Raw genomic sequence first — 55,442 nt, forward strand, 5'->3', positions numbered from 1 at the left:
TGAAGGCGGGGGCGACCGCCAGCAGCCGATCGTCTTCGAAGAGCGCCAGGTAGCGCCATTCGAAGTCGTCGATGCGGGCTTTCTCCACCGCCAGGTAGTACTCCCAATTCTCCAGCGCACCCGGGAAACAGTCGTTCCAGGCTGCGCGTTCAATCGCCTCGATGCTAGAGAAGGCTTGGGCGGTAATCACGGGTCTTTCCTTAGGCCAGTTGCCGGTAGTCTTCGCGCACGCTCGGGACGTCACTCAGACGTTCGATGAAGTCGGCACTCAACTCGATCACTTCGCGGTACTGCAGGTCGACAGTGATCATGTGGTAGCAATTGTCGAGCATGACCTTGGTGACGGGGCCACCCAGGTGACGTTCGACGTAGTTGGCGTTCCACGGGCTGGTGATATCGTCCTCGACGGAGTGGATCACCAGCGCCGGGGTCTTGATCGACGGCATGCGCCGCATGACCACGGCGTTCATCCGGTGCAGCTCGCGCACCGTGATGCCCTCCATGGTCAACAGCCCGGCATCGCTGCTCTGGCCGGCCTTCATCTGGCGTTCGACAATCGCCCGCAGGCGTTCGTTCTTGATGCCATAGGGCGGCTTTTCCTCGAAACGACAGATATGCACGCCGAACGGAATCTTCATCAGCAAGGGCGTCAGGAACGCCAGCTTGTGGATGCTCCAGCCGTCGTAGCGCAGGGTGGTCGAATACATCAACAACCCGGCCACTTGCCCGGGGAACTCGGAGGCTACGTACATGGACATGACCGCGCCCATGGACAAGCCGCCGACGAACACCTGGGCGTGACGCTGCTGCACGCCGACGAACGTCTTGCGCACACCTTCGTACCAGTCCTGCCAGCCGGTGGCCTGCAGGTCGGCGTTGCCGCCGCAATGGCCGGGCAGGGTGGGCACGTAGACCGTGCAACCACCGCGCTTGACCAGGCCCTGGGCGACCCGGCGCAGTTCCGCCGGGGTGCCGGTCAGGCCATGGATCAGCAAGACCCCGACCGGACCGTCGCCGAGGACGAAGCCCGCGTCGCCTTCGCCCAGATCGATGGCTGCCATGTTCACCGCTTCATGGCCCGGTTCAGCAACTGCTCGAGCAGTTTCAGGCCCAGGTCGATTTCCGCGTAGCTGATTTCCAGCGACGGGGCCAGGGTGATGACGTTCTTGTAGTAGCCGCCGACGTCGAGGATCAGGCCGAGTTTCTGACCGTCAACCACCATGTCGCCCTTCATGCCTTCCTCGACCATGTAGTCCAGGGTGGCCTTGTCCGGGGTGAAGCCGTCGGTGGTGCAGATTTCGCAGCGCAGGGCCAGGCCCAGGCCATCGACGTCGCCGATGATCGGGAAGCGTTTCTGCAGCTCTTGCAGGCCTTCGAGGAAGTACTTGCCCTTGGCCATGACCATCGCGCCGTAGTCGACTTCGCTGGTCATCTTGAACATTTCCAGGCCTACCGCCGTACCCAGTGGGTTCGAGGCGAAGGTGGAGTGGGTCGAACCTGGTGGGAAGACCTTCGGGTTGATCAGCTCTTCACGGGCCCAGATGCCGCCCAGCGGGTTCAGGCCGTTGGTCAGCGCCTTGCCGAAGACGATCACGTCCGGCTTGACGTCGAAGTGTTCGATCGACCACAGCTTGCCGGTACGCCAGAAGCCCATCTGGATTTCGTCGACGACCATCAGGATGCCATGCTGGTCGAGGACCTTCTTCAGCTCGCTGTAGAAGTTCATCGGCGGGATCACGTAGCCGCCGGTGCCCTGGATCGGCTCGACGTAGAACGCCGCGTATTCGCTGGAGCCGACTTTCGGGTCCCACACGCCGTTGTATTCAGTCTCGAACAGGCGGGCGAACTGCTGCACGCAGTGGCTGCCGTACTCTTCCTTGGTCATGCCTTTCGGGCCGCGGAAGTGGTACGGGAACGGGATGAACTGGGCGCGCTCGCCGAAGTGGCCGTAGCGGCGACGGTAGCGGTAGCTCGAAGTGATCGAGGACGCACCCAGGGTACGGCCGTGGTAGCCGCCTTCGAAGGCGAACATCAGGCTCTTGCCGTTGGTGGCGTTACGCACGACTTTCAGCGAGTCTTCGATGGACTGCGAACCGCCGACGTTGAAGTGCACGCGACCGTCGAGGCCGAACTTGTTCTTGGCGTCGACCGCGATCCTTTCCGACAGCTCGATCTTGCCTTTGTGCAGGTACTGGCTGGCGATCTGCGGCAGGGTGTCGATCTGTTGCTTGAGGGCGTTGTTCAGGCGTGGGTTGGCGTAGCCGAAGTTGACCGCCGAGTACCACATCTGCAGGTCGAGGTATGCCTGGTCTTCGGTGTCCCAGACGTAGGAGCCTTCGCAGCGGCTGAAAATGCGCGGTGGCTCGATGTAGTGGACGGTATCGCCGTAGGAGCAATATTTGGCTTCTTTTTCCAGAAGCACCTGGTCTTCGGCGGTAGCGATACGAATCTCAGACATGGTGGAAGAGTTCCTGAGTTTGTGAAGAGTTTTCAGCGCTGTCGAGCGCGAAAGTGTTGGCGTTGGCGGCTTCGCTGCTCGGCAGCAGGGCCAGCAGCGCCGGGAGTTCGGCGAACGATTCGAAACGCACATGCGGGATGCCGTTGCGTTCGCAGTGTTCGGCCAGGCGGTCCTTGGCGAACACGAAGTCGGCGGTCGAGGCCACGCACATGTCCGACTGACCGTCACCGATCACCAGTACGCGTTTGCCCTTGGGCGTGGACTTGCATTTGCAGTTGCCGGAAGCGGCGCGGCAGGCATCGCTGGAATAGGGGAAATCGATGCGCCAGCTGTTCTGGTCGACCTGGCGCAGGCGGTTGGCGAGGATCGGTAGCAAGGTCACGTAGTTGCGTGACAGAATCCGCGCGATGCCTTGCTCGATACCGTCGCTGACCACTTCGATGGTCGCGCCCAGGCTCATCACGTGGTCGACGAAGTCGGGGAAGTCGGGGTCGATGTCGATGGTGTCGAAGTAGGCCAGCAACTCGGCGGGCGTTGCCTTGACCAGGGCCAGTTGGCGGCTCAGGCACTCACGCGAACCGATGTGACCGTCCAGCCATTCCTGTTCGATCGTCTCCCAGCTCGGGTCGGCGAATTGTTCCAGGATGTTGTCGATCGCGTCGGTGCGGGAGATGGTCCCGTCGAAGTCACACACGATATGCCAGTGCATCATCTGCAGTTACCTGTTGAATAAGAGCGCACTTTGCGCATGGCAGGTGCCAGAGCACGGAGCGTGCCAACCGGCTGGAACGCCTGTGTTCGCGGGCTCCTGCCGGTGTTTGTATGGGAAAGGCTACAAAGAGCTACAAATTTTGTAGCTTGCTACAAAGAACATCAGTGCTTGCCTACACTGGGTGCGCTGGTGATTGATGCGCGCATGTTCAGAACAAGGAAACGATTCATGGCCAGGTTTACCCCCACATTGCTGCTCGCCGGTCTCTTGTCCCTGAGTGGCCTGAGCACCGGCGTGCTGGCCGAGGAAGGCCTTACCGGGCAGATCGGTGCCGGTATCGGCTACCAGCCCCATGACCCCACGGGCAGCAGCTATGACACGGTGCCCTTGCCTTACCTGGACCTGGATTGGGGGGACGTCAGCCTCAGCGGCGACGACGGCCTGACCTGGGATGCCTTCAAGGACAGTGGTTTCACCGCCGGGCCGTTTATCAACTACCTGCCGGGCCGCAACGCCGATGGCGACCTGCGTGGCCTGCGCAATGTGCCGGACATGGGCCAGATCGGCGGTTATGTGCAGTACGCGCCGGCTGACTTCTGGCGGGTGTTCGTCCAACTGGGCAGCGCGGTTGGCGGTGGCAACGGCCAGGGCGGCCTGCTCGGCAAGATTGGCGGCGAGCTGGGTTACCCGCTGGGCATGGGTATCATCGGCAGCAGCAACCTGAGCGCACACTTTGCCGACGCCCGCCAGACCCGGACCTTTTTCGGCGTGAGCGCCGAGGAAGCCCAGGCTTCGGGGATCGAGCAGTACAAGCCGGGCGGCGGCCTGCAGAACTACACCCTGACCCAGAACTTCGCGATCCCGCTGGGTGGGGCCTGGTCGCTGATGACCAGCGCGAGCTGGATTCACCTGGTGGGCAACGCCGCCGACAGCAGCATTGTCAGAGAGCGTGGCGACAACAATCAGGGCCAGGTGCAGACCGCCATCAGCTACAAGTTCTGAACCCGCCTGCGCGACGATCATGCCGCGTTGTAGATCGGCTCGCCCGATCGTCGCCGGGCCGGTTTTTGTAAAGTAGTGAAAGCTGGTCTGGTGTTTGCAATGCCCCCCCGGAAATCATTTTCCGGGAAGTTTTTCAGATGGCTCGTCCTGCTTACCGCCTGTTGGCTTATTCGCTCTGGGACCTGGTACCCATTGTCATGGCGCTGGCGCATTTCTCCTTCGTGTTGTGGCTGGTGCTGGGATTCCACGACCAGTCCTGGTGGATCATCATCCCGGCGGCGCTGCTCTATGCGGTCAGTCTGTCGTGGAGCATCAACAGCATCTCCCACAACCAGATCCACAACCCCTACTTCACCCCGCACTGGATGAATCGCGGGTTCGACCTGCTGCTGTCGCTGACCATCGGCTTTTCGCAGACGATGTACCGCGATATCCACAACCGTCACCATCGCGGCAACTCCGACCTGCCACGGGAGGACGGGACCACCATCGACCCGCTGTCGATCTACCTGCACGGCAAGGACGGCCAGCCGGACAATGTCTGGGCCTACACCTTCCTGAGCTTCTTCCGTGACGATCCCAAGGCCTATTACGAGGAAATGAAGCGCAAGCACCCGGCGGATGCCCGTTGGGTCAAGGTCGAGATCTATGCGACAGTGGCGTTCTACCTGGGCCTGGCGGCCTGTGACTGGCGCGCGGTGCTGGTGTTGCTGCCGTTCTGGTACCTGGGACAGTCGCTGTCATCGCTCAACGGCTACTACGAGCACCTGGGTGGCAACCCCGACCTGCCGATCGCCTGGGGCGTGAGTTCCTACAGCCGGCTCTACAACCTGATCTGGATGAACAACGGCTATCACGCCGAGCATCACTATCGGCCGAAGATGCACTGGACCAAGGTCAAGGCGTTCCATGCGCAGATCAGGGAGCAGCAGCGGGAGGCGGGAGTGAAGGTGATTCCGGTATCCCATGGCCTGGGCTTTCTGGTGAAACACCGCTGACGGTGGGGGCAGGCTTGCCAGCGATGACGATGCCAGTCGCGCCGCCGCTTTCGCGGGCAAGCCCGCTCCCACAGGACGGGGGGGCTCGCCACGGACTATTGTCCAGCCTGGGACCTTGTGGGAGCCGGCTGGGTGGTGATGCTCAGTTCTTCTCGCCTTCGGCCAGCAGGGCGATCCCGCCGATAATCACCAGCACGCCGACCCAGTGCAGCACGCTGATCTGCTCGCCCAGCCCCAGCCAGGAACCGAGCAATACTGCGACGAACACCAGCGAACTGAGGGGAAACGCCAGGGACAGGCTGCTGCGTCGCAGGATCAGCATCCACACGAAAAAGGCGCCGATGTAGCAACCGATCGCCACCCAGACACCCGGGTTGACCACGACCGCAGCCAGCCATTGCAGGTTGAAATTCATCTGTCCCAACTGATCGCCGCCGACTTTGGTGGCGATCTGTCCGGCACTTTCGAATGTGATCAGCAGGGCCCACAGCACGATCGTGCCGAAGCGCCCGTGGAGCCAGTCCACGTGCTTGGAAGTGCTCATAAATCCGTTCCTTCAAACATGAATTGAGTCTCAGCTACCGGCGATGGCAACCAGCATGACGCCCAGGGTGATCACCAGCGTGCCCATCCAGCGGCGCCGGCTGACGGTTTCCCCGAGTACCAGCTTGCCCGCCAGGACCACCCCGCAATAGGCCAGAGCGGCGGAAGGGAACAGCAGGCTCAGCGGGGCCCGCGACAGCGCCTCGAGCCAGACCAGGAATTCGACGGCATAGGCGCCGATGCCGCACCACAGCAGGGGCGCATTGAACACCTGGCCCCAGAAGGCATTCAGGCGAAAGCCGCCTTCGAGTTCCGGCAAGCGGTCCAGGCCGATCTTGAAACAGAGCTGGCCGACCACGTCGAGGACAATGGAAAAGGCCACCAGCAGAACAACGGTCAGGGTCACGGAAACAGCTCCTCGAACAGCGTGATCAACGCCTGGTTGGTGGTCGCGTTGCGCTGCAGGTCAGCGGCGCTCCAGCGTTCGGCCGGCGGTTGATCGGATTTGGCTTCCCAGCGCTTGAAGGCGTTGCTGAAGGCCGGTTTGGCGAATTCGCCGCAGATATCGATGCCGAGGATGCGCTTGTGCGCGGCCAGGGCCCGGATGGCATCGAGCAGGTGGGTCAGGCGCATGCCGCCCTGGTCCCAGTTGGTGGCGGCATCTTCGCTGGCCAGTACGTCCTTGTCGATGGTGATCCAGATGGCCTCGGTGGGCAGGTCCCGGATCAGCCGGTCGAGGAAGTCCGGCCAGTGTTCGTCGGCCAGGTTGCGCCAGTGCAGATGGTTTTCCTGCTGCTGGTGGCCGGCACCGTCGCCGATCCGTCCCCAGACCTTAGACGGCGCATGCTGCCAGGGAAACAGCTGCAGGTCGCCGCGGCGCAGGGCACCGAGATTGCCGCCGCGCAGTTGCGGGGTGTCGAGGTCTTCGCTGCATGGGCCGAGGGTGACGATACGCTTGATGTTCGGCAGCTTCAGCGCGCGGTTGACCCACGAGCCGCAATGCCGGCGTGGAGCCAGGTGCACCCAGTCGGGATGGTTGTCGAAGTGGATCAGGCTGACCGGCTCCGGCAGGTTGCCGAGGAAGGCCGGGGTCAGGTGATGGTAGTCGCCGGAGCCGACGAAATAGATGTACGGCCTGCCGGTGGCGGGCGCCGGGAGCTGGCGCAGGCGTTCGGCAAAGCGGCGGTAATGGCGTTCGGTGGTCCAGAGTCGCAGTTTGGGGCCCAGGTCCAGCAGGTCCAGGCGTTTCGCGCGACCGCTGTCGAGCAGGTGCCGGATCGGCGCCTGGGCCGTCAGGCTGTGGTCGAGATCTAAAATGTTCACAACGTCGATTTATCCGTGGCAGCGCCCCCACATCAAAGTACCTGGCCAGGCTGAAAGGCAGGCAGTGCGGGCTTTGCCGGGTAAATGCAAAGGACGGGCCAGTCATGCCGCGGGATCTTGAATGCGCAGGTACATCCATGGGAGCCGGCTTGCTGGCGATAGCGGCTGGCCGGTCGGAGGTCATGTTGGCTGACCGATCGCCATCGCTGGCAAGCCAGCTCCTACAGGTGTGCGATGTGTTCGTGAATGAGTTCAGCCGTGCAAGCGCAGGCCGATGCTCGCCAGTACACCAGGCGCAGCCTTGAAGAGCCAATCCCTATTCAGTGGCTGAGGCCGTATTTCTTGACCTTGTCGAACAGGGTGGTCTTGGCCATGCCCAGTTCCTGGCTGGCCTGGGTCAGGTTGCCGCCGCTGCGCTGCAGGGCGTCGTTGAGCAGGTTGCGCTCGAAAGCCTCGACCGCTTCGGCGAAGCCCAGGCCACCGGTGCTCTGCGTGCCGGATTTCTTGAAGGCTGGCAGGCCGAGGGCGAAGCGCTCGGCGACATTGCGCAGTTCGCGCACGTTGCCCGGCCAGTCGTGGCTCATCAGGTTCGACAGGGTCTGGTTGTCCAGCTCCGGCGCGGCGCGGTCAAAGCGCAACGAGGACTGCTGCAGGAAGTGTTCGAACAGTTGCAGGATATCCTCGCGCCGCTCGCGCAGGGGTGGCAGTTCCAGGGTCACCACGTTCAGGCGGTAATACAGGTCGCTGCGGAATTCGCCGGCCTTGCCCAGTTCATCCAGGTCGGACTTGGTGGCGGCGATCACCCGGCAGTCCACCGCCACGCTCTGGTTCGAGCCCAGGCGCTCCAGGGTGCGTTCCTGCAGGACACGCAGCAGTTTGATCTGCAGCGCAATCGGCATGCTTTCCACTTCATCGAGAAACAGCGTGCCGCCATGGGCGTGTTCGATCTTGCCGATCCGGCGTTTGCCGGCACCGGTGAAGGCATTGGCCTCGTGGCCGAAGATCTCGCTTTCGAAAAGGTTTTCCGGCAGGCCGCCGCAGTTGAGGGCGACGAACTGTTGCGACTGGCGGCGGCTGAAGTCGTGCAGGCAGCGGGCGACCAGTTCCTTGCCGGTTCCGGTTTCACCTTCGATCAGCACGTTGGCCGAGGTATCGGCGACGTTGGCGATCAATTCCCGCAGATTTTGCATGGCCGGCGAGCGGCCGATGATCCGCCCCTCGAGGGAGTCGCGCTCGGCCAGTTGCCGCCGCAACGACCAGACTTCCCGCGCCAGGCCGCGTTGTTCCAGGGCGCGGCGGGCGACTTCGACCAGGCGCTCGGGAGAAAAGGGTTTTTCCATGAAATCGTAGGCACCGCTGCGCATCGCGCCGACCGCCATGGAGATATCGCCATGGCCGGTGATCAGCACCACCGGCAGGCTGCGGTCGCGGGCCTTGAGGCGGGTCAGCAGTTCCAGGCCGTCGATACCCGGCAGGCGGATATCGCTGATGACGATGCCGGGAAAGTTGTCACCGATCCGCGCCAGGGCTTCTTCGGCACTGCCGACGCCTTCGCTGGGAATATCCTCCAGGGACAGCGCCTGCTGGCAGCCGAGCAGCACATGGGGATCGTCTTCGACGATCAGGACGGTCAGGTCGTTGTTCATATCGGCTCGGCCTTGGCAGGGTTGACCCGCGGTAAATGGAGGACGAAAGCGGTGCCGCCGGTGGCCGGGTGTTCCACGCCCAGGTGGCCGCCGGCTGCCGCGGCAAGGCTCGCGGAAAGGGTCAGGCCCAGCCCCAGGCCCTGTTCTCCGGGCTTGGTGGTGAAGAAGGGTTCGAACAGGTGCTTGCGTGCTTCGAGTTCGATGCCATGGCCGTTGTCGCGTACCAGCAGGCGATACTTGCCCTCGACGAAGTCGCCTTCCAGCCACAGTTCCGGCAATGGCTGCGCCTGCATGGCATCGAGGGCGTTGCCGATCAGGTTGACTAGGATCTGTTCCAGGCGCGTCTGGTCGATCGCCAGCTGGACATCGTCATAGTCGCGATGGCTTTCCAGGTGCAGCGCCTCGATCCGGCTGTTGAGGACCTGCAGGGCCGCCTCGATGGCCTTGCCCAGGCTCGCCTCGCCCTTGTCGTCGCCGCGCCGGGCGAAGGAGCGCAGGCTGGCGGTGATGCGGCCCATGCGATCGATCAGTTCGTTGATGGTCCGCAGGTTGGTGCTGGCGGTCTCCAGCTCGCCGCGTTCGAGGAAACGCACGGTATTGCCGGACAGGGTGCGCAAGGCCGCCAGCGGCTGGTTCAGTTCATGGGCGATGCTGGTGGACATCTGCCCGATGGCGGCCAGTTTGCCGGCCTGGACCAGTTCGTCCTGGGCGCGGCGCAGGGTTTCCTCGGCCTGGCGCCGTTCGCGGATCTGGTCCTTGAGGCGGTCATTGCTGGCACGCAGGTCGACGGTGCGTTCGGTGATCCGTCGTTCCAGCTGGTTGTTGGCTTCCTGCAAGGCTTCGCGAGCGGCCAGCCGGGTTGCGATCACCTTGCGTCGCTCGTTCCAGGCGATCAGCAGGAATGCCACCAGGGCGAAGGCCACCGCCACCAGGATGCCCTGGTTGGCGGCTTCCCGGCGCAGGTCCTGCAACGGCGTGAGCAGGGTGAAATGCCAGGGCGTGTCGGCGAGGCCACGGGTCTGCGCCAGGTAGCTGACATTATCGCCGTCCTTGACCAGCTCGCTGTTGGCGGGGAAGGTCAGGGTTTCCACCCCTTCGGCGAGGCGTTCGCGGGCCAGCGGCTGCAGTTCGTTCAGCGGCCACCAGTAGTATTGCAGGCTGCGCGCCAGGCGCTCCTTGATCTCCGGGGTCAGCGGCCGGACCGACTTGAGGCGCCGGGTCGGATCGCTGGAGAGAATGATGATGCCGTTCTCGTCGCTGACGAAGGCTTCCAGGCGTGCCCGCTGCCAGCGTTCTTCGAGGGCTTCGAGGCGGACCTTGATCACTGCCACGCCGATGATCTTGCCTTGCTCCTCGAGCCCGTGGGCCAGGTAGTAGCCCGGCTCGCCGAGGGTGCTGCCGATGCCGTAGAAGCGTCCGGGCTGACCGCGCACGGCGTCCTGGAAGTAGGCGCGGAACGACAGGTCTTCGCCCAGGTAGCTGTCGGCGTCGCGCCAGTTGCTGGTGGCGAGGACCCGGCCGGTGGTATCCAGGACATAGATCGCCCGGCTGCGGCTGCGGCGGTTGAGGCCTTCGAGGTATTCGTTGACGGTCTGGCGGTGTTCGGCGTCGGGGTCCTTGAGCAGGGCCGAGACGCTGGATTCGAGCTCCAGCAGGCTGGGCAGGTAGGTGTACTTGCTGATCTCGCTCTCGACGGTCCGGGCATGCAGCTCCAGTGCCCGTTCACCGCTCTCGCTGAGGGTGCGGATGCCGTAGTGTTCGCTGATGCGATAGCCGGCATAACCCAGGCCGATCATCAGCAGGATGACCAGGGGTGGCAGGAACAGGTGGCGGATCAGGCGGGGTTTCACGGCGAGTGATGGCGGCGTCGCGCGATAGGAATTGGGGTCGCATTTCATCACAGATGCCTTGGGTCAACCAGATCGTCTTTCTTGTGGAAACACTGATCGGGGTGTACGCGGAACCTGTAGGAGCGGGCTTGCCCGCGAAAGCGATACGGGTCGCGAAACCGGATATCGCCTGGAATAACGCCTTCGCGGGCAAACCCGCTCCTACCTATACCTGCTCGCGCGCCCTTGCGGGCGTGCGAGCCTGGCCGTTTCAGTGCTGCAGGATTTTCTCGAGGAAGTGCTGCGCACGGTCGGAGCGGGCGCTGATGTCGCCGAAGAACTCGTCCTTGTTGCAGTCTTCGATGATCTTGCCCTGATCCATGAAGATCACGCGGCTGGCGACCTTGCGGGCGAACCCCATTTCGTGGGTCACGCACATCATGGTCATGCCTTCATGGGCCAGCTGGACCATCACGTCGAGCACTTCGTTGACCATTTCCGGGTCGAGCGCAGAGGTCGGTTCGTCGAACAGCATGACGATCGGATCCATCGCCAGGGCCCGGGCAATCGCCACGCGCTGCTGCTGGCCCCCGGAAAGCTGGCCGGGGTGCTTGTGGGCATGGGCCGACAGGCCGACGCGCTCGAGCAGTTGCAGGCCTTTCTTCGTCGCTTCTTCCTTGCTGCGGCCGAGGACCTTGATCTGCGCGATGGTCAGGTTCTCGGTGATGGTCAGGTGGGGGAACAGCTCGAAGTGCTGGAACACCATGCCCACCCGCGAACGCAGCTGCGGCAGGTTGGTCTTCGGGTCGGCGATGGAGGTGCCGTCGACCACGATATCGCCTTTCTGGAAGGGTTCCAGGGCGTTCACGCACTTGATCAGGGTCGACTTGCCGGAGCCCGACGGGCCACAGACCACGACCACCTCACCCTTTTTGACTTCGGTGCTGCAATCGGTCAGCACCTGGAAGTCGCCATACCACTTGTTGATGTTCTTGATAGAGATCATACGGCAAACCTTTTTTGCAGACGCTTGACCAGCAGCGAGGCGGCAAAGCTGATTGTGAAGTAGACCAGACCGGCGAAGATCAGGAACTCGTTGGAACGGCCGACGATGTCACCGCTCGAGCGCGAGGCGTTGAGGAAGTCCACCAGGCCGACGGTGTAGACCAGCGAGGTGTCCTGGAACAGGATGATGCTCTGTTGCAGCAGCAACGGGGTCATCTTGCGGAACGCCTGGGGCAGGATGATCAGGCGCATGGTCTGGCCATAACCCATGCCCAGCGCCTGGGCGGCGCCCATCTGGCCCTTGGGGATCGACTGCACGCCGGCCCGGACGATTTCACAGAAATACGCCGCCTCGAACATCATGAAGGCCACGATGCAGGAGGTGAACGCACCGATCGGTGTGTCTTCGCCTGTGATCCAGCGCAATACGAAGGGGACCGCCAGGTAGAACCAAGTGATCACCAGCAGCAGTGGGATCGAGCGGAAATAGTTGACGTAGGCCCCGGCGACCCGCGACAGCAGCTTGCTGTGGGACAGGCGCATCAACGCCAGGATGGTGCCGAGGATGATCCCGCCGACGACGCCGAGGATCATCAGTTGCAGGGTCATCAGCATGCCGTTCCACAGGCCGGGAATGGCCGGGACGATGTCACTGAAGTCGAATTCCATTATTTACCCCCCACGGAGATCAGGCCGGGCACCGAGACTTTCTTCTCGACCACGCGCATGAGCAGCATCAGGCTCATGTTCAGGGTGAAGTAGATCAGCGTCGCCAGGGTGAAGGCTTCGAACAGGTTGGCGGAGAATTCGGCGGTCTGCTTGGTCTGCGCGAGCAGTTCCATCAGGCCGATCAGCGAGGCCACGGACGAGTTCTTGAAGACGTTGAGGAATTCCGAGGTAAGCGGCGGAATGATGATGCGATAGGCCTGGGGCAGCAGCACGTTCCAGTAGATCTGCGGTAGCTTGAAGCCCATGGCGCGGGCGGCCGCTTCCTGGCCGCGTGGCAGTGCCTGGATCCCGGTGCGTACCTGTTCGCAGACCCGCGCGGCGGTGAACAGGCCGAGGCAGATGACGACGCTGAGGTAGGCCGAGGTGGTCGGGTTCAGGTCCTGCTTGTACCAGTCCTGCAGGTTCTGCGGCAGCAGGTCGGGTACCAGGAAGTACCAGATGAACAGCTGGACCAGCAGTGGCACGTTGCGGAACAGCTCCACGTAGCAGGTCGCGATGCCCGATACGATGCGGTTTGGCACCGTGCGCATGACGCCAAGAATGGAGCCAAGCAGCAAGGCGACAAGCCAGGCCACGACAGCGATGGCGATGGTCCAGCCCAGGCCGGCGATATACCAGTCGAGATAGGTCTCGCTGCCCACGCCGGTGGACTTGAAGAACACGCCCCAGTCCCAGTTGTAATTCATTAGGGTCTCCCCTCGGATTCGATCGATGTACAAGCACGTGCTTCCCCGGGACTCCGCCCCGCCCGACAGCGTTCGTCAGGCACACGCGCACCGCTCGCGGTCCGAGTGTTGTTCCATGCAATCAATAAGAAGCCAGTACAGCAGGTGGTCAACAGGCTTCCAGGGCTGCCGCGGCGGCCCTGGAAACAAGGTTAGTCGCGACTCAGATTTTTACTTCAGGCGCTGGCTTGTCGCTTGGATTGGAAATCAGCTCCTTCACCTTGTCGCTCATCGGGAAGTTCAGGTTCAGGCCTTTCGGTGGAATCGGGCTTTCGAACCACTTGCTGTAGATCTTGTTGATCTCGCCGGACTTGTAGAGCGCGACGATGGCGTCATCCACCGCTTTCTTGAAGGCCGGGTCGTCTTTGCGAACCATGCAGGCGTAGGCTTCGAAGGACTGTGGAGTACCGGTGATGACCCAGTCATCCGGCTTCTTGGCCTTGGCTTCTTCACCGGCCAGCAGGGCGTCGTCCATCATGAACGCCACGGCGCGACCGCTTTCCAGCATCTGGAAGGATTCGCCGTGGTCCTTGGCGGAGATGACGTTCATGCCCATCTGCTTGTCGGCGTTCATCGCCTTGATGATGCGTTCGGACGTGGTGCCGGCGGTGGTCACGACGTTCTTGCCTTTCAGATCGGCAAAGTCTTTGTAGGATGGGTTGCCATCCTTGTCTTTCTTGACCAGCAGACGGGTGCCGATTTCGAACATGTTGATGGTGAAGTCAACTTGCTGGGCGCGTTCGGCATTGTTGGTGGTGGAACCGCACTCGATGTCGACGGTGCCGTTCTGAACCAGCGGAATACGGGTTTGCGAGGTGACCAGGTTGTACTTGGCCTGCAGGTCGGGCTTGTTCAGGTCTTTTTTCAGGGCCTCGACGATGGCCAGCTGAATGTCGTGGGAGTAACCCACCGGTTTGCCGGAAGCATCCGCGATGTAGGAAAACGGAATGGAGCTGTCGCGATGCCCGAGGGTGATGGTACCGGACTCTTTGATCTTCTTCAGGGTGCCGGTCAGTTCGGCGGCGAAAACTGGAGTGCTGATCAGAGCGGCAGCGATTGCTGCGCCCAGGATATGGGGAACGATGCGCATCAGATAATTTCCTCGAGATTGTTTTTTTTATGGAGCCGTTCAATCGACTCTCGGATACCTCGAACGGTTCGACCGGCTCAAGGGCGGACAGAACATTCGCTCAGAAGTGTAGAGCATGAGTCATGCCAGGCCAGGCGAGAGGGATTTAGGTGTTGATTTTAAAGGGATTTTAGTTCGAGTAGAGGCGGCGAGGCGGGAGCTATCGTCCGGTAAGCCGAATACTGGCCCGTGATGGCGTTCGGAAAGCCGAATGGGGAAGGGGCGGTGGGAATGGCTTGTTTTCGACGCTTGTGAGGATCTTGCGGTTGGCCTGGAACTTGTGGGAACCGGCTGGCCGGCGATGGCGTCCTGATCGACGCTGCAAGGCTTGGGGGCCTCATCGCCGGCCAGCCGGCTCCTGCAAAGGCCCCCGACTGGCCTGGAATCAGGCCGCTTCGATCTTGCTGCGATGCTGTTCGAGCTTGTCGAGATAGTCCTGCAGTTGCTGCTGCTCCGCCGGGCTGGTGAACAGGCCGAGCTTGCTGCGGCGCCAGAGGATGTCCTGGGCGGTGGTGGCCCATTCCTCGCTGCACAGGTAATCCACTTCGCGGCTGTAGAGGCCGCCACCGAGGTGCTCGCCCAGGTCGGCCAGGTCCTGCACGCCTTCCAGCAGGCGCCAGGTCCGGTTGCCGTAGCTGGTGGCCCAGCGACGGGCGATCTCGCTCGGCACCCAGTCGAAACGGCTGCGGATCGCTTGGGCCAGGGCCTGTGGCGTGGTCATCTGCTCACCGCCGGGCAGCGTCGCGGTGGCGGTCCAGCTCGGGCGCATCTGGGTGAAGAATGGCAGCAACTGGGCCATCGCCGACTCGGCCAGCTTGCGGTAGGTGGTCAGCTTGCCGCCGAATACCGACAGCAACGGCGCTTCCCCGGTATTCGCGGAGAGGGCCAGGGTGTAGTCGCGGGTGACCGCCGACGGGTTGTCGGATTCGTCATTGCACAGCGGCCGGACGCCGGAGTAGCTGTGCAGGATATCGCCGCGGGCCAGCTGCTTCTTGAAGTGCGCGTTGACCACCTTGAGCAGGTAGTCGGTTTCCGCCTCGGTGATCGTGACCTTGGCCGGATCGCCCTGGTATTCACGGTCGGTGGTGCCGATCAGGGTGAATCGTTCCAGGTACGGAATGGTGAACACGATGCGCTGGTCTTCGTTCTGCAGGATGTGCGCGTGTTCGCCTTCGTAGAGGCGCGGCACGATCAGGTGACTGCCCTGGATCAGGCGGATGCCGTAGGGCGAATCCAGTTTCAGGTCATCCTTGATGAATTTGGCGACCCATGGGCCGGCCGCGTTGACCAGGGCCTTGGCCTGGATCGAGAAGCGGGCGCCATCGGCGCGCTCCATTTCCAGGTGCCACTGGCCCTTGCTGCGACGAGCACTGACGCAACGGGTGCGGGTGTGGATATGGGCGCCTTTCTCGCGGGCGGCCATGGCGTTGAGAACGACCAGGCGGGCGTCGTCGACCCAGCAGTCGGAGTATTCGAAGCCTTTGCTGATCTCGGCCTTGAGCGGGCTGTCGGCACCGAATTTCAGGCTGCGGGAGCCGGCGAGTTTTTCGCGCTTGCCCAGGTGGTCATACAGGAACAGGCCGGCACGGATCATCCAGGCCGGACGCAGGTGCGGGCGGTGCGGCAGGACAAAACGCATCGGCTTGACGATATGGGGCGCCTTGGCGAGCAGCACTTCGCGTTCGGCCAGCGCTTCGCGCACCAGGCGGAACTCGTAGTGCTCCAGATAGCGCAGGCCACCGTGGATCAGCTTGCTGCTGGCCGACGAGGTATGGCTGGCGAGGTCGTCCTTTTCGCAAAGGAACACCGAAAGACCGCGACCGGCTGCGTCCGCGGCAATCCCGACACCATTGATACCACCGCCAATCACGGCGATGTCATAGATCTCGGCAAGGGGTGGTGCAGGCAAGGTGCTGGGGGTCATGGGTGAGCCTCGCGTTGGTCTTTCTATATTTGAATTCGAACATTAATGTTCATTTTCGAAAATAGTAGCGGATAAACGCGCGCACGACCACCGAAGTCTGATTGAAAAAATTGATCAATACAGGCTGAAAGGAAAATTATCGAACATTGTAGGGCGATCGACGATGCGCCCGGGCGGGATATGGCGGCATGATCGTTCCTGCGCTCCGCGTGGGCATGCAGCCCGTGACGCTCCGCGTCACCTGCAGGGCGGACGCGGAGCGTCCAGTGAGGCGTTCCCACGCGGAGCGTAGGAACGATCTTCAACGATCAGCCATTGAAACTCAGACCACTTCCAGGCGGATCTTGTGCTGGTTGAGCAGTTGCGCCAGGGCCGGGACCGGGGCCTGGTCGGTTACCAGGCAGTCGATCAGGGTGATCGGCCCCAGGCGCACCATGGCATTACGGCCGAACTTGCTGGAGTCCGCCGCCAGAATGACCTGGCGGGCATTGGCGATGATCGCCTGGGAAACCCGCACTTCCTGATAGTCGAAGTCCAGCAGGCTGCCGTCTTCATCAATACCGCTGATGCCGACGAGGGCGAAGTCGACCTTGAACTGGTTGATGAAGTCGACGCTGGCCTGGCCCACCACGCCGCCGTCGCGACGGACGTTGCCGCCGGCCAGTTGCACTTCGAAGTCGTCCTTGGCACTGAGGATCGACGCCACATGCAGGTTGTTGGTGATGATCTTCAGCTGGTTGTGGTTGAGCAGCGCGCGGGCAATGGATTCGGTGGTGGTGCCGATATTGATGAACAGCGAGGCGTGATCGGGGATCTGTGCGGCGATGGACTCGGCGATACGCTGCTTTTCATCGCGCATCTGGTCGGCGCGCATGGCGTAGGCGGTGTTCTCCACGCTGGAGTCGTAGGCGGCCCCTCCGTGGTAGCGGCGCAGCAGGTTGGAGTCCGCCAGCTGGTTGATATCGCGGCGGATGGTTTGCGGGGTGACGACAAATAACTGGGCCATTTCCTCGATGCTGACATAGCCGCGTTCGCGGACCAGTTCGAGGATTTGCTGCTGGCGGGGAGGCAGATTCATGGGGCGTCCTTTTGGGCTGCCGTACAAATTCTTCCATCATGCCGCAGGAAGGACCTGTCTGCCACTTGCAGGGCCAATGAATCGTGGAGGAGCGGTGGTTGCGTCGTAAATCGGGCAATGTCTGTCGGTTAAGTCCCCTGTAGGAGCCGGCAAGCCGGCTCCTACAGGGGGCGTGTCCGGATTAGTTGCTGCCTTCGTGGGGTTCCCAGTCGCGGGTACGGCTCACGGCCTTTTTCCAGCCGTCGTAGAGTTTTTCCTTCTCGACTTCGGCCAGTTGCGGTTCGAACTCACGCTCGATCACCGCCTTGCCGCGCAATTCTTCCAGGCTGCCCCAGAAGCCGCACGCCAGGCCGGCCAGGTAGGCGGCGCCGAGGGCGGTGGTCTCGCGCATTTGCGGGCGCTCGACCTGGGTGCCGAGGATATCGGCCTGGAACTGCATGAGGAAGTTGTTCGCCACCGCGCCACCGTCGACGCGCAACGCCTTGAGGCGCTCGCCCGAATCCTGCTGCATGGCGTCCAGCACGTCGCGGGTCTGGTAGGCAATCGATTCCAGGGCCGCGCGGATGATGTGGTCGACCCGCACGCCACGGGTCAGGCCGAACAGTGCGCCACGGGCATAGGGGTCCCAGTACGGCGCGCCCAGGCCGGTAAAGGCCGGGACCAGGTAGACGCCGTTGCTGTCCTTGACCTTGTTGGCGAAGTACTCGGTGTCGTGGGCGTCGTTGATGATCTTCAACTCGTCACGCAGCCATTGCACCGTGGAACCGCCGTTGAACACCGCCCCTTCCAGGGCGTAGGCCACTTCACCGCGGGGCCCGCAGGCGATGGTGGTGAGCATGCCGTGGTTGGATTTCACCGCCTTGGTGCCGGTGTTCATCAGCAGGAAGCAGCCGGTGCCATAGGTGTTCTTGGCCTGGCCGGGCTCCACGCACATCTGGCCGAACAGGGCGGCCTGCTGGTCGCCGGCGATCCCGCCGATGGCGATGCCGCTCTTGGTGCGGCCATAGATTTCCGAGGACGATTTCACTTCCGGGAGCATTTCCCGGGGAATGTCCAGGAGCTTCAGCATCTTCGCATCCCATTCCAGGGAGTGGATGTTGAAGAGCAGGGTGCGCGAGGCGTTGGTGTAGTCGGTGACGTGGGTCTTGCCGCCGGTGAATTTCCAGATCAGCCAGCTGTCGACGGTGCCGAACAGCAGCTCGCCATTGCGTGCGCGTTCGCGGCTGCCTTCGACGTTGTCGAGGATCCATTTCAGCTTGGTCCCGGAGAAGTACGGGTCGGTGACCAGGCCGGTGGTTTCGCGGATGTAGTCTTCATGGCCGTCGCGCTTGAGCTGCTGGCAGATCTCGGTGCTGCGACGACATTGCCAGACGATCGCGTTGTAGATCGGGCGGCCGGTGGTCTTGTCCCAGACCACGGTGGTTTCCCGCTGGTTGGTGATACCGATGGCGGCGACCTGGTCATGGTGCAGGCCGGCCTGTGCCAGGGCCTCGACCATCACAGCGCTCTGGGTGGCGAAGATCTCCATCGGGTCGTGTTCGACCCAGCCGGCTTGCGGATAGTGCTGCTGGAATTCACGTTGGGCGGTGCAGACCACGTTGGCGTCGCGGTCGAAGATGATCGCCCGGGAGCTGGTCGTACCCTGATCGAGGGCAATGATGTAGTTCTTATTCTGAATGTCGGTCATTTTCGATTGCCTTGGACTGAAATAGGGAAAAATGGGGTCGGCGGACGTCGTCAGGGAAAACAACGCCCGCAGGGTCGGGCATGTTGCGGTGTTTCAGGAAGCCTGGACCTTTTTGGCAGCGGTCGTCGGTTCATCCTCTACAACGGCGGCGCCGGGCAGATGGCGGGCAATCATCCCGCGATACAGCACAGCGCCAAGGCAGGCACCGACAATCGGTGCAAAAATCGGAATCAGGAAATACGGGATATCGCGCCCTCCGGTAAAGGCTATTTCACCCCAGCCGGCGAAGAAGGTCATCAGCTTCGGACCGAAATCCCGTGCCGGGTTCATCGCGAAGCCGGTCAACGGGCCCATCGCACTGCCGATCACGGCAATCAGCAGGCCGATCAGCAGCGGCGCCAGGGGGCCGTTGGGCAAACCGTTGTTGTCGTCGGTCAGGGACATGATCACACCCATCAGGATGGCGGTGATCACCACTTCGACCAGGAACGCCTGGGCGGTGGTCAGGGCCGGATGCGGGTAGGTGGAGAACACCGAAGCCAGTTCCAGGCTGGCCTGCGAACCACGGATCATGTGGTGTGTCTGTTCGAAATCGAAGAAGAGGTTGCTGTAAAGCGTGTAAACCAACGCGGCGGCACAGAAGGCGCCGGCGACCTGGGCGAGAATGTAGAACGGCAGTTTGCGTTTTTCGAAGTCAGCGAACAGGCACAGCGCAATGCTGACGGCCGGATTGAGGTGAGCGCCGGAAACGCCGGCGGTCAGGTAGATCGCCATGCTGACGCCGATCCCCCAGATGATGCTGATTTCCCACAGACCAAAGCTGGCACCCGCGACCTTGAGCGCGGCAACACAACCCGTGCCGAAGAAAATCAATAATGCGGTACCGAGAAACTCGGCAATGCATTGTCCCGACAGCGACGGTTGTTTCAAAGCGGTGGTCATTGGATACCTCGATTTTTGTTGTTGTCTGACGCCAATCCCGTTGGTTGGCGTGGTCTTTCGCCGACTTGCGGGGATCCCCATCCCTGAAAGCGGTGTGTCGCTGGGTACTGCTGGTGTAGGACTGTTATCTTCAGATTCGAAAAAATATAGACAAGAAACACTGCTGTCAAAGGTCGAAAGTGAACTATCGTCCACATTCTGACTATTGATCGGATGAATGGAATGGTTTTGTCTGTCGGAGTCGGGCGCTGGGGATGATGCTTTCGACCTGTCCGGTAGCTTGAAATAGACGCTTGCACGTCGGTAATAGAGCCTTTTCCCCTGGGATGGCCTAAAATCCGGGCTTATCTTCCTACCCGTCGGGAATGACCATGACCCCTGCCTTGGACTTGCTGAAAAAAGTTCGTGCCGAACATCGTGTGCACAGTTACGAACATGATCCGAAAGCCGCTTCCTATGGCCTGGAGGCTGCGGAAAAGCTCGGTCTCGCGCCGGCCCAGGTGTTCAAGACCTTGCTCGCCAGCAGCGAAAAAGCTGAATTGCTGGTGGCGGTGGTACCGGTCGTCGGAAGTCTGGATCTGAAGGCCCTGGCCCACGCGGCAGGGGTCAAGAAAGTCGAAATGGCCGATCCTGCCGCGGCCCAGCGGGCCACCGGCTATCTGTTGGGCGGTATCAGCCCGCTGGGACAGAAGAAGCGCCTGCGGACCTTTATCGACCAGAGCGCGCAGTCCTTCGCGAGCATTTTTGTCAGCGCCGGGCGTCGTGGCCTGGAGGTGGAGTTGGCGCCGGCAGTGCTGGCCGAACACACCCAGGCGAAGTTCGCGGATATCGGCCGGGCCTGATCGGCGGGCTGTATGGTGGAAATCAGGCGTTTCTGTCACTAGGCGTCGGGCGACGTCGACGTCATGCTGGCTGGCAAAAACAGGGAGATGACGCCATGCAGCTTGAATTTCACCAGGTCGACGCTTTCAGCGAGCGCCCCTTCGGCGGCAACCCGGCTATGGTCTATCGGCTCGACGCCTGGCTGGCCGACGAACTGATGCAGAAGATTGCCGCCGAGCACAATCTGGCGGAAACCGCGTTTGTGGTCCGCGAGGAATCGGGATGGCGCATTCGCTGGTTTACCCCCACCACCGAAGTTCCCCTTTGTGGTCACGCGACCCTGGCCAGTGCCTTTGTCCTGTTCGAGGTCTATGGCGAAAGCCTGGAAAGCATCGACTTCGTCTGCAAGTCCGGCCCGCTGAGCGTCAGTCGCGAGGGCGATCTTCTATGGCTGGATTTTCCGGTCAGGGCGCCTGGCGGGCTCGGGGTCACCCTGGAGATCGAACGGGCGCTGGGCACGACAGTGGTCGATGTGCTCGGGGCCAACGAGTTGTTCGTGGTGCTGGCCTCGGAACAGGCGGTACGTGAATGCGCGCCCGATTGGGCGGCAGTGGCGAAGCTGCCCTGGCCCGGGGTGATCGTTACCGCGCCGGGCCAGCAGCATGATTTTGTCTCGCGCTATTTTGCCCCCGCCATTGGCATCAACGAGGACCCGGTCACCGGCTCGACCCATTGCGCGCTGATTCCCTACTGGGCGCAACGCCTGGGCAAGACCGCCTTGACGGCTTACCAGTGTTCGCAGCGGGGCGGTGAGTTGTCCTGCCGCCTGGAAGGCGATCGGGTGAAGATCGGTGGCAAGGCGACGCTGGTGGCGAGCGGGCGGCTGAGCCTGGCCTGAGAAGCCGGCTCAGGTCGCGTGGTTCGACGCCTGGAACAGCACCAGGTGTTCGGCCGCGACGCGAATGCCGACATCGTCTCCCGGCAGGTGATCGGCATGGCTGGGGAAGATCGACTCCAGCTGGCTGCCGGTCGGCAGTCGCAGGCGATAGAGGGTCGAGGCACCGAGGAACGTCTTGCCGATGACCCGCGCCTTCAGTGGGCTGTGGGGGGCGTGGACGATATCGTCCGGACGCAGCAGCACGTCCACCGGGCCGCCCACGGGCCAGGCGTAGGCCCGGTTGCCGCGCAGCATGCCCAGTTCGGTCTGCACCGATTCCGGACTGCTCAGTTGCCCGCGGATGAAGTAGCCCTGGCCGATAAAGCTGGCGACAAAAGGGGTCGCCGGCTCGTGATAGAGGTTGTACGGGGTGTCCCACTGCTCCAGCCGACCTTCCTTGAACACGCCGACATGGTCGCTGACCGCGAAGGCTTCCTCCTGGTCATGGGTGACCAGGATCGCGCTGGTGCCGCGCAGCTTGAGGATGTCGCGTACTTCCTGGCTGAGCTTGCGCCGCAGTTCACCATCGAGGTTGGAGAAGGGTTCGTCGAGCAGCAGCAACTGCGGCTCCGGAGCCAGGGCGCGGGCCAGGGCCACGCGTTGCTGCTGGCCGCCGGAGAGCTCATGGGGATACCGCTTGCCCAGGCCATTGAGGTTGACCAGCTCCAGCAACTCATCGATGACACGGTTTTTCTGCGGGTGCCTGCGGATGCCGAAGGCGATGTTTTGCGCGACGCTCAGGTGCGGGAACAGCGCGTAGTCCTGGAACACCATGCCGATCCGGCGTTTCTCCGGGGCCAGGGTGAACCCGGCGCTGGAGATGACTTCGCCCGCCAGCCGGATCTCGCCTTCATGGATCGGCTCGAAGCCGGCGATGGCGCGCAGGGTGGTGGTCTTGCCGCAACCGGAGGAGCCCAGCAGGCAGCCGATATCGCCGGCGTTCAGGTGCAGGTTGAGGTTCTGCACCACCCGCTGGTCCTGATAACCGCAGGCCAGGTCGCGCAGATTCAACAGCAGCGGATGACTCATGCCGGGCGGTACGCCGGCCGGACCAGGAACTCCAGCAAGGCCTTTTGCGCATGCAGGCGGTTCTCGGCCTGGTCCCAGGCGACCGAACGCGGGTCGTCGAGCAGGTCGAGGCTGATTTCCTCGCCACGGTGGGCCGGCAGGCAATGCAGGAACAGCACGTCGGGAGCAGCCAGGTCGAGCAGTTCGCGGGTGACTTGCAGCGGCGCGAAGAGGGCGAGGCGCTTGGCTGTTTCCTCTTCCTGGCCCATGGAGGTCCAGACATCGGTGCTCACCAGGTGCGAGCCACGCACGGCCTCCCGCGGATCGCGGACCAGGCGTACCCGCTCGCCGGCCAGGGCCAGCAGCGCGGGGCTGGGTTCGTAGCCCTCGGGGCAACTGATGCGCAGTTGGAAGTCGAACTGGATCGCCGCTTCGATATAGCTGTTGCACATGTTGTTGCCGTCGCCGATCCAGGTCACGGTCTTGCCCTGGATCGAGCCGCGGTGTTCGAGGAAGGTCTGCATGTCGGCCAGCAACTGGCAGGGGTGCAGGTCATCGGACAGGCCGTTGATCACCGGGACACGGGAATTGGCGGCGAATTCGGTGAGGGTGCTGTGCTTGAACGTACGCAGCATGACCACGTCGAGCATGCTCGACAGGACGATGGCGCTGTCGCCGATCGGCTCGCCACGGCCCAGCTGGGTGTCACGTGGCGAAAGGAAGATCGCCTGGCCGCCGAGCTGGATCATGCCGGCCTCGAACGAGACGCGGGTACGCGTCGAGGACTTCTCGAAAATCATGCCGAGAATCCGACCCTTGAGTGGCTCGAACAGTACGCCGCGATCACGCAGGTCCTTCAGCTCGATGCCTCGACGAATCACGCTGACCAGCTCTTCGGGCGTGCAATCCATCAGGGAGAGAAAGTGCCTTGCGCTCATCATTAACTACCTTTTTGCAACAGACCGCAGATGCTCAAAGCCGGGTTTTTCGGAAAAACGGGCGAGACCTGCGGCGTAAGCCGCACGGGGCGACGAAATAGGGGAAGACGCGATCGTATAAGAAAATGTCGCGTGTTACCAATAGGAGGCTTTGTTTTGGCGCGCCGAAGGGAGGGAATGGAGCTGTTCCCAGCGGCTTTTCCGCGTCTGTCCAAGCCTGTTGTCATCATTACAGCCGGTGCACTTGTACACTGGCGTCGCGTCGCTTGGCAATTGAAGGCGGCGGCTACAGGCGGCTTCTGGTCGTTTTCTGAATCTCCGGTCGGGGTGTTTGCGTGCAGCATCACGCTCTCGGGCACAAGCGGAAACATTTCCTAAACTATGCTGCTAGGTTATAAATGTGTCATTGCAGACACACGGAGGCTTTGGAATGGAATCGAAGGAACAGCAACTCATGGAGTTGCTCAGGCTGACCGCCCAGGCGCTGACGCATATGACCGCTTCCGTGACGTCAATGTCTTTCGAATTGTTACGTAGCGAGGACGAAGTCACCCGTGCGGCCGGGCGGCGCATGATCGACCGCATGGCCACCATCAGTTCCGGCCTCGACGAGCACTGGCGTCTGATCGGCGAACTGACCGGCGTGCATGTCGCCCACGAGCAGGTCGAAACCGTCCAGGAAATCCAGCTGCAACCCGCCCCCAGGCTCCCCCTGGCCTGATTCTCGCGGCCGTCATCGGCTCGCCTGATGCCCCTCGATTCACAAGACGAACGTCGCTGGCGGGCTTATCCGTCACGGGCCATAGTTCTATTCCCGCAACCTGAGCGAGGTTGCCTCGAATAAAACAGAGACTGGCCATGACCAAGACTCTTCATCACCGTGCCTGCCATCTGTGCGAAGCCATTTGTGGCCTGACCATCGAAACCACCACCAGCGAAGACCGGGTGCAGATCACCTCGATCAAGGGTGACCCCCAGGACACCTTCAGTCGTGGTCATATCTGCCCGAAAGCCGTGGCCCTGCAGGATATCCAGAATGACCCGGATCGCCTGCGGCAGCCGATGCTGCGGGTCGGCAGCGAATGGCAGCCGATCGAGTGGGAGGCTGCCTTTGCCCTGGTCGCCGAGCGCCTCGGGGCGATCCAGGCCCGGCATGGCCAGAACGCCGTGGCGATCTACCAGGGCAATCCCAGCGTGCACAACTACGGGCTGATGACCCACAGCAACTACTTCCTCGGTCTGCTGAAGACCCGCAACCGTTTCTCCGCGACGTCGGTCGACCAGTTGCCGCAGCACCTGAGCAGCTACCTGATGTACGGCCACGGCCTGCTGCTGCCGATCCCGGATATCGACAACACCGACTTCATGCTGATCCTGGGCGGCAACCCGCTGGCCTCCAACGGCAGCATCATGACCGTACCGGATGTGGAAAAGCGCCTGAAGGCCATCCAGGCACGTGGCGGCAAGCTGGTGGTGGTCGATCCGCGCCGCAGCGAAACCGCGGCGATGGCCGACCAGCACCTGTTCATACGCCCGGGCGGCGACGCGGCGCTGCTCTTTGGCCTGCTCAATACCCTGTTCCAGGAAGGTCTTACCCGTGACAGCCATCTGCCGGTGGACGGCCTGGATGACGTCCGCGAGGCCGTGGCCGGTTTCACGGCTGAGGCCATGAGCCCGTTGTGCGCCGTGCCCGCCGAGCAGATCCGGCAGTTGGCGCGTGACTTCGCGGCGGCGGACAAGGCCGTCTGCTACGGGCGCATGGGGGTCTCCACCCAGGCCTTCGGCACGCTCTGTCATTGGTTGGTGCAACTGATCAATCTGGTGACCGGCAACCTCGACCGGGTCGGCGGGGCGTTGTGCACCAGCCCGGCGGTGGACCTGGTGGCCTCGACCGCGGGCGGGCATTTCAACCGTTGGCAGAGCCGGGTTTCCGGCTTGCCGGAGTACGGTGGCGAGCTGCCGGTGTCGGCGCTGGCCGAGGAAATGCTCAGCGAAGGCGAAGGGCAGGTGCGGGCGCTGGTCACCGTGGCCGGCAACCCGGTGCTGTCGACACCCAACGGCCGCCAACTGGAACAGGCGCTGGATGGCCTGGAATTCATGGTCAGCATTGACCTGTATATCAACGAGACCACCCGCTACGCCGATCTGATCCTGCCCTCGACCTCGGCGCTGGAGAACGATCACTACGACACCACCTTCAACATGTTCGCCGTGCGCAACGTCACGCGTTTCAACCGGGCGATCCTCGCCAAGCCGGAAGGCGCCCTGCATGACTGGGAGATCTTTGTCGGCCTGGCCAAGGCGTTTGCCGCGCTGACGGGCAAGGAACTGAAGCCGACGATGCCGCCGGCGCAGATGATCGACATGGGGCTGCGCCTGGGGCGTTACGGCGATGCTTCCGAGCATAAGCTGTCGGTACAGGCCCTTGCCGGGCATCCCCATGGCGTCGACCTCGGGCCTTTGCGCCCGAATCTCGGCAAGCGCCTGAAAACCCCGGAACAGCGTGTCCAGGCCGCGCCGCCGGAGATCCTCGCCGACCTGGCGCGCTTCGCCGCGCAGCAGGTGCCCGAGGCGGGCGAACTGCTGATGATCGGGCGGCGGCATGTGCGCAGCAACAACTCCTGGATGCACAACTACCATCGGTTGGTGAAGGGCAAGCCGCGCCACCAGTTGCTGATGCACCCCGACGACCTGGCCAGCCGCGGGCTCGATGACGGGCAGCGGGTCCGGGTCAGTTCGCGGGTCGGGATGATCGAGGTCGAGGTACTCGCCAGCCTGGAGATGATGCCGGGGGTGGTGAGCCTGCCCCATGGTTGGGGGCATGCCCGGCCGGGCGTGCAGATGAGCATCGCCAGCGGCCAGCCGGGCTCCAGCGCCAATGACCTGACCGATGAGCGCCAGTTGGATGAATTGTCGGGCAATGCTGCGCTGAACGGCGTTCCGGTGCAGGTGGCGGCGGCCTGAGTCAGGGGTTTGCGTATGGCAGCGGACATTATGGCAGCGGACTTGCCCGCGAACCGCCGCAGACGGCCAGGCAGACGCGATATCCGTCGGGGAGACCGAGCACCACGCTCGGCTTTCCGATACAATGCGTCACCGTGCCGACAACTGAGTCGGAAAGTTTAGCCGAGGTGTTCCATGGATATCATCGAAACGATTAAAGAGCAGATTGCCAACAACACCATTCTGCTTTACATGAAAGGCTCGCCGAATGCCCCTCAATGTGGCTTCTCCGCGAAAGCCGCTCAAGCTGTCATGGGCTGTGGTGAGAAGTTCGCCTACGTGGACATCCTGCAGAACCCGGAAATTCGCGCCAACCTGCCGAAGTACGCCAACTGGCCAACCTTCCCGCAACTGTGGGTCGGCGGTGAGCTGGTCGGCGGTAGCGACATCATGGCTGAAATGTTCGCCAACGGTGAACTGCAGAGCCTGATCAAGGACGCTGCCGAAAAAGCCGCGGCCAAGACCGAAGCCTGATTTCGCCAGACCCCGGACAGCGTCCAGCGCTGCCGGGGGTAAAAAAGCCCCGCCTCTCCATAAGAGGGCGGGGCTTTTTACTGGAGGCGGGTTATTCGTCGCCCATCTGCGATTGCAGATAGTTTTCAATACCGACCTTGTCGATCAGGCCCAATTGGGTTTCCAGCCAGTCGATGTGTTCTTCTTCGGATTCGAGGATGTCTTCCAGCAGTTCGCGGCTGCCGAAGTCACCGGTCTTTTCGCAGTGGGCAATCGCTTCTTTCAGATCCTTGTGGCCTGTTCTTTCGATCTTCAGGTCGCACTCGAGCATTTCCTTGGTGTTCTCGCCGATATGCAGCTTGCCCAGGTCCTGCACGTTCGGCAGGCCCTCGAGGAACAGGATGCGCTTGATCAGCTTGTCCGCGTGTTTCATCTCGTCGATGGACTCGTGGTACTCGTGCTTGCCCAGCTTGTTCAGGCCCCAATCCTCATACATGCGGGCATGCAGGAAGTATTGATTGATCGCGACCAGTTCATTGGCAAGGATCTTGTTGAGATGCTGGATGACTGATTTGTCGCCTTTCATGATGGGGTCCTGCCCTGTAATAGCTGTCTATAAGGCAGAGTTTGATCCCGGCAACTTCGAGTGTCAAACCTAAGTTATTGAATAATATATGAAAATTAATCGGAATAAGAATGTTTGTGTTCCGCGTCTCGGCGCTAAGCGATTGAATTACAGGCATAAAAAAACCGGACATCAAGTCCGGTTCTTTGAATCGCGGTATTTACGCCGCTGAAAATTCTACCGCGTAAGGCAGGGCAGCCTGGCTGCTTTGCAGCTCGGTCAGGGTTTCACGTACCACTTGCTTGGCCAGGCACGCACATTTGCCGCATTGGCTGGCAACACCGGTCGCCTGGCGTACTTCGCGGTAGCTGCAGCAACCCTCGAAGATCGCATCGCGGATTTGTCCGTCGGTGACGCCAGTGCAGAGGCAGACATACATAAGGTGAGAACCGTCGCTGGTTAGGGCTCAATTGCCATGGATCTTAATGTTAACGAGAATGATTGTCAAAGTGGTTTATGTAAGCTTTTTGTCAGTTCGGCGATTGGCTGACGAACGGGGACCGGCGCCTGGCGATCGGTGTCGGGACGACTTTGCAAAAACCGTTTAGGAGCGTCAAAAAACGCGGTGTATGATGGTCGGTTCCAAGGACACGGGATCGTGTCACAGGCTTGTCGCTCAAGGCTGGCAGGCTGGGCGCACGATCTTGTTCTGAACGTTACTACACCAGGAGATATCCAATGAGCGTACTCGTAGGCAAACAAGCCCCCGACTTCACCGTCCCGGCCGTATTGGGCAATGGCGAAATCGTCGACAGCTTCACCCTGTCCTCGGCCATCAAAGGCAAATACGGCCTGGTGTTCTTCTACCCGCTGGACTTCACTTTCGTCTGCCCGTCCGAGCTGATCGCCCTGGACCACCGCATGGACGATTTCAAGGCGCGTAACGTTGAAGTGGTTGCCGTTTCCATCGACTCGCACTTCACCCACAACGCCTGGCGCAACACGGCCATCAACGATGGCGGCATCGGCAAGGTCAAGTACACCATGGCTGCCGACATGAAGCACGAAATCGCCAAGGCCTACGACGTGGAGTCCGAAGGCGGCGTGGCTTTCCGTGGCGCGTTCCTGATCGACGACAAGGGTGTTGTCCGTTCGCAGATCATCAACGACCTGCCGCTGGGCCGTAACATGGAAGAGCTGATCCGCCTGGTCGACGCCCTGCAATTCCACGAAGAGCACGGTGAAGTCTGCCCGGCCAACTGGAAGAAAGGCGACAAGGGCATGAACGCTTCGCCAGAAGGCGTTGCTGCTTACCTGACCGAGAACGCCGGCAAGCTGTAAGCCGCCGTTTCACGGACAAAAAAACCGGCCTTGAGGGCCGGTTTTTTTATGGGCGGGAGCTGCTCTGACGAGCGATCAGTCGTTGAAGTCTTCCCAGCCGCCCATTTCCTTCCAGCGATTGACGATGCCGCAGAACAGTTCGGCAGTCTTCTCGGTGTCGTAGCGCGCCGAGTGGGCTTCGCGACCGTCGAAGTCGATATCGGCGGCCTGGCAGGCCTTCGCCAGCACGGTCTGGCCATAAGCCAGGCCCGCGAGGCTGGCGGTGTCGAAGCTGGAGAACGGATGAAACGGGTTGCGCTTCATGTCCAGTCGCGCGACCGCGGCGTTGAGGAAGCCCAGGTCGAAACTGCTGTTGTGTCCGACCAGGATCGCGCGTTTGCAGCCGTTGGCCTTCAGCGCCTTGCGCACACCACGGAAGATGTCGGTCAGCGCGGTTTCTTCGCTGACGGCCATGCGCAGCGGGTGATCGAGCTTGATCCCGGTGAACTCCAGGGCGGCGGCCTCGATATTGGCGCCTTCGAAGGGTTCGACGCGGAAGAAGTAGGTGTGCTCGGGGAACACGAAACCTTTTTCGTCCATGCCGATGGTGGTCGCGGCGATTTCCAGCAGCGCGTCGGTAGCGGCGTTGAAACCACCGGTTTCTACATCGACGACGACCGGCAGGTAGCCGCGAAAGCGTGCGGCCATCGGGTGGCGCGAGCCACCTGAGTTGCCATTGCCTTCCAGTTCGTCATCGAAATGGTCTTCACTCACAGCGTTTCCTCCAGCAGGCGCCAGCGCAGTTTTTCACCGGCGCGCAGCGGGATTACGGACAGCTCGCCAAATGGCAGGCTGGCGGGGGCGGTCCACTCTTCGCGGACCAGGGTGATGCGCTCGCTGTTCGGGGCCAGGCCGTAGAAGCGTGGGCCGTGCAAGCTGGCGAAGCCTTCGAGCTTGTCCAGGGCATTGCGTTGTTCGAACGCCTCGGCATACAGCTCGATGGCTGCGTAAGCGGTGTAGCAACCGGCGCAACCGCAGGCGGCTTCCTTGGCATGCTGGGCATGGGGAGCCGAGTCGGTGCCGAGGAAGAACTTCTCGCTGCCGCTGGTGGCGGCGTCGAGCAGGGCCTGCTGGTGGGTGTTGCGCTTGAGGATCGGCAGGCAGTAGAAGTGCGGCCGGATACCGCCCACCAGCATGTGGTTGCGGTTGTACAGCAGGTGGTGCGCAGTGATGGTCGCACCGACGTTGGCCGGGGCCTCGTTGACGAACTGCACCGCGTCGGCGGTGGTGATGTGTTCGAACACGACTTTCAGCGTCGGGAAATGCTCGACCACGCGACGCATGTGTTCGTCGATGAACAGCTTTTCGCGGTCGAACACGTCGACGTCGCCGCGGGTCACTTCACCGTGGATCAGCAGGGGCATGCCGACTTCGGCCATGGCTTCCAGGACCGGGAAGATCTTGTCCACGCTGGTCACGCCGGAGTCCGAGTTGGTGGTCGCACCGGCCGGATAGAGCTTGGCCGCGTGGACAAAGCCGCAGGCCTTGGCGGCGCGGATTTCCTCGGGCTGGGTGCGGTCGGTGAGGTAGAGCACCATCAGCGGTTCGAAACGGCTGCCGGCCGGCCGGGCCGCGAGAATGCGCTGGCGATAGGCATCGGCTTCGGCGGCGTTGCGTACCGGAGGCACCAGGTTGGGCATGATGATGGCGCGACCAAAGGTGCGCGCAACATCCGCTACAGTGTGGGGTAACACAGCACCATCGCGAAGATGAATATGCCAGTCGTCGGGACGCAGCAGGGTCAGGCGGTCGGACATTGGGGATTCCAGGCGGGTCGAACTGATGGGAATGCTACCGGAAAAGACTCTATCAGGCACTCGCTATCAAGTTTTGCCGCACGCGACCGATATCCAGAACGTATGGCGTAGAACCGGTACGCCAGTCTCAAAGTCGTGGAACCATTGGAGCCTCCCGTGCGCCAGCGTTATTTAGCCCTGCTCAGTATGTTCGCCAGCCTGCCCGCCATGGCGCTGACTTTCCAGACCCGTCTGGAGAGCATCGAGTGGAAGGTGGAAGGTGACAAGTTCGAGTGCCGGCTGGCTCAGCCGATCACCGACTTCGGTTCGGGCGAATTCGTGCGCCGGGCCGGCGAGCAGGCGATCTTTCGCCTGAAAGCCTATAACCACGTGCTCGGTGGCGGTTCGGCGACCCTGCTGGCCGCGGCCGCCCCCTGGCAGCCGGGACGCGGCGATATCAACCTGGGGTCGGTGAAAGTCGGCAACGGCGATGTATTGTTCAACAGTTCCCAGGGCCAGGCCGGTGGTCTGTTCCATGGCCTACTCGATGGCCGCAGCCCGGTCATTCGCCATTATTCGCGGGACGGCGGGGTTTCCGAGGTGCGGCTGCTGCCGGTGAAGTTCACCCAGGCCTACAGCGACTTCCAGGCCTGCACCGCCAAGCTGCTGCCGAAGAACTTCGAGCAGGTGAAGCAGGCCGAGATCGGCTTTCCCGGTGGCGGCATCGACCTGGACGCCCAGGCCAAGGCCCAGTTGCAGGTGATGCTGGACTTCATCAAGGCCGACCCGAGCGTCAATCACATCGAACTCGACGGTCACTCGGACAACAGCGGCAATCGCCTGACCAACCGCGACCTGTCGCGTCGACGGGCGCTGTCGGTGATGGAGTTCTTCAAGGCCAATGGCATCCCGGAATCGCAGATCGTCATGCGTTTCCATGGTGAGCGCTACCCGCTGGCCCCCAACACCAACCCCGCCAACCGGGCGAAGAACCGCCGGGTCAACATTCATCTCGAGCGTGTCCCCGCGCCTGAAAAGGCGGCGCCGACAGCCGCGGCTGGAAACGCGGCGGCCACTTCCTGAATCGGCTGTCATCGTCGCCCGTTCGACATTATCTGTCGCTTTGTCGTCCTTAGCTGTCGCGCCTCTGTAAATTCATGGTTTTGGCCGGTAGAATCGCGCCTTTCCGTACAACCCCGTGGAGTGATGGCATGGCCGACGTAAACAAGGTCGTTCTCGCGTATTCCGGCGGCCTGGACACTTCGGTGATCCTCAAGTGGCTGCAGGATACTTATAACTGTGAAGTGGTGACCTTCACCGCGGACCTGGGTCAGGGCGAAGAGGTCGAGCCTGCTCGTGCCAAGGCGCAGGCCATGGGCGTGAAAGAGATCTATATCGACGATCTGCGCGAAGAGTTCGTGCGTGACTTCGTCTTCCCGATGTTCCGTGCCAATACCGTCTACGAAGGCGAGTACCTGCTGGGTACCTCCATCGCCCGTCCGCTGATCGCCAAGCGCCTGATCGAAATCGCCAACGAAACCGGCGCCGACGCCATTTCCCACGGCGCGACCGGCAAGGGCAACGACCAGGTGCGTTTCGAGCTGGGTGCCTATGCCCTCAAGCCAGGCGTCAAGGTCATCGCGCCATGGCGTGAATGGGACCTGCTGTCCCGTGAAAAGCTGATGGATTACGCTGAAAAGCACGCGATCCCGATCGAGCGTCACGGCAAGAAGAAGTCCCCGTACTCCATGGACGCCAACCTGCTGCACATCTCCTATGAAGGCGGCGTGCTGGAAGACACCTGGACCGAGCACGAAGAAGACATGTGGCGCTGGACCGTCTCCCCGGAGAACGCTCCCGACAAGCCGCAGTACCTGGAACTGACCTACCGCAACGGTGACATCGTCGCCCTGGACGGCGTCGAGATGACTCCGGCCACCGTGCTGGCGACCCTGAACCGCATCGGTGGCGAACACGGCATCGGTCGTCTGGATATCGTCGAGAACCGCTATGTGGGCATGAAGTCCCGCGGCTGCTACGAAACCCCTGGCGGCACCATCATGCTGCGCGCACACCGGGCGATCGAGTCGATCACCCTGGACCGCGAAGTCGCTCACCTCAAGGATGAGCTGATGCCCAAGTACGCCAGCCTGATCTACACCGGCTACTGGTGGAGCCCTGAGCGTCTGATGCTGCAACAGATGATCGATGCTTCCCAGGCCCACGTGAACGGTGTGGTTCGCCTGAAGCTGTACAAGGGCAATGTGATCGTTACCGGGCGCAAGTCCGACGAGTCGCTGTTCGATGCCAATATCGCGACGTTCGAAGAAGACGGCGGCGCCTACAACCAGGCTGACGCGGCAGGCTTCATCAAGCTGAACGCACTGCGTATGCGCATTGCCGCAAACAAAGGACGCAAGTTGTTCTGATCCGCCTGTTTGCATGAAAAGCCCCGGCCGGCAGGTCGGGGTTTTTTTTGCCCGGGAAGCGCTGCTCCGATGGCGCCAGGGGAGCACAGGGGCGTGCGCACGGACAGAAGAGGGGTCAGGCGGGAGGTGGGTTGGGGAGAGGCTTTCTTCATCAAGGATCAAACCTGCTGTTCATTCCCTTGGGTCGTCTCGATGATGCTTGAGTTCGAATCGATAGTTCCTGCCCAACTCCCATACCTGGCGGACGGTCAGTTCCAGCGTCTGGGCAATCTCCATGGCGGTGTATCCCAGTGCCGCGTAATGCATGGCGTGCCCGGCGACTACATCATCGGCGAGTGAGCCGGCAGGTTCTGAAAGAGTACTTCGGTATTTCCGCGGCGTGGACAATGGACGGCGATGGGGGATTCTCAGTCCCTGTTCCTGGGCGATCCTTCTTATCTCTCCTTTATTCATTTTCAATGAGTATTGCAAGGCGGATATTCCCGCACCTTTTGTTATGAGGTTTTTCAGTAGCTCAACTTTTCTTGCATATTCTTCCTTTGTATCGACTTCTGTTTCCACTGGGGCTGGTATTTCAGCATCGCCGCGGCTTGCTTCTTTTGCCGGGGCAGGCTCTATCGTTCCGCCACGCTTGATGAACTCGGTGATGGCGAGCTCGAGATCATGGGGTTTATAGTTGTTCTTCTGTTTGTTTATAGTGGTGTTCTTCATAAAGTATAGCCTGCTCGTAAAGGGGGATAGGCCGTCGTGACTTTCTCGTCTGAAAAAGTCAGTTGTTATGGTGTTTCCTGTTTTTAAAAAGCTAGCGGTAGAGCATATGGTTTGCAAGAAAAATATGCCGCTCAATTGTTTGGTTTTTTTCTGGAAAGGCTGATTTTAAAAGTTCGGTAAGTATTCCCTGTGCCGCGTAGTACGTTTCCTTTAGTTTGGGAGGTGATGGATTTAAATGTTTTGGTGGTATTTACTTGAAGTCGAAAGAGCTGCTGTTTTCAATATATCAGGAGTTTTTCGGAGTGAGCAATCCGCTATTCAAATGCGCATCATGCCTATTCAAAAGCATTTTCTCATGAGATGTCAGGCCGGTACTTGAAGGAAACCATGCCGAGCCTTGGGTGTTTAATGTCTGGCCAGGATGACGACAATGGCGCGATGGGGACAGTGTTTATCTGTCGTGGGCCTGGAATTTTCGAACCTCGGGCGGCGGTCGTGCGCCATTGATGATCTCCGGCGTGTGCGGAAGGAGTGGGGTTATTTCTTGTTGCAGAAAACCATTAGACATCCGGCGCCTGGCGTCTCTAATGTTTATCCGTGACGGGTAGCGTCTTGTATGCAGATGTTTGTCTACCCTGTTTATCCGTATCTTCTCCAGCATCATTGAAGCTGCATCCGGGCAGCGGACCAGAGGGTTATGAGGTAACGTTCCTGACTGTTGGATAAATCGATTGTCACCTCGCTCCTGAAAACAGCACTTTTCTTGTAGTGCTTTTTTTGTAGGGCAAATCCTTGTTGTTTGTAGGGAAGGTCTTTGGCTGGTACTGCTCGGGGTAGGCGCTATGCCCAGGAGGTTGTGACTAGGCTATTGTGCTGACTCTGAAAATTCGAACAGCGAAAATTGGACTTGCCCATGAATAAAGTGCTGATCGTGGATGATCATCCCGTCATTCGCCTTGCCGTACGCATGCTGATGGAACGGCATGGCTACGAAGTCATTGCGGAGACGGATAACGGCGTGGATGCCTTGCAACTGGCGCGAGAGCATGCACCGGATATTGTTATACTCGATATAGGAATTCCCAAGCTGGACGGGCTGGAAGTCATTGCCCGCCTAACTTCCATGGGGCTTTCTTTCAAAGTGCTGGTACTTACTTCACAGGCTCCCGGCCATTTCTCCATGCGTTGCATGCAGGCGGGTGCCGCCGGTTATGTGTGCAAGCAGCAGGACCTTACCGAAATGCTGAGTGCCATAAAGGCCGTTCTTTCCGGCTACAGTTATTTTCCCAACCAGGCGTTGCATACCGTGCGCTCCAGCATGGGCAATGCCAGCGAGGCGGACATGGTCAACCGGCTTTCGGGTCGGGAAATGATGGTCCTGCAGCAACTGGCCCGGGGCAAGAGCAACAAGGAAATTGCCGATGGGATGTTCCTGAGCAACAAGACGGTCAGCACCTACAAGACCCGCTTGCTGTTGAAGCTGAACGCCCGCTCACTGGTTGACCTGATCGAACTCGCGCAGCGCAATGGCCTGGTTTGAGACGAACAGGCGCACCATTCGGGCAATGTGCAGGGAGAGTTGACGACCACAGGGTCATGAAGGCGGTACGGCAGGCGAGTCGTCATAGCCAAAAAGCCTCCGATAAGGAGGCTTTTGAGGGGGGATCTACATCACTTACAGGTCAAAATCGTAATCAGCCAGCTGCTTTTGCAGGCGGCGTTCTTCCAGCAGGTTGTCGATGGTGCGACGCTTGCTCAGATTGGTCTTCGCTACCTCCACCGGAGGTTCTGTTTCGTCCGAATCGACCTGCATCAGGTCGTCCTCTACATCCAGTGCTTCTTTATCGGTACTCATAAAGTCAACTCCGGGCTAAGACTGCCGTTGGCGCTCCTTATAACGATAATTATCTGTCGGGTAAAAAAGATTTTTTCAATCGACTTATCAATAAAAGCAATAGCGGCTCAATCGTCGGATGTCTTGTGCTTGTATTCGCACAGGTCTTCGATCCGGCAACTGCCACAGCGCGGCTTGCGGGCCTGGCAGACGTAGCGCCCGAGCAGGATCAGCCAGTGATGGGAGTCGAGCAGGTATTGTTTTGGCACGAATTTCATCAACTGCTTTTCCACTTCCACCACATTTTTTCCCGGGGCCAGCCCCGTCCGGTTGCTCACTCGGAAAATATGCGTATCGACCGCCATGGTCAGTTGCCGAAAGGCCGTGTTGAGGACCACGTTGGCGGTCTTGCGACCGACCCCGGGCAGGGCTTCGAGTTCTTCCCGGGTCTGCGGGACCTGGCTGCCATGGCGTTCGATCAGCAGGCGGCAGGTCTCGATGACGTTTTTCGCCTTGCTGTTGTAGAGGCCGATGGTCTTGATGTACTCGGACAGGCCCTCAACCCCCAGCGCATGGATCGCCTCGGGCGTATTGGCTACCGGGTACAGCCGGGCCGTGGCCTTGTTCACGCCGACGTCGGTGGCCTGGGCGGAAAGAATCACGGCGATCAGCAGCTCGAACGGCGACGAGTAGGCCAGTTCGGTCTTGGGCTCTGGATTGTCCTCGTGGAGCCGGCGGAAAATCTCCAGGCGTTTGGCGGCATTCATGGGGCAGTCATTTCCTTTGAAGCACTTGGTTTGAGGTTGAACGCAGGGTCCAGGCTTTTTTTCCGGCCAGCAGCAAACCCAGCAGGAGGAAGGCTCCCGGGACCAGTCCTGCAAGGTGCAGGCCGTTCTCGGCGGCGAACAAGGTGATGGGGCCGTGGCTGGCGGTTCCGGTCCACCATTGCAGATGATCCAGCAGCGTACCGTTCGCCAGTAGTTCGCGCAGCAGGCCCAGGCTGCCCAGCAGGACGCCGAAGCCCGCGAACAGGCGGATATTGTCGTTCAGCCTGCCCGGTTGGAAGAAGCCCAGGTGCTCGAGCGCCAGGCACTGCACGCTGAGCAGCGCCAGGTAGATACCCAGGGCCTGGCAGAGCTCCCAGGACCAGGCTTGCAGTCCCAGGGACACCAGGCTGACACTACCGGCCGCCAGCAGAACATGTGCCGGCCACACCAGTTCCGGGTGGATCCAGGGCTTCAGCGCGCGACCCGTTGCCGTATAGATCAGGACCACGGCCACGCTCGCCAGCCATAACGAGATCGCCTTGACCAGCAAGTCGCTGGCTCCGAGCAGGGGCGGGAGCATCAGTGAGCCCGGCAACAACCTGGTGCTATTCATGGCCGCTGCCTCCCAGCAGTTGATCCCGGTGTTCGTCAAAATAACGCAGGGCATCGTGAATCGCGTTGAGCGCTGCCCGGGAGGTAATCGTCGCCCCGGCCATCGAATCGAATTGCCCGCCGTCCTGTTTCAGGTCCCACGCCGCGTCGGGGGTGTCGCTCCGGGACTTTCCGAGAAATCCACCCAGCCAGGCATTGCCTTCTTCGGCGATCCTGCCGCCCAGTCCCGGTGTCTCCTTGTGCGACAGGGTTTTCACCCCCAGCAGCTTGCCGCTCGCGCCGATGCCGACCAGCAGTTCGACAGGGCCGCCATAACCCTGGGTGGTGCTCTGGAGTATCACTGCCACCGGTTGCCCCTGCTGCAGCATCCGATAGCCGCGTATCAGGCTGCTGTGGGGCAACGGCTCACCGCTCAGCGCCAGTGGTTCCTGCTGATACTCGCCGGCCGGCAGCACCTGCGCCAGGGCCCGGGTCTGAATCGCCTGCTGCTGCGCCTGGATTCGTGGTGTCGCCTGCTGGTGCAGTTCCCAGGTCAGGCCGGCGACCAGCGCCGCCAGCAGTGTCAGGACAAACAGCGAGCGTGTTCTGCTCATGGCGCCACCTGCTCCGAGCGGGGCAAGGACCAGCGCTCCAGCGTCGGCACCATCAGGTTCATCAGCAGCACCGCGAAGGCCACGCCATCGGGGTAGCCGCCCCAGGTGCGGATGATGTAAGTGAGCAGCCCGATGCCGGCGCCGAACAGCAGCCGGGCCCTGGCACTCCTGGGGCCTGAAACCGGTTCGGTGGCGATGAAGAACGCGCCGATCATGGTGGCGCCGCTCAGCAGGTGAAACACTGGCGAACCGTTGGAGTCCGAACCGGAGCCGTTCCAGCAGACCAGGCTGATGAGAAACAGGCTGCCGAGCATTCCGACCGGGGCGTGCCAGCTGAACACCCGTTGTTTCAGCAGAAACAGGCCGCCGGTCAGAAAGGCCAGGTTGACCCATTCGGCACCTTTGCCGCCCCAACGGCCGAAGGCGCCCTGGGTGGCGAACAGTTCCTCCATCGTCAGGCTCTTGTTGATCCGCAGCGTATCCAGGGCGCTCGCCTGGGCCCAGGCATCCGGCTGCCCGGCGAGATGAAAGCCCAGTACCTGCTGCAAGCCGCCCAGCAGGTCCATTCCATGGGAGGCGGGCCAGTGGGTCATGGATTGTGGAAACGCCACGAGCGCCAGGGCATAGCCCAGCATTGCCGGATTGAAGGGGTTCCTGCCGACTCCGCCATACAGGTGCTTGCCCGCCAGCAGGGCGCCGGCGCTGGCAAACACCGGCAGCCACCAGGGGCTGTAGGGCGGCAATGCCAGTGCCAGCAGCGTGGCGCTGACCAGGGCACTGCCGTCCATCAATGCCGGTCGGATCGGTCGTACCCGCAGGCGCAACACGCCGGCCTCCACCAGCAGCGCGGTGATCGCGCACAGCAGCAGGTTGATCAGCACGCCCCAGCCGTACCACAGGAACAGGGTCAGGGCAGCGGGCAGCGTGGCGAGCAGCACCCAGCGCATGGCTTGCTGGAGGCGCTCGTCCGGCTCTGCGCCGGCTTCACGGCGTAGCATGGGCGTCGACCTGGCGCTGGGCTTCCTCGAGCCGACGCTGGGCGTCTTCCAGCGCCTGCCCCGAGGTTTCCGGATCCCGCTGTAGCTTGCCCAGTTCGGCGCGGCGCATGGCCAACTGGATCTTCGCGCGCTTGAGTTCGGCGTCCCCGGGGGCGGCGGGGACGGGAGGCGGTGCACTGCTTTCCAGGCGGGCCAGGGCCTGTTCCGCGGCCTCGAACTGCTGCTGGAGGATGACCAGTTGGGCGGCCTGTTCGGCAATGGGCGGATGACCGAAGGCCTTCAATGATTTGTTCAACTGCGCCCGGCTCATGGCCAGGTCGATCCGGGCTTTTTTCAGCGCGGCGTCGGAGTCGAGCGCTTTTTGCGCCTTGACCCGCTCCAGGGCGGCCTTGACCGGATCGCTGGTCCCGCTGTCCGTCTGCGTCGGGCGCGGCGCGCGCGCCTGGCGTTCGGCGTGGCGGCGTTCCTCTTCGGCGTGCAGGCGCGTATTGCGCTGGTCGAAGCGACGACGGGCACGTTTGCGCTTTTCGCTGCGGGCCTGCTGTTGTTCGGCATTGAAGGCCAGGCCGCCGACAATCGGGACGACCTCGGCCAGCGGCAGCGGATGCATTTCAATGCAGTCCACCGGACACGGCGCGACGCACAGGTCGCAGCCGGTGCATTCATCGATGATCACTGTATGCATCAGTTTGGCCGCGCCGACGATGGCATCCACCGGGCACGCCTGGATGCACTTGGTGCAGCCGATGCACTCGGCCTCGCGGATAAAGGCGACCTGGGCGGGCGCGGTGCCGCGCTCCGGGTCCAGTTCCAGCACGGGCACCCGCAGCAGGCCGGCGAGGGCGGCAATGGTTTCATTGCCGCCCGGCGGGCACTTGTTGATGGGCTCGCCCCGGGCGATCCCTTCGGCGTAGGGGTGGCAGCCCGGATGACCGCATTTGCCGCATTGGGTCTGTGGCAGCAGCGCGTCGATATGTCGAATCAGACTCATGGTTTGACCAGTCCGTTGAAGCCGAGAAAGGCCAATGCAATGAGGCCGGCGCTGATCAGTTCGATCGGCAGCCCGCGAAACGGCAGGGGCACTTCTTCATGATAGGTGCGTTGGCGCAGGTCGTTGAACAGTCCCAGGACCAGCCAGAAACCCAGCCCCGTGCCCAGGCCGAGCAGGGCCGCGTGGCCCGCGCCATGGTCGTTCTGCGTGCTGGTCAGGGCCAGGCCGAGGATGCCGGCGTTTGCCAGCAGCAGCGGCCAGAGCCCGTCGAAAGGCAGGCCCGGTAGCCAGCGCGCCAACAGCTTGAGGCTCGGGCCGATCAGCGCGACGCTGAGCGGCAGGAACACCAGCAATTGCAGGGCGCCCAGGTCCAGCGGCAACAGCAGCAGGTGATAGAGGCTGTAGTTCAGCAGGGTGGCGACCAGCATCAGCCAGGTGGTGGCGATACCCAGTGCGTGCAGCTTGCGTCGTTCGGTTCCTGGCGCGCGTGTCGCCTGCAACAGCGGATCGACGGCCAACGGCCATTGCAACACGACGTTGTTGATCAAGGCGGCGCTGACAAGGATGAGAAGAAGGTCGGTCATGATCGTGCCGGGTGAACGGATAGCAGTGATTATCCGGCAAGGAGGCGGGCTGCACTAGTTATGAAGCGTCGCGAGCCACGATTGTGCGTGGCTCGCGGGGCAGGGAGGGGCTTACTTGATCCGCTGCCCGGGCTTGGCGCCGTTGTCCGGGCTCAGCAGATAGATTTCCTCGCCGCCGGGGCCGGCAGCCATCACCATGCCTTCGGAGATGCCGAAACGCATTTTCCGCGGCTTGAGGTTGGCGATCATCATGGTCAGGCGGCCTTCCAGCTCGGCCGGGTTCGGGTAGGCGCTCTTGATGCCGGAGAACACATTGCGTTGCTCGTCGCCGATATCCAGGGTCAGGCGCAGCAATTTGTCCGCGCCCTCGACCGCTTCGGCCTTGACGATCAGCGCGACGCGCAGGTCGACGGCGGCGAAGGTGTCGAAGTCGATCTCCGCCGACAGCGGGTCCTTCGTCAGTTCGCCGTTGCCTTGCGGGGCGGCGCTGCCGGTGTCGGTCTGGCTGGCGGCGAGGTCTTCCTTCGAGGCATCGGTCATGGCCTGCACTTTTACCGGGTCGATGCGGGTCATCAGCGGCTTGAACTCGTTCAACTGATGGTTGCCGAGCAGGGTGGCGTGGTCATTCCAGGTCAGCGGCGCGACGTTGAGGAACGCCTCGGCATCGGCGGCCAGCAGCGGCAGCACCGGCTTGAGGAAGATGATCAACTGGCGGAACAGGTTGATGCCCACGGCGCAGACGGCCTGGACCTCATCCTGCTTGCCTTCCTGCTTGGCCAGGGACCACGGTGCCTTGTCGGCGATCCAGGCGTTGGCGCGGTCGGCCAGGGCCATGATTTCACGCATTGCCCGGGCAAAGTCGCGGGCCTCGTAGGCTTCGGCGATGCTCGGGGTGGCGGCGAGGAACGCGTCGGTCAGTTCCGGGGCGGCGTTACCCGCGACCAGCACGCCGGCGTTGCCCTTGTGGATGAACCCGGCGCAACGGCTGGCGATATTCACCACCTTGCCGACCAGGTCCGAGTTGACCTTCTGCACGAAGTCTTCGAGGTTCAGGTCGAGGTCGTCGACACCCTTGCTCAGCTTGGCTGCGTAGTAGTAGCGCAGGTATTCCGGCGACAGGTGGTCGAGGTAGGTGCGGGCCTTGATAAAGGTGCCACGGGACTTGGACATTTTCTGGCCGTTGACGGTCAGGTAGCCATGCACGTTGATCCCGGTCGGCTTGCGGTAGCCCGCGCCTTCGAGCATGGCCGGCCAGAACAGGGCGTGGAAGTTGACGATGTCCTTGCCGATGAAATGGTACAGCTCGGCGGTGGAGTCCTTGCCCCAGAACGCGTCGAAGTCCAGGTCCGGGCGGCGTGCGCAGAGGTTCTTGAAGCTGGCCATGTAGCCGATCGGCGCGTCCAGCCAGACATAGAAGTACTTGCCCGGCTCATCGGGGATCTCGAAACCGAAATACGGTGCGTCGCGGGAGATATCCCACTGCTGCAGGCCGGCATCCAGCCACTCGGCGATCTTGTTCGCCACGGCGTCCTGCAGGGAGCCGCTGCGGGTCCAGGTCTGCAGCATGGCCTGGAAGTCCGGCAGCTTGAAGAAGAAGTGCTGGGAGTCCTTGAGCACCGGGGTCGCACCGGAAATCGCCGATTTCGGATCTTTCAGGTCGGTGGGAGCGTAGGTGGCGCCGCATTTCTCGCAGTTGTCGCCGTACTGGTCTTCGGTGCCACATTTCGGGCAGGTGCCCTTGATGAAGCGGTCCGCCAGGAACATCTGCTTTTCCGGGTCGAAATACTGGGTGATCGAGCGCGTGGCGATATGCCCGGCCTCGCGCAGGCGCAGGTAGATCTGCGTCGACAGTTCGCGGTTTTCTTCGGCATGGGTCGAGTGGAAGTTGTCGAACTCCACCAGGAAGTCGGCGAAGTCGGTGCTGTGCTCGACCTGGACGTTGGCGATCAGCTGTTCCGGGGTGATGCCTTCCTTTTCCGCGCGCAACATGATGGCCGAGCCGTGGGCGTCGTCAGCGCAGACGTAGATGCATTGGTTGCCGCGGTGCTTCTGGAAGCGCACCCACATGTCCGTCTGGACATACTCGACCATGTGGCCAAGGTGAATGGAACCATTGGCATAGGGCAGGGCGCTGGTGACGAGGATCTGGCGTGGCTCGGACATGGGGCTCGGCTACTTGAAGTGAAACGGAGACCGAACACTATAAAGCGCCGGCGCACATAATTCACCCCTGGCGAGGACCCGGCGGCGGGCCCGACCGCCACAATTGCTGTCGGAACCTGCTTTCGGCTGTTCAGAACGGTTACGATAGCTGCCTGTTTTACTCAGTCTTTTTCGGGAGTTGCCCATGAGCGCAGTCAATCGCGCAGCGGTGGAGGCCGTCCTTCGCCAGTACACCGACCCTTATCTGAACCAGGATCCGCTCAGCGCCGGGTGCGTGAAGGCCATCGATATCCAGGCTGACCGTGTCAGCGTCCGGCTCGAGTTGGGGTATGCCGCCGGCCTGTTCAAGAGCGGTTGGGCGCAGATGCTGCAAATGGCGATCGAAGGCCTCGACGGCGTGGCCTCGGCCAAGGTCGAGATCGAGTGCGTGATCGCCGCGCACAAGGCCCAGGCGCAGATTCCCGGCCTGGCCAACGTGAAGAACGTGGTAGCGGTGGCGTCGGGCAAGGGCGGCGTGGGCAAGTCCACCACGGCAGCCAACCTCGCGCTGGCCCTGGCCCGTGAAGGCGCGCGGGTGGGGATTCTCGATGCGGACATCTATGGCCCGAGCCAGGGCGTGATGTTCGGCATTGCCGAAGGCACCCGGCCGAAGATCAAGGACCAGAAGTGGTTTGTGCCCATCGAATCCCACGGTGTGGAAGTGATGTCCATGGCGTTCCTGACCGACGACAACACACCGATGGTCTGGCGCGGGCCGATGGTTTCCGGCGCACTGCTGCAACTGGTGACCCAGACCGACTGGGGCAACCTGGATTACCTGGTGATCGACATGCCGCCGGGCACTGGCGACATCCAGCTGACCCTGGCGCAGAAAGTCCCGGTGGCCGGCTCGGTGATCGTCACCACGCCGCAGGACCTGGCCCTGCTCGATGCGCGCAAGGGCGTGGAGATGTTCCGCAAGGTGAATATCCCGGTGCTGGGCGTCGTGGAAAACATGGCGGTGCATATCTGTTCCAACTGCGGTCATGCCGAGCACCTGTTCGGCGAGGGCGGTGGCGAGAAGCTGGCGTCGCAGTATGGCGTCGAACTGCTGGCGTCGTTGCCGCTGTCGATGGTCATCCGTGAGCAGGCCGATGGCGGCAAGCCGACCGTGGCCGCCGATCCCGATGGCCAGATCGCCATGGTCTACCAGGAACTGGCACGGCACGTGGGGGCGCGGATTGTGTTGCAGGAAGCGGGCAGCCAGGCGATGCCGAACATCACCATCAGCGACGACTGATACCAGTCCACCTCGATCGAGGTGGAATGCGCGACTTGTGGAGCCGGCTTGCTGGCTCCACGGTTTTGTGTCGTATGGGCTGATGCCTTGCAGGCGCCGACAAAAACACCCGCCCACAAAAAAGCCCCGCGTCTCGTGAGAGAGCGGGGCTTTTTACTGGATCAGGACAAGTTAGATAACTTGAACTTCTTCAGCTTGCATGCCTTTCTGACCGCGGGTAGCGATGAAAGAAACCTGTTGGCCTTCTTTCAGGCTCTTGAAGCCGTCGGATTGGATTGCTTTGAAGTGTACGAACAGATCGTCACCGGATTGTGGAGTGATGAAGCCGAAGCCTTTTTCATCGTTGAACCACTTAACGGTACCGGTTTGGCGATTAGACATTTGATGTCTCCTTGGACAAAGTTAACTGCGACTCAGGAAAAGCCCTGGCCGAGACTGAGTGCAAAGAGCAGGAAAAATTCTTGGAGATGGTTGGATCGAAATTCAACATCGTGTAGAGATTCTCAGTGACACAAGCAGCACAGTGGCGCCACCTTAACCCTTTTTCCGGAACGTGCCAATGGTCTTTGCCAAGGTTTCGCCTATTTCATGACTGACGGCGGCCGGCGGGGCCCGCAAGCGCCTCCGTTCAGCGGCCTGACGCTGCTCGGCGGGCCGCTGCGGCAAGGCTATTTTGGCGCAAATCGGCGGCGGACTTTGAACCCCGCGCCGCGCCCCGGTAAGATGCCGGACAGAATTTCTCCACCTCGCTATTCAGGACACCCGCCATGAGCATCAAATCGGACAAGTGGATTCGCCGCATGGCGCAAGAGCACGGCATGATCGAACCCTTCGTCGAGCGCCAGATGCGTGGCGAAGGCGCTGACCGACTGATTTCCTTCGGGGTGTCGAGCTATGGCTACGACGTGCGTTGCGCCGATGAATTCAAGGTGTTCACCAATATCAACTCGGCGACCGTCGATCCGAAAAACTTCGATGAGAAGAGCTTCGTCGACATCAAGAGCGACGTCTGCATCATCCCGCCGAACTCCTTCGCCCTGGCCCGTACCGTCGAGTACTTCCGGATTCCGCGCAATGTGCTGACCATCTGCCTGGGCAAGAGCACCTATGCCCGCTGCGGCATCATCGTCAACGTCACCCCGCTGGAACCCGAGTGGGAAGGCCACGTGACACTCGAGTTCTCCAACACCACCACGCTGCCGGCGAAGATCTATGCCAACGAAGGTGTGGCGCAGATGTTGTTCCTGGAGTCCGACGAAGAGTGTGAAGTCTCCTACAAGGACCGCGGCGGCAAGTATCAGGGCCAGCGCGGCGTGACCCTGCCGCGCACCTGACGAAGGGCGCTGCACCCGAGGGAATTCCTGGACGGTGGCACACTCTATTGGGTGTACCGCCTCGGTTGGCGCAAGGCCGGCCGGGCCACAACGTTCAGGAGTTGCCCATGAAGATCGATCCAAGCATCAGCGCCCAGCTGGCGAAACTGGAACCCAATCAAGTGGGCCTGCTGGCCTGGTCGTTGCTGGCTCATCCCCACAGCCTGGCCGGAGGCATTCCGGGCCAGCCCGATCCCGACACCCCCAACGAGCAACCCACCGAGCCGGGCGAGCCGACCCTGCCCGACGAGCCACCACCCGTTCCGGTCGCCTGATGGGGTGAAGCCCCGACCCGCGGATGGCTCCAGGCTGTCCGAGGGTCGCTTGCCCGAGCCCTTGCAGGTAGTCTGCTCCAGTGCCTCCAGCGCACCCATGGATACCAGACTATAAAAAGGGCCGCCTATGACGTTTTCCATTCCCACGGGTTTTTCCCGAGTCCTGTTCGCCGCGCTGCTGCTGGCCGGTACCGCCGCCGAAGCCGCACAGCCGATCCCTCCCGTGCCCCAGCAACTGGCCTTCAGCCGACTTGACCAGATTCTCCAGCAGGGCGTGCTGCGGGTCGGCACCACGGGGGATTACAAACCCTTCAGCTACAAGACGAGCGAGCGCTTTATCGGCCTGGATATCGAACTGGCCGAAGGCCTGGCGAGCTCCCTGGGCGTGCGCCTGGAACTGGTGCCGACCACCTGGCCGACGCTGATGAGCGATTTGCAGGCCGACCGCTTCGACCTTGGCATCAGTGGCATCTCGGTGAATATGGAGCGTCAGAAGCAGGCGTTCTTCTCGCAGCCTTACCAGCGCGACGGCAAGACGCCGATCACCCTCTGTTCACGGCAGCAGGCGTTCCAGACCCTGGAGCAGATCGACCGGCCGCAAGTGCGGGCCATCGTCAACCCCGGCGGGACCAATGAGAAGTTCGCCCGGGCCAATCTCAAGCAGGCGCAGATCGTGATGCACGAGGACAATGTCACCATCTTCCAGCAGATCGTCGACGGCAAGGCCGACCTGATGATGACCGATGCGGTGGAGACGCTGGTGCAGCAGAAACTGCATCCGGAACTGTGCGCGGTGCATCCGGACCAGCCTTTCGACTTTTCCGAGAAGGCCATGCTGCTGCCCCGGGACATCGTGCTCAAGCAGTACGTCGACCAGTGGCTGCACCAGGACATGGAAAGCGGGCGCTTTGCCAAGCGGCTGCAGAAGTGGCTGGCCTACCCCTGGCAGGCCGCCCACAACTGACGGCACAGCCCCGCCAGTGCAGGGCTGTGCTTTGGTGGGAGCCGGCTTGCTGGCGATAGCGCTCGCACGGTCGCTGGCATTCTTGTGGAATGGCCGCCTGCGGCGGATCGCCAGCAAGCCGGCTCCTACAGTGCGGGGTCTTCCCACAGTGACCTTTTCAGGGGCGAGGGGTTACTTCAGGTTGCCGCTGAGGAACTGGCGCAGCCGCTCGCTTTGCGGATTGCCCAGCACATCGTCCGGCGCGCCCTGTTCTTCCACCAGGCCCTGGTGCAGGAACAGCACCTGGCTCGAGACCTTGCGCGCAAAGCTCATTTCGTGGGTGACCATGATCATGGTCCGGCCTTCTTCGGCCAGGCCCTGGATCACCTTCAGCACTTCGCCCACCAGCTCCGGATCGAGGGCCGAGGTCGGCTCGTCGAACAGCATCACTTCCGGTTCCATGGCCAATGCGCGGGCAATCGCCACGCGCTGCTGCTGGCCGCCGGAGAGAAACGCCGGGTACTGGTCGGCAACCCGGGCCGGCAGGCCGACCTTGTCCAGATAGCGGCGGGCGCGCTCCTCGGCGTCCTTCTTGCTGACGCCCAGCACCCGGCGCGGGGCCATGGTGATGTTTTCCAGCACGCTCATGTGGCTCCACAGGTTGAAGTGCTGGAACACCATCGCCAGGCGGGTGCGCAGGCGCTGCAGCTCGGCGTCGTCGGCCACGCGCATGCCGTGCTTGTCGTTGACCATGCGGATCACCTGGCCGTCGAGGCTCATGGCGCCGTCATTGGGCGTTTCCAGGAAGTTGATGCAGCGCAGGAAGGTACTCTTTCCCGAGCCGCTGGCGCCGATCAGGCTGATCACGTCACCGGTCTTGGCCTTCAGCGAAACGCCCTTGAGCACCTGGTGTTCGCCATAGCTCTTGTGCAGGCCTTCAATGGTCAGTTTGTACATGGGCACCTCAAGGAGAAAGTAGATAGCCGCTGCGATAGGCCTCGCGGCCGGCGACATGGGCGACGACCATACCGGCGGTCGCCATGCGGCGCAGCGAGCGGGCGTAGAGCAGGCCCGCGGTGCTGCAATGAATGGGGGTGACACGGTCGCTGATCGGGTCGATGACCTCGGCGATCAGTTGCCCGGCCTCCAGGTATTGCCCCGGCAGGGCGCTGAACACCAGCAGTCCGCCCACGGGGGTGGCGACCGGCTCCACGCCGGCCAGCGGCGTGGCCGGGTACGGCAGCTCCGGCAGGGGCGCGACATCGCCCTCGATGATGCCGAAGTGGGTCAGGTAGTCGATTATCGCCTGGCAGTCGAGGCCCGCCAGCGGGTGATTGACATCGCCCTGGCCGCGCAGCTCGACGGTCACCGAGAAGCTGCCCTGGGGGATGGCGAAGCGATCGCCGAAGCGTTGCTGCAAGTCCCACCAGAGCAGGGTGAAGCATTCGTCGAACGACTGGCCGCCCGAGTCGGTCGCCAGCAGGCTGGCTTCGGAACCGATGTAGCGTGCCAGCGGTTCCACCTGCGGCCAGGCTTCGGGCGTGGTGTACAGGTGGGCCACGGCTTCGAAGTCGCAATGCAGGTCGAGCACCATGTCGGCATCGCAGGCGATGCGCTGCAGGGCCAGGCGCTGGGATTGCAGCTGGGTGGCCGGCACTTCGGCCGCCAATGCGGCCTTGAGCAGTTGGCGAATCAGCCGCAGGTTGTGCTGCGGGTCATCGTTGAGCAGGGTTTCCAGCTGATTGCCGATCTCGTCGCTGAGGTCGATGAACCAGCGGTTGAAGTTCTGCCCGCTTTCCAGCTCGTAGCGCCCCAGGGGCACATCCATCAGCACCTGTTCCAGGCCGACAGGGTTGGCTACCGGCACCAGCACGATTTCGCCGCGCAGGCGGCCGTCCCGTTCCAGTTCGCCCAGGCGTTGCTTCAGATGCCAGGCCACCAGCATGCCGGGCAGTTCGTCGGCATGCAGGGACGACTGGACATAGACCTTGCGCCCGGCCTGTTCCGGACCGAAGTGAAAGCTATGGATCTGGCGGGCGGTACCCGGTACGGGGGCCAGCAGATCGTGAGTGACATGACGCATGCGCGGGAGTCCTAGTGAGCCGGGCCGAGGAAGGCCAGCCAGCGGCGCTCGGCCAGCCGGAACAGGCCGACCAGGGTGAAGGTGATCGCCAGGTAGATCACCGCGGCGATGCCGAACGACTGGAAGGTCATGTAGGTCGCCGAGTTGGCGTCCCGGGCGATCTTCAGGATATCCGGGATGGTCGCGGTAAAGGCCACGGTGGTGGAGTGCAGCATCAGGATCACTTCGTTGCTGTAGTACGGCAGCGAGCGACGCAGGGCTGATGGCATGATCACGTAGGCATAAAGCTTCCAGCCGCTGAGACCGTAGGCCTTGGCCGCTTCGACTTCACCATGGTTCATGCTGCGGATCGCCCCGGCGAAGATCTCCGTGGTGTAGGCGCAGGTGTTCAGGGCGAAGGCGAGGATGGTGCAGTTCATCGCGTCGCGGAAGAACGAATTGAGCAGCGGCTGGTTGCGCACCGCTTCCAGGCTGTAGATCCCGGTGTAGCAGATCAGCAGCTGGATATACAGCGGCGTGCCCCGGAACAGGTAGGTATAGAACTCCACCGGCCAGCGGATACGGCGCTTGGGCGAGACGCGGGCGATGGATAGCGGGATCGATACGAGGAAGCCGATGAAGATCGAGGCGCTGAGCAGCCACAGGGTCATCGCCAGGCCGGTGATGTGCTGGCCGTCGCTGTAGAGGAACGGACGCCAGTATTGTTCGAGGAGTTCGATCATCGTACGGCCTCCCGGGCACCGGCGGCATAACGCCGTTCAAGCCAGCGCAGGACATAGTTCGAGGCACTGGTGATAAGCAGATAGATCAAGGCGGCGAGTACCAGGAAATAGAACAGTTGATAGGTGCTCTTGCCGGCATCCTGGGCGGCCTTGACCAGGTCGGCGAGGCCGATGATCGAGACCAGCGCGGTGGCCTTGAGGATCACCATCCAGTTGTTGCCGATGCCCGGCAGGGCGAAGCGCATCATCTGCGGGAAGGTCACGAAGCGGAAACGCTGGGCGCGGGTCAGGCCATAGGCGGTGGCGGCTTCGAGCTGACCGCGCGGCACGGCGAGAATCGCCCCGCGAAAGGTTTCGGTGAAATACGCGCCGTAGATGAAGCCCAGGGTGATGACCCCGGCGGCGAACGGGTCGATTTCGATGTATTCCCACTCCATGGCGTCCGTCAGGGTGGAGAGCCAGGTTTGCAGGCTGTAGAAAATCAGCAGCATCAGCACCAGATCGGGCACCCCGCGAATCAGCGTGGTGTAGAGCTGGGCCGGAATCCGCAGCAGGGAGATGCTGGAGAGTTTGGCACTGGCGCCGAGCAGGCCGAGCAGGACGCTCACCAGCAGCGACAGTATCGATAATTTGATGGTCATCCAGGTGCCATCCAGCAGGATCGGGCCGAAGCCCCTCAGGCTGAAGGCGGAAAGCCCCAGGGTTTGCAGGAGGTTGTCGAACATGAACAGATGCCTTTGGCTGTCAAGAAAGCGCCCCCGTCGAGGGGGCGCCCAGGGGATTATTTCCCGCTATACAGGTTCAGATCGCCAAAGTGTTTTTTCTGGATTTCGGCGTACTTGCCGTCCTTGTGTAACGCTTCGATACCTTTATCCAGCAGTGCCTTGAGGTCTTTGTTACCTTTTTTGATACCGACGGCGGTTTTTGCCGGCAGCAGCGGATCGTCGATTGCCTTGCTGACTTCGTAGCCAGCACCGGCCGGCGACTTCAGGAAGCCCAGCTCGGCCTGGAGCATGTCCTGGACCGAGGCGTCGAGGCGACCGGAGACCAGGTCGGCATAGACCTGGTCCTGGTTGGCATAGGCCTTGGTGGTCACGCCAGCCTTGTCCAGCACGGCCTTGGCGTAGGCTTCCTGGATGGTGCCTTGCTCGTAACCCACGGATTTGCCCTTGAGGGACTCAGGCGTGGAGTAGCCTGCACCTTTTTTGAACACCAGGGACGTCGGGCCGGAGAACAGCTCGCTGGAGAAGTCGATGGCCTTCTGGCGGGCTTCGGTCACGGTCATCGACGAGATCACGCCGTCGAATTTGTTGGCGTTGAGGCCGGGGATCATGCCGTCGAAGTCACTTTCGACCCATTTGCACTTGACCTTCAGCTCGGCGCAGATGGCGTTGCCCAGGTCGATGTCGAAGCCAACCAGGCTGCCGTCGGCGGCCTTGGATTCGAACGGCGCGTAGGACGGGTCCACGCCAAAGCGCAGTTCCTTGTATTCCTTGGCCGTGGCGACGCCGGCGGCCATGCAGAGAGCCAGTGCAGAAAGGGTCAGCAATGCTTTTTTCATTATTCAATCCCTAAAAACCAAGATGAGCGCTTGTGGCGCACTAAGTACTGTTACTGGAACGCGTATGACTCGGTAAAAGTAGCAATTTCCGAACCAGAGTCCCGAACGAGCGTTTTAAAAGGCAGGAATATGGCTACGAGCCAGCTAATCATGCCCGAAATCGGGCAGTAAAAAACAAGTGCGCCATATTGGTGCGATAACGCTATGAAAGATCGTTCCCACGCTCTGGGTGGGAACGCCTCTCCGGACGCTCTGCGTCCGCTGTCGTGACGCGCAGCGTTACTGCTTGCATGCCTTTGCTGCGCGCGGGAACGATCATGCCGGGATTATTTGCCCGGCGTCAGCGTCAGGCGTGTAGTGCCGTAGGCCTTGTCGAGGTTCTGCGGCTGCATGGGGAAGCTGACATATTGCGCCTTCAACCAGCCATCGATGCCATTGGCATAGTACGGGCTGGCCGGGTTGCCGGACTGGCCGGGGCTTTGCTGGCCCATCATCGGCTCGATCTGACCGAAGTCGACGATCAGCCGCAGCGCTGGCGCCAGGGTGGTATCGAAATTCGAACCGCCCCACAGGTAGGCCGCAGTGTTCAGGGTGGTATGGTCGCCACCGGCCTGGATCGGACCACGGATTACCTGGCCGCTGGCGTTCTTCCACTCATAACGGTGCAGCTTGCCCCATTGCCAGGCCTTGTGGTCGGCCCCCAGCTGGCTGTCGCCGGCCGTGATCGCCGCCGCCAGGCTGCGCGCCAGGATGGCTGGCTTGTCTTCTTTCTGTGGGGTGCGGCTGTCATCCCAGAACGGGCTGTCTTCGCGCCCCAGCAGGTGATCGGCCTGGGCCGAGTAGGAGAGCCGGCCATTGGCGATAAATGCCTGCCATACCGGTCCGTTTTCCGGGCCGAGCTTGTCGAGGAAGATCTGTTTCAGGCTTTCCTGCAGGAACAGCTCATACAGCGCGGCATCGGCCGAAGTCGGACTGAGCTTGCCGTCGAACGCCATCAGGCGGCTGAAGGCTTCCCGAGCCTTGCCGCGCTCGACTTCGGGCAGCGCATCGATGGCCTGCTTGAGCGGCTGGGCCATGCCCGGGGCCTCGAACATCTTCTTCAGCTTGTTGGCGAAGGTGGTGCTCTGGTCGTACTGCATCGCGATGACGCTGCGGGTGTCCTGCTTGCCGGAGCCGGCCAGTTCCGCCAGGCGTTCGCCACGCTCCGGGTAATACCAGGAGTTGGACAGTTGCATGCCGTAGCCCTTGGCCGCCGTGCGCTGGTTCGCCGTGCCCAGCCAGCCCTGCTGCGGGTCCTGGTCGTAGGGGTGAAGCATCGCGTCGGCATAGCCGTCCCAGTCGAAGCGGCTGTCCCAGCCCGGCGACGGGAACAGCCCTTCGCCTTCGCGCCGGTTCGGGTAGCGACCGGTGACCTGCCAGCCGATATTGCTGGCGTCGGCGAAGATCATGTTCAGGGCGATGGCGCGGATCTCGCGGCTGGCGTCCGAGGCTTTCTCGGTGGTCTGTGCCCGGGACAGGTCGAAGAACGCATCGAGGCTCTTGTCGTCCTTGAGCGACGGGGTCTGCAATGCCAGGCCATAACCGTTGGCCAGCGGTGTATCGCCCAGGGCACTGTTGAGCAGGGGCCCGTGGCGGGTCTCGAAGACGGTTTCGCGGATCGAGCGCTGGCCTTTGATAAAGAAGGTTTCGTTGCGCACGATGGCCGGCAGCCATTTGCCGTCGGCTTCGTAGTAGAGCGCATTGCCCTGGCGCTTGAGTTTTTCCAGGAACAGGTCCTGGTTGTCGCCGAGTACCGCGGCCATGCTCCAGGCCACCTTGCCGTTGAAGCCGGAAAGGATCGCCGGCAGGCCGGCAATCGAGGCGCCGGCGGCCTGGTATTTCGGCGCGCGGATCTGCACGTAGTTCCAGGCCGCGGGGGCGCTGGTCGGTTGTTGCAGGTCGGCGGCCAGCAGGCTTTTGCCGCTGCGGCTGCGTTGCGGGCCGATGGCCCAGTTGGTCGAAGTGCCGGCACCGAAGCCGTTGAGTGCCGCCACTTGTCCGGCAGCCTTGCCGACGGCGCCCAGCCCGGCAATCTGGCTCAGGGCCACGCCCTTGAGCTTGTCCGCATCAGCCTGGGGCAGGGGTTCGTCCGGCGCGGTCGGGGTCAGCCAGGCGAGCTTGTCGATACCGACCTTCTGCGCGATCAGCAGCGACGAGATCTCTTCCGGCAGGTTGGCCGAGAGCTGGAAATTCAGCAGGCAGAAAATCAGCGCGGAATCTTCCGGCTTCCAGTATTCGGGCGTATAGCCGCTCTGGGCCAGATCCGCCGGCAGCTTGTCGCGGTAGCGGAACAGGTAGGCGTTGACGCCCCGCGCATAGACTTCGAAGAAACGCTTGAGCCGCGGCGACGCAGCGTTGTACAGCTCGCCGGCACTTTTCTTCAGGTTGACCGCGCGCATGAACCGGTCGGTATCCAGGGCATCGGCACCGTTCATCTCCGCGAGGCGACCCTGGGCCAGCAGGCGCAGGGTGACCATCTGGGTGATACGGTCGCTGGCGTGGACGTAGCCGAGGGTGAACAGCGCGTCATGGAAGGTGTTGCTTTCGATCAACGGTATGCCGACGGCATTGCGCCGCACCGACACGTTCTGCGCCAGTCCCTTGAGCGGTTGCACGCCGGAGGTCGGCGGCAGGCTGTCCTGGGTGTTCCAGGCCTGGCAGCCGCCCAGGCCGAGCAGGCCTGCCACGGCGGCGGCAACGCCACATTTGTGAAGAAAAGGGGGAAAGGCTGGCGAGGCCATGGCAAGGCTCCTGCGGGGGTAGCGTCAGTAAAGGCGCTACGTTAGTGAGCAGGAGGAAGCCGCGCAAGACGGGGGCTGCGCTTATTTTCGGGTTTTGCGCAATCCGGAGTGTTTTACGCCCGATGACTTGTCCGATGAACGCTCTTGGTGCTCAACTGCGAGTCTCCAGGACAGATAACGAGGGCACAGGGGATGGTGGCTATCGGGGACCGCGCGGCATTGATCGTCATCGATCAGCAGCAGGGCATTCTTCAGCCGCGACTCGGGCCACGGAACAATCCGCAGGCCGAAGATCGTATCGCCGGGTTGCTGCACCACTGGCGCGCCAACGCTCGCCCGGTGATCCATGTGCAGCATCTGTCGCGCTCGCCGGAGTCGGTGTTCTGGCCGGGACAGTCCGGGGTGGAGTTCCAGGAGCGGTTTCGGCCGTTGGCGGGGGAGTGGCTGGTGCAGAAGGAGGTGCCGGATGCCTTTTGCGCCACCGGCCTGCAGATCCGTCTGCAAGAGGCGGGCATCGACCAGTTGGTCATCGTCGGCGTCGCCACCCATAACTCCGTGGAGGCGACGGCGCGCACCGCCGGCAACTTGGGGTTTGCCACCTGGGTGGTCGAAGATGCCTGCTACACCTTCGACAAAGCCGACTTCTTCGGCCAACCGCGCAGCGCCCGGGAGGTGCACGCCATGTCCCTGGGCAACCTGCATGGCGAGTACGCGACGGTGGTGTCCAGCGGCGAGTTGCTGTGAACGGCTAGCCGACGGCTTCGTCCACCAGGACTTGCAGGGTGTCCCGCGAGCAACGTTCGATCCTTGCCCGCACGCCATATACCTCGGCGAACAGGCGGGTATCGAGAATATCCCCGGGAGCGCCACTGGCGAACAGTTGTCCCTGGCGCAGCACCGCGAGGTTGTCGGCATAACGCGCGGCGAGGTTGATATCGTGCAGCACCACCACGGCGATCAACCGGTGTTCGCGCACCAGCGACTGCACGCAGGCCATGACTTTCAACTGGTAGTTGAGATCCAGGGCGCTGGTGGGTTCGTCCAGCAGCATTACCTTCGGTCGCCGGGCGATCAACTGCGCCAGGCTGACCAGTTGGCGCTGGCCGCCGGACAAGGTGCTCAACCACTGGTCCGCCAGGTGGGTGATGCCGATGCGCTGCAGGGCCTTGAACGCTTCGTCCAGGCATTCGGCGCTGGACAGCGGGCCGACGCGCAGTGCGGCGATCACGCTTTCCAGCACGCTCAGGCTCAGGCCGGGCGGCAGGTTCTGCGGCATGTAGGTCACCCGACGCGCCCGTTCTGCGACCGACAGGCGGGTCAGGTCCTCACCTTGCAGGCGCACGGCGCCGCTCATCTTTTCCAGGCCGGCGATCCCGCGCAACAGGGTCGACTTGCCGGCGCCGTTGGGGCCGATCAGGGCCGTCAGGGTGCCGGGTTGCAGCATCGGCAGGCTCAGGTCGCGCACCACCTGGCGCCGCCCGTAGCCGATCAGCGCATGCTCGACCCGCAGGCCGTGTTCCTGCTCGCTCATAGCTGCCTCCCGCGCTTGAACACCAGCAGCACGAAGATCGGTACGCCGACCAGTGCCGTGACAATCCCCACCGGCACTATCACTCCGGGCATGATCAGTTTGCTGGCAATCGACGACAGCGACAGCAGCAAGGCGCCGACCAGGGCGCTGGCGGGCAGCAGGAAACGCTGGTCTTCGCCCACCAGGATCCGCGCGATATGCGGACCCACCAGGCCGATAAAGCCGATGGTGCCGACAAACGCTACCGCCGTCGCCGACAGCAGGCTGATGCGCAGCAGCGAGGCGAAACGCAGGCGCTTCACATCGACACCGAAACTCATCGCGCGATCCTCACCCATGCGCAGCAGGGTCATGCGTGGCGCGGCGGCAAAGGAGAAGGGCATGACCACGACTATCACCAGCGCAAGGATGCCCAGCTTGTCCCAGTTGGCCCGGGTCACGCTGCCCAGGGTCCAGAACACCAGTTGTTGCAGCACGTCCTCGGTGGCGACCAGTTGCAGCAGCGCCACCACCGCGTTGCAACTGAACACCAGGGCGATACCGAACAGCACCAGGCTTTCCACCCCGGCGCCGCGCAGTCGCGACATGGCTTGCAGGAGAAACACCGAGGCGGCGGCGAAGACAAAGGCCGACAGCGAAAT

General features: G+C 62.1%; 57 protein-coding genes (2 of these 57 running past the window's edge). 16 read left to right on the top strand and 41 right to left on the bottom strand.

The window, feature by feature from the left end; genetic code table 11:
• The 4 genes in view from HX881_RS10760 to HX881_RS10775 are tightly spaced (at most 10 nt apart) and all read right to left on the bottom strand, a layout consistent with a single transcriptional unit that may run on beyond the window.
• Nucleotides 1-190, bottom strand: partial view of a GNAT family N-acetyltransferase gene (locus tag HX881_RS10760; protein WP_017126343.1) — the 5' portion only. Its footprint begins 935 nt before the window's first position; 190 of the gene's 1,125 nt are visible here — the first part of the coding sequence; it begins with the start codon at nt 188-190; its stop codon lies beyond the left edge, outside the window.
• A gap of 10 nt (nt 191-200) precedes the next feature.
• Entirely contained in the window at nt 201-1,067 is an 867-nt protein-coding gene (locus HX881_RS10765; protein WP_085983777.1) for an alpha/beta hydrolase, read from the bottom strand.
• Entirely contained in the window at nt 1,064-2,458 is a 1,395-nt protein-coding gene (locus tag HX881_RS10770; RefSeq protein WP_017126341.1) for an aspartate aminotransferase family protein, read from the bottom strand. The genes HX881_RS10765 and HX881_RS10770 overlap by 4 nt, the downstream gene beginning before the upstream one ends.
• Entirely contained in the window at nt 2,451-3,170 is a 720-nt protein-coding gene (locus tag HX881_RS10775; RefSeq protein WP_017126340.1) for an MtnX-like HAD-IB family phosphatase, read from the bottom strand. The genes HX881_RS10770 and HX881_RS10775 overlap by 8 nt, the downstream gene beginning before the upstream one ends.
• A gap of 228 nt (nt 3,171-3,398) precedes the next feature.
• On the opposite strand from HX881_RS10775, the gene HX881_RS10780 reads away from it, so the two are divergent.
• Both HX881_RS10780 and HX881_RS10785 read left to right on the top strand, forming a co-directional pair.
• Nucleotides 3,399-4,172, top strand: coding sequence for a MipA/OmpV family protein (locus tag HX881_RS10780; protein WP_017126339.1), 774 nt, complete (start codon nt 3,399-3,401; stop codon nt 4,170-4,172).
• A 137-nt stretch (nt 4,173-4,309) separates the two neighbouring features.
• Nucleotides 4,310-5,170, top strand: coding sequence for a fatty acid desaturase family protein (locus HX881_RS10785; RefSeq protein WP_017126338.1), 861 nt, complete (start codon nt 4,310-4,312; stop codon nt 5,168-5,170).
• A 142-nt stretch (nt 5,171-5,312) separates the two neighbouring features.
• Here HX881_RS10785 and HX881_RS10790 read toward each other — a convergent pair whose 3' ends face one another.
• The 13 genes from HX881_RS10790 to HX881_RS10850 form a co-directional block, all read right to left on the bottom strand.
• Nucleotides 5,313-5,714 carry a DMT family transporter gene (locus HX881_RS10790; RefSeq protein ID WP_017126337.1) on the bottom strand — a complete coding sequence of 134 codons (402 nt, stop codon included), beginning with the start codon at nt 5,712-5,714 and terminating at the stop codon, nt 5,313-5,315.
• A gap of 30 nt (nt 5,715-5,744) precedes the next feature.
• A complete protein-coding gene (locus HX881_RS10795; protein ID WP_017126336.1) occupies nt 5,745-6,119 on the bottom strand; it encodes a DMT family transporter in 375 nt (124 codons plus the stop codon).
• Complete coding sequence (locus HX881_RS10800) at nt 6,116-7,036, bottom strand: arginase family protein (protein ID WP_017126335.1); 921 nt, start codon at nt 7,034-7,036, stop codon at nt 6,116-6,118. The genes HX881_RS10795 and HX881_RS10800 overlap by 4 nt, the downstream gene beginning before the upstream one ends.
• A gap of 320 nt (nt 7,037-7,356) precedes the next feature.
• The gene (gene aauR / locus HX881_RS10805; RefSeq protein ID WP_177084365.1) at nt 7,357-8,682 is read right to left on the bottom strand and encodes a two-component response regulator AauR; all 1,326 of its coding nucleotides are present in this window, start codon (nt 8,680-8,682) and stop codon (nt 7,357-7,359) included.
• The gene (gene aauS / locus HX881_RS10810) at nt 8,679-10,580 is read right to left on the bottom strand and encodes a two-component sensor histidine kinase AauS (RefSeq protein WP_017126333.1); all 1,902 of its coding nucleotides are present in this window, start codon (nt 10,578-10,580) and stop codon (nt 8,679-8,681) included. Before aauS ends, aauR begins: the two co-directional genes overlap by 4 nt.
• A 202-nt stretch (nt 10,581-10,782) precedes the next feature.
• Entirely contained in the window at nt 10,783-11,517 is a 735-nt protein-coding gene (locus HX881_RS10815; RefSeq protein ID WP_017126332.1) for an amino acid ABC transporter ATP-binding protein, read from the bottom strand.
• The gene (locus HX881_RS10820; RefSeq protein ID WP_017126331.1) at nt 11,514-12,185 is read right to left on the bottom strand and encodes an amino acid ABC transporter permease; all 672 of its coding nucleotides are present in this window, start codon (nt 12,183-12,185) and stop codon (nt 11,514-11,516) included. The genes HX881_RS10815 and HX881_RS10820 overlap by 4 nt, the downstream gene beginning before the upstream one ends.
• Nucleotides 12,185-12,931, bottom strand: a complete 747-nt coding sequence (locus HX881_RS10825; RefSeq protein ID WP_017126330.1) for an amino acid ABC transporter permease — start codon at nt 12,929-12,931, stop codon at nt 12,185-12,187. The genes HX881_RS10820 and HX881_RS10825 overlap by 1 nt, the downstream gene beginning before the upstream one ends.
• A 202-nt stretch (nt 12,932-13,133) precedes the next feature.
• A complete protein-coding gene (locus HX881_RS10830) occupies nt 13,134-14,060 on the bottom strand; it encodes a glutamate/aspartate ABC transporter substrate-binding protein (protein ID WP_017126329.1) in 927 nt (308 codons plus the stop codon).
• A 424-nt stretch (nt 14,061-14,484) separates the two neighbouring features.
• Nucleotides 14,485-16,023, bottom strand: a complete 1,539-nt coding sequence (glpD, locus tag HX881_RS10835; protein WP_017126328.1) for a glycerol-3-phosphate dehydrogenase — start codon at nt 16,021-16,023, stop codon at nt 14,485-14,487.
• Between the two features lie 322 nt (nt 16,024-16,345).
• A complete protein-coding gene (locus HX881_RS10840) occupies nt 16,346-17,101 on the bottom strand; it encodes a DeoR/GlpR family transcriptional regulator (RefSeq protein WP_017126327.1) in 756 nt (251 codons plus the stop codon).
• Between the two features lie 181 nt (nt 17,102-17,282).
• Nucleotides 17,283-18,788, bottom strand: a complete 1,506-nt coding sequence (gene glpK / locus HX881_RS10845) for a glycerol kinase GlpK (protein ID WP_177084367.1) — start codon at nt 18,786-18,788, stop codon at nt 17,283-17,285.
• Nucleotides 18,789-18,881: 93 nt separating this feature from the next.
• On the bottom strand, nt 18,882-19,730 hold the full coding sequence (locus HX881_RS10850; protein WP_177084369.1) for an MIP/aquaporin family protein: 849 nt from the start codon (nt 19,728-19,730) through the stop codon (nt 18,882-18,884).
• Nucleotides 19,731-20,101: 371 nt separating this feature from the next.
• Here HX881_RS10850 and ybaK point away from each other — a divergent pair, with 371 nt between their 5' ends.
• Together ybaK and HX881_RS10860 are read left to right on the top strand one after the other, a co-directional pair.
• The gene (ybaK, locus tag HX881_RS10855) at nt 20,102-20,572 is read left to right on the top strand and encodes a Cys-tRNA(Pro) deacylase (RefSeq protein WP_103033029.1); all 471 of its coding nucleotides are present in this window, start codon (nt 20,102-20,104) and stop codon (nt 20,570-20,572) included.
• A 95-nt stretch (nt 20,573-20,667) separates the two neighbouring features.
• A complete protein-coding gene (locus HX881_RS10860; RefSeq protein WP_017126323.1) occupies nt 20,668-21,450 on the top strand; it encodes a PhzF family phenazine biosynthesis protein in 783 nt (260 codons plus the stop codon).
• Nucleotides 21,451-21,459: 9 nt separating this feature from the next.
• On the opposite strand, the gene HX881_RS10865 is transcribed toward HX881_RS10860, so the two are convergent.
• Both HX881_RS10865 and argF read right to left on the bottom strand, forming a co-directional pair.
• Nucleotides 21,460-22,518: an ABC transporter ATP-binding protein gene (locus HX881_RS10865; protein ID WP_177084370.1), complete on the bottom strand. Its 1,059-nt coding sequence runs from the start codon at nt 22,516-22,518 to the stop codon at nt 21,460-21,462.
• Nucleotides 22,515-23,435 (bottom strand): ornithine carbamoyltransferase, encoded by a 921-nt coding sequence (argF, locus tag HX881_RS10870; RefSeq protein ID WP_042935328.1) that lies wholly within the window; start codon nt 23,433-23,435, stop codon nt 22,515-22,517. Before argF ends, HX881_RS10865 begins: the two co-directional genes overlap by 4 nt.
• 430 nt (nt 23,436-23,865) lie before the next feature.
• Here argF and HX881_RS10875 point away from each other — a divergent pair, with 430 nt between their 5' ends.
• From HX881_RS10875 to grxD, 3 genes are all read left to right on the top strand, one after another.
• On the top strand, nt 23,866-24,156 hold the full coding sequence (locus HX881_RS10875; RefSeq protein WP_017126320.1) for a hypothetical protein: 291 nt from the start codon (nt 23,866-23,868) through the stop codon (nt 24,154-24,156).
• 137 nt (nt 24,157-24,293) lie between these two features.
• Nucleotides 24,294-26,399 (top strand): molybdopterin oxidoreductase family protein, encoded by a 2,106-nt coding sequence (locus HX881_RS10880; RefSeq protein ID WP_177084372.1) that lies wholly within the window; start codon nt 24,294-24,296, stop codon nt 26,397-26,399.
• A gap of 174 nt (nt 26,400-26,573) precedes the next feature.
• Nucleotides 26,574-26,912, top strand: coding sequence for a Grx4 family monothiol glutaredoxin (gene grxD / locus HX881_RS10885; protein WP_017126318.1), 339 nt, complete (start codon nt 26,574-26,576; stop codon nt 26,910-26,912).
• Between the two features lie 91 nt (nt 26,913-27,003).
• On the opposite strand, the gene bfr is transcribed toward grxD, so the two are convergent.
• Together bfr and HX881_RS10895 are read right to left on the bottom strand one after the other, a co-directional pair.
• Nucleotides 27,004-27,477, bottom strand: a complete 474-nt coding sequence (gene bfr / locus HX881_RS10890; protein WP_017126317.1) for a bacterioferritin — start codon at nt 27,475-27,477, stop codon at nt 27,004-27,006.
• A gap of 199 nt (nt 27,478-27,676) precedes the next feature.
• Nucleotides 27,677-27,895 (bottom strand): bacterioferritin-associated ferredoxin, encoded by a 219-nt coding sequence (locus HX881_RS10895; RefSeq protein ID WP_017126316.1) that lies wholly within the window; start codon nt 27,893-27,895, stop codon nt 27,677-27,679.
• A gap of 299 nt (nt 27,896-28,194) precedes the next feature.
• On the opposite strand from HX881_RS10895, the gene HX881_RS10900 reads away from it, so the two are divergent.
• Nucleotides 28,195-28,797: a peroxiredoxin gene (locus HX881_RS10900; RefSeq protein WP_017126315.1), complete on the top strand. Its 603-nt coding sequence runs from the start codon at nt 28,195-28,197 to the stop codon at nt 28,795-28,797.
• Nucleotides 28,798-28,872: 75 nt separating this feature from the next.
• On the opposite strand, the gene rnt is transcribed toward HX881_RS10900, so the two are convergent.
• Together rnt and pyrC are read right to left on the bottom strand one after the other, a co-directional pair.
• Nucleotides 28,873-29,550 carry a ribonuclease T gene (rnt, locus tag HX881_RS10905; protein ID WP_017126314.1) on the bottom strand — a complete coding sequence of 226 codons (678 nt, stop codon included), beginning with the start codon at nt 29,548-29,550 and terminating at the stop codon, nt 28,873-28,875.
• Nucleotides 29,547-30,593 (bottom strand): dihydroorotase, encoded by a 1,047-nt coding sequence (gene pyrC, locus HX881_RS10910; protein WP_177084374.1) that lies wholly within the window; start codon nt 30,591-30,593, stop codon nt 29,547-29,549. Before pyrC ends, rnt begins: the two co-directional genes overlap by 4 nt.
• A 156-nt stretch (nt 30,594-30,749) precedes the next feature.
• Here pyrC and HX881_RS10915 point away from each other — a divergent pair, with 156 nt between their 5' ends.
• Nucleotides 30,750-31,655 (top strand): flagellar protein MotY, encoded by a 906-nt coding sequence (locus HX881_RS10915; RefSeq protein ID WP_017126312.1) that lies wholly within the window; start codon nt 30,750-30,752, stop codon nt 31,653-31,655.
• A 128-nt stretch (nt 31,656-31,783) separates the two neighbouring features.
• Complete coding sequence (locus HX881_RS10920) at nt 31,784-33,001, top strand: argininosuccinate synthase (RefSeq protein WP_007938916.1); 1,218 nt, start codon at nt 31,784-31,786, stop codon at nt 32,999-33,001.
• Nucleotides 33,002-33,172: 171 nt separating this feature from the next.
• Here HX881_RS10920 and HX881_RS10925 read toward each other — a convergent pair whose 3' ends face one another.
• Entirely contained in the window at nt 33,173-33,712 is a 540-nt protein-coding gene (locus HX881_RS10925; protein ID WP_042935326.1) for a hypothetical protein, read from the bottom strand.
• A gap of 913 nt (nt 33,713-34,625) precedes the next feature.
• Here HX881_RS10925 and HX881_RS10930 point away from each other — a divergent pair.
• Nucleotides 34,626-35,252, top strand: a complete 627-nt coding sequence (locus tag HX881_RS10930) for a response regulator transcription factor (protein WP_017129960.1) — start codon at nt 34,626-34,628, stop codon at nt 35,250-35,252.
• A gap of 135 nt (nt 35,253-35,387) precedes the next feature.
• Here the strand turns inward: HX881_RS10930 and HX881_RS10935 are convergent, their stop codons facing one another.
• The 8 genes from HX881_RS10935 to metG all read right to left on the bottom strand — a co-directional run bounded on the left by HX881_RS10935 (nt 35,388) and on the right by metG (nt 42,254).
• The gene (locus HX881_RS10935) at nt 35,388-35,567 is read right to left on the bottom strand and encodes a PA3496 family putative envelope integrity protein (RefSeq protein WP_017126307.1); all 180 of its coding nucleotides are present in this window, start codon (nt 35,565-35,567) and stop codon (nt 35,388-35,390) included.
• Nucleotides 35,568-35,674: 107 nt separating this feature from the next.
• Entirely contained in the window at nt 35,675-36,313 is a 639-nt protein-coding gene (gene nth, locus HX881_RS10940; protein WP_017126306.1) for an endonuclease III, read from the bottom strand.
• Nucleotides 36,314-36,320: 7 nt separating this feature from the next.
• Nucleotides 36,321-36,926 carry an Rnf-Nqr domain containing protein gene (locus HX881_RS10945; protein ID WP_177084376.1) on the bottom strand — a complete coding sequence of 202 codons (606 nt, stop codon included), beginning with the start codon at nt 36,924-36,926 and terminating at the stop codon, nt 36,321-36,323.
• Nucleotides 36,919-37,518, bottom strand: a complete 600-nt coding sequence (locus tag HX881_RS10950; protein WP_177084378.1) for an RnfABCDGE type electron transport complex subunit G — start codon at nt 37,516-37,518, stop codon at nt 36,919-36,921. The genes HX881_RS10945 and HX881_RS10950 overlap by 8 nt, the downstream gene beginning before the upstream one ends.
• On the bottom strand, nt 37,515-38,516 hold the full coding sequence (locus HX881_RS10955; RefSeq protein WP_177084380.1) for an RnfABCDGE type electron transport complex subunit D: 1,002 nt from the start codon (nt 38,514-38,516) through the stop codon (nt 37,515-37,517). Before HX881_RS10955 ends, HX881_RS10950 begins: the two co-directional genes overlap by 4 nt.
• Nucleotides 38,503-39,507 (bottom strand): electron transport complex subunit RsxB, encoded by a 1,005-nt coding sequence (gene rsxB, locus HX881_RS10960; RefSeq protein WP_177084382.1) that lies wholly within the window; start codon nt 39,505-39,507, stop codon nt 38,503-38,505. Before rsxB ends, HX881_RS10955 begins: the two co-directional genes overlap by 14 nt.
• Entirely contained in the window at nt 39,504-40,091 is a 588-nt protein-coding gene (locus HX881_RS10965; protein ID WP_177084384.1) for an Rnf-Nqr domain containing protein, read from the bottom strand. The genes rsxB and HX881_RS10965 overlap by 4 nt, the downstream gene beginning before the upstream one ends.
• 111 nt (nt 40,092-40,202) lie before the next feature.
• Nucleotides 40,203-42,254, bottom strand: coding sequence for a methionine--tRNA ligase (gene metG / locus HX881_RS10970; RefSeq protein WP_177084394.1), 2,052 nt, complete (start codon nt 42,252-42,254; stop codon nt 40,203-40,205).
• A gap of 184 nt (nt 42,255-42,438) precedes the next feature.
• Here metG and apbC point away from each other — a divergent pair, with 184 nt between their 5' ends.
• The gene (gene apbC, locus HX881_RS10975; RefSeq protein WP_177084396.1) at nt 42,439-43,533 is read left to right on the top strand and encodes an iron-sulfur cluster carrier protein ApbC; all 1,095 of its coding nucleotides are present in this window, start codon (nt 42,439-42,441) and stop codon (nt 43,531-43,533) included.
• A 171-nt stretch (nt 43,534-43,704) separates the two neighbouring features.
• On the opposite strand, the gene HX881_RS10980 is transcribed toward apbC, so the two are convergent.
• A complete protein-coding gene (locus HX881_RS10980) occupies nt 43,705-43,914 on the bottom strand; it encodes a cold-shock protein (protein ID WP_002554837.1) in 210 nt (69 codons plus the stop codon).
• Between the two features lie 386 nt (nt 43,915-44,300).
• Here HX881_RS10980 and dcd point away from each other — a divergent pair, with 386 nt between their 5' ends.
• The 3 genes from dcd (at nt 44,301) to HX881_RS10995 (ending at nt 46,145) form a co-directional block, all read left to right on the top strand.
• A complete protein-coding gene (dcd, locus tag HX881_RS10985; RefSeq protein ID WP_017126297.1) occupies nt 44,301-44,867 on the top strand; it encodes a dCTP deaminase in 567 nt (188 codons plus the stop codon).
• A gap of 107 nt (nt 44,868-44,974) precedes the next feature.
• Nucleotides 44,975-45,181, top strand: a complete 207-nt coding sequence (locus HX881_RS10990; protein WP_017126296.1) for a hypothetical protein — start codon at nt 44,975-44,977, stop codon at nt 45,179-45,181.
• Nucleotides 45,182-45,308: 127 nt separating this feature from the next.
• Nucleotides 45,309-46,145, top strand: coding sequence for a transporter substrate-binding domain-containing protein (locus HX881_RS10995; RefSeq protein ID WP_177084398.1), 837 nt, complete (start codon nt 45,309-45,311; stop codon nt 46,143-46,145).
• A 171-nt stretch (nt 46,146-46,316) separates the two neighbouring features.
• Here the strand turns inward: HX881_RS10995 and HX881_RS11000 are convergent, their stop codons facing one another.
• The 6 genes from HX881_RS11000 to HX881_RS11025 all read right to left on the bottom strand — a co-directional run bounded on the left by HX881_RS11000 (nt 46,317) and on the right by HX881_RS11025 (nt 53,270).
• On the bottom strand, nt 46,317-47,081 hold the full coding sequence (locus HX881_RS11000; RefSeq protein WP_017126294.1) for an ABC transporter ATP-binding protein: 765 nt from the start codon (nt 47,079-47,081) through the stop codon (nt 46,317-46,319).
• 7 nt (nt 47,082-47,088) lie between these two features.
• Nucleotides 47,089-48,207: a succinylglutamate desuccinylase/aspartoacylase family protein gene (locus tag HX881_RS11005; RefSeq protein WP_177084400.1), complete on the bottom strand. Its 1,119-nt coding sequence runs from the start codon at nt 48,205-48,207 to the stop codon at nt 47,089-47,091.
• A gap of 11 nt (nt 48,208-48,218) precedes the next feature.
• Nucleotides 48,219-48,929: an ABC transporter permease gene (locus tag HX881_RS11010; RefSeq protein ID WP_017126292.1), complete on the bottom strand. Its 711-nt coding sequence runs from the start codon at nt 48,927-48,929 to the stop codon at nt 48,219-48,221.
• The gene (locus HX881_RS11015; RefSeq protein ID WP_017126291.1) at nt 48,926-49,654 is read right to left on the bottom strand and encodes an ABC transporter permease; all 729 of its coding nucleotides are present in this window, start codon (nt 49,652-49,654) and stop codon (nt 48,926-48,928) included. Before HX881_RS11015 ends, HX881_RS11010 begins: the two co-directional genes overlap by 4 nt.
• Before the next feature lie 56 nt (nt 49,655-49,710).
• Nucleotides 49,711-50,490 (bottom strand): transporter substrate-binding domain-containing protein, encoded by a 780-nt coding sequence (locus HX881_RS11020; protein ID WP_042935322.1) that lies wholly within the window; start codon nt 50,488-50,490, stop codon nt 49,711-49,713.
• Between the two features lie 326 nt (nt 50,491-50,816).
• Entirely contained in the window at nt 50,817-53,270 is a 2,454-nt protein-coding gene (locus HX881_RS11025) for a penicillin acylase family protein (RefSeq protein ID WP_017126289.1), read from the bottom strand.
• A 192-nt stretch (nt 53,271-53,462) separates the two neighbouring features.
• Between HX881_RS11025 and HX881_RS11030 the strand changes: the two genes are divergently transcribed.
• A complete protein-coding gene (locus tag HX881_RS11030) occupies nt 53,463-54,014 on the top strand; it encodes a cysteine hydrolase family protein (RefSeq protein WP_177084402.1) in 552 nt (183 codons plus the stop codon).
• A 4-nt stretch (nt 54,015-54,018) separates the two neighbouring features.
• Here the strand turns inward: HX881_RS11030 and HX881_RS11035 are convergent, their stop codons facing one another.
• Nucleotides 54,019-54,801, bottom strand: a complete 783-nt coding sequence (locus HX881_RS11035) for an ABC transporter ATP-binding protein (protein WP_017126287.1) — start codon at nt 54,799-54,801, stop codon at nt 54,019-54,021.
• Nucleotides 54,798-55,442, bottom strand: partial view of a FecCD family ABC transporter permease gene (locus HX881_RS11040; protein ID WP_425503500.1) — the 3' portion only. Its footprint extends 426 nt past the window's final position; 645 of the gene's 1,071 nt are visible here — the last part of the coding sequence; the start codon falls outside the window, past its right edge; its stop codon occupies nt 54,798-54,800. The genes HX881_RS11035 and HX881_RS11040 overlap by 4 nt, the downstream gene beginning before the upstream one ends.

This window comes from Pseudomonas gingeri (assembly GCF_013386115.1).
GTDB lineage: Bacteria > Pseudomonadota > Gammaproteobacteria > Pseudomonadales > Pseudomonadaceae > Aquipseudomonas > Aquipseudomonas gingeri.

Bases quoted from the DNA above. Each gene is read 5' to 3' on its own strand.
- dcd (WP_017126297.1), top strand. From the start codon at position 44,301: ATGAGCATCAAATCGGACAAGTGGATTCGCCGCATGGCGCAAGAGCAC.
- HX881_RS10900 (WP_017126315.1), top strand. From the start codon at position 28,195: ATGAGCGTACTCGTAGGCAAACAAGCCCCCGACTTCACCGTCCCGGCC.
- HX881_RS10980 (WP_002554837.1), bottom strand. From the start codon at position 43,914: ATGTCTAATCGCCAAACCGGTACCGTTAAGTGGTTCAACGATGAAAAA.
- HX881_RS10950 (WP_177084378.1), bottom strand. From the start codon at position 37,518: ATGAGCAGAACACGCTCGCTGTTTGTCCTGACACTGCTGGCGGCGCTG.
- HX881_RS10865 (WP_177084370.1), bottom strand. From the start codon at position 22,518: ATGAGTCATCCGCTGCTGTTGAATCTGCGCGACCTGGCCTGCGGTTAT.
- HX881_RS11010 (WP_017126292.1), bottom strand. From the start codon at position 48,929: ATGATCGAACTCCTCGAACAATACTGGCGTCCGTTCCTCTACAGCGAC.
- HX881_RS10925 (WP_042935326.1), bottom strand. From the start codon at position 33,712: ATGAAGAACACCACTATAAACAAACAGAAGAACAACTATAAACCCCAT.
- HX881_RS10990 (WP_017126296.1), top strand. From the start codon at position 44,975: ATGAAGATCGATCCAAGCATCAGCGCCCAGCTGGCGAAACTGGAACCC.
- HX881_RS10995 (WP_177084398.1), top strand. From the start codon at position 45,309: ATGACGTTTTCCATTCCCACGGGTTTTTCCCGAGTCCTGTTCGCCGCG.
- HX881_RS10945 (WP_177084376.1), bottom strand. From the start codon at position 36,926: ATGAATAGCACCAGGTTGTTGCCGGGCTCACTGATGCTCCCGCCCCTG.
- argF (WP_042935328.1), bottom strand. From the start codon at position 23,435: ATGAGCGCAAGGCACTTTCTCTCCCTGATGGATTGCACGCCCGAAGAG.
- bfr (WP_017126317.1), bottom strand. From the start codon at position 27,477: ATGAAAGGCGACAAATCAGTCATCCAGCATCTCAACAAGATCCTTGCC.
- nth (WP_017126306.1), bottom strand. From the start codon at position 36,313: ATGAATGCCGCCAAACGCCTGGAGATTTTCCGCCGGCTCCACGAGGAC.
- HX881_RS11030 (WP_177084402.1), top strand. From the start codon at position 53,463: ATGGTGGCTATCGGGGACCGCGCGGCATTGATCGTCATCGATCAGCAG.
- HX881_RS10920 (WP_007938916.1), top strand. From the start codon at position 31,784: ATGGCCGACGTAAACAAGGTCGTTCTCGCGTATTCCGGCGGCCTGGAC.
- glpD (WP_017126328.1), bottom strand. From the start codon at position 16,023: ATGACCCCCAGCACCTTGCCTGCACCACCCCTTGCCGAGATCTATGAC.
- HX881_RS10955 (WP_177084380.1), bottom strand. From the start codon at position 38,516: ATGCTACGCCGTGAAGCCGGCGCAGAGCCGGACGAGCGCCTCCAGCAA.
- rsxB (WP_177084382.1), bottom strand. From the start codon at position 39,507: ATGAGTCTGATTCGACATATCGACGCGCTGCTGCCACAGACCCAATGC.
- HX881_RS10790 (WP_017126337.1), bottom strand. From the start codon at position 5,714: ATGAGCACTTCCAAGCACGTGGACTGGCTCCACGGGCGCTTCGGCACG.
- HX881_RS10895 (WP_017126316.1), bottom strand. From the start codon at position 27,895: ATGTATGTCTGCCTCTGCACTGGCGTCACCGACGGACAAATCCGCGAT.
- HX881_RS10770 (WP_017126341.1), bottom strand. From the start codon at position 2,458: ATGTCTGAGATTCGTATCGCTACCGCCGAAGACCAGGTGCTTCTGGAA.
- HX881_RS10815 (WP_017126332.1), bottom strand. From the start codon at position 11,517: ATGATCTCTATCAAGAACATCAACAAGTGGTATGGCGACTTCCAGGTG.
- apbC (WP_177084396.1), top strand. From the start codon at position 42,439: ATGAGCGCAGTCAATCGCGCAGCGGTGGAGGCCGTCCTTCGCCAGTAC.
- HX881_RS10785 (WP_017126338.1), top strand. From the start codon at position 4,310: ATGGCTCGTCCTGCTTACCGCCTGTTGGCTTATTCGCTCTGGGACCTG.
- HX881_RS11020 (WP_042935322.1), bottom strand. From the start codon at position 50,490: ATGAAAAAAGCATTGCTGACCCTTTCTGCACTGGCTCTCTGCATGGCC.
- HX881_RS10830 (WP_017126329.1), bottom strand. From the start codon at position 14,060: ATGCGCATCGTTCCCCATATCCTGGGCGCAGCAATCGCTGCCGCTCTG.
- HX881_RS11035 (WP_017126287.1), bottom strand. From the start codon at position 54,801: ATGAGCGAGCAGGAACACGGCCTGCGGGTCGAGCATGCGCTGATCGGC.
- HX881_RS10840 (WP_017126327.1), bottom strand. From the start codon at position 17,101: ATGAATCTGCCTCCCCGCCAGCAGCAAATCCTCGAACTGGTCCGCGAA.
- HX881_RS10880 (WP_177084372.1), top strand. From the start codon at position 24,294: ATGACCAAGACTCTTCATCACCGTGCCTGCCATCTGTGCGAAGCCATT.
- pyrC (WP_177084374.1), bottom strand. From the start codon at position 30,593: ATGTCCGACCGCCTGACCCTGCTGCGTCCCGACGACTGGCATATTCAT.
- HX881_RS10775 (WP_017126340.1), bottom strand. From the start codon at position 3,170: ATGATGCACTGGCATATCGTGTGTGACTTCGACGGGACCATCTCCCGC.
- HX881_RS11000 (WP_017126294.1), bottom strand. From the start codon at position 47,081: ATGTACAAACTGACCATTGAAGGCCTGCACAAGAGCTATGGCGAACAC.
- HX881_RS10935 (WP_017126307.1), bottom strand. From the start codon at position 35,567: ATGAGTACCGATAAAGAAGCACTGGATGTAGAGGACGACCTGATGCAG.
- metG (WP_177084394.1), bottom strand. From the start codon at position 42,254: ATGTCCGAGCCACGCCAGATCCTCGTCACCAGCGCCCTGCCCTATGCC.
- HX881_RS10825 (WP_017126330.1), bottom strand. From the start codon at position 12,931: ATGAATTACAACTGGGACTGGGGCGTGTTCTTCAAGTCCACCGGCGTG.
- aauS (WP_017126333.1), bottom strand. From the start codon at position 10,580: ATGAAATGCGACCCCAATTCCTATCGCGCGACGCCGCCATCACTCGCC.
- HX881_RS11015 (WP_017126291.1), bottom strand. From the start codon at position 49,654: ATGTTCGACAACCTCCTGCAAACCCTGGGGCTTTCCGCCTTCAGCCTG.
- HX881_RS10965 (WP_177084384.1), bottom strand. From the start codon at position 40,091: ATGACCGACCTTCTTCTCATCCTTGTCAGCGCCGCCTTGATCAACAAC.
- HX881_RS10850 (WP_177084369.1), bottom strand. From the start codon at position 19,730: ATGACCACCGCTTTGAAACAACCGTCGCTGTCGGGACAATGCATTGCC.
- aauR (WP_177084365.1), bottom strand. From the start codon at position 8,682: ATGAACAACGACCTGACCGTCCTGATCGTCGAAGACGATCCCCATGTG.
- grxD (WP_017126318.1), top strand. From the start codon at position 26,574: ATGGATATCATCGAAACGATTAAAGAGCAGATTGCCAACAACACCATT.
- HX881_RS10930 (WP_017129960.1), top strand. From the start codon at position 34,626: ATGAATAAAGTGCTGATCGTGGATGATCATCCCGTCATTCGCCTTGCC.
- HX881_RS10820 (WP_017126331.1), bottom strand. From the start codon at position 12,185: ATGGAATTCGACTTCAGTGACATCGTCCCGGCCATTCCCGGCCTGTGG.
- HX881_RS10875 (WP_017126320.1), top strand. From the start codon at position 23,866: ATGGAATCGAAGGAACAGCAACTCATGGAGTTGCTCAGGCTGACCGCC.
- HX881_RS11005 (WP_177084400.1), bottom strand. From the start codon at position 48,207: ATGCGTCATGTCACTCACGATCTGCTGGCCCCCGTACCGGGTACCGCC.
- HX881_RS10860 (WP_017126323.1), top strand. From the start codon at position 20,668: ATGCAGCTTGAATTTCACCAGGTCGACGCTTTCAGCGAGCGCCCCTTC.
- HX881_RS10780 (WP_017126339.1), top strand. From the start codon at position 3,399: ATGGCCAGGTTTACCCCCACATTGCTGCTCGCCGGTCTCTTGTCCCTG.
- glpK (WP_177084367.1), bottom strand. From the start codon at position 18,788: ATGACCGACATTCAGAATAAGAACTACATCATTGCCCTCGATCAGGGT.
- HX881_RS11025 (WP_017126289.1), bottom strand. From the start codon at position 53,270: ATGGCCTCGCCAGCCTTTCCCCCTTTTCTTCACAAATGTGGCGTTGCC.
- ybaK (WP_103033029.1), top strand. From the start codon at position 20,102: ATGACCCCTGCCTTGGACTTGCTGAAAAAAGTTCGTGCCGAACATCGT.